A 53,157-nucleotide genomic window follows, 5' to 3' on the forward strand; every position below is an offset into this window, starting at 1 on the left:
ATCGCGACCCGGTTCATGTTGGCGTAGCCGTAGACGATGTCGACCTGCGGCAGCACATCGAGCTTGGACACGTCGAATTCGGAATCCGCCGTGTGCCGGCGGGTCGATTGCCGATAGAAATACGGCTTGTTGCCCTGCATGTAGCCGAGAAAGCCGAGTTCAGGCGTACGAAAGGTGTCCGCCGTGGACGTGTTGTTCTTGGTGACGTCGCGTGCCGCGTTGATCTGATCGTTGAGGGCGACGAGCACGCCCTTGCCGACGGCCTCTTCACTGCCTGCGAGGATCACCGCATTGAAGAGGTTGATCGGGCCGTCCGCGCTGATCGCGGTCGACGGCCGCATCGCACCGACGACGACCACGGGCTTCTTGCTCTTGACGACCAGATTGAGGAAATAGCTGGTTTCCTCGATCGTGTCGGTCCCGTGCGTGATCACGATCCCGTCGACGTCGTCCTGCGCTAGGAGCGTATTGACGCGCTTGGCGAGCTTCAGCCAATAATCATTGTTCATATTCTCGCTGGCGATCTGGAAGACCTGCTCGCCCTTGACGTTGGCCACCGTTTTCAACTCGGGGACGGCGTTCAAGAGGGTCTCGATGCCCACCGTGGCTGCGGTATACCCGATGACGGTGGTGCTGCTCGCCCCGCTGCCGGCGATCGTGCCGCCGGTTGCGAGAACCATGACGTTGGGCAGGCCGGGGCCTCTCGCGTTGGCAACGTCAACGATCATGAGCAGCGCAAAGAGCACGCTCATTATCGCCATCATGTGATCACGCACGCGGAACTGCAACATCTCGTCCATCCTTTGCTGGAAGCCTCGTTGATGCGCCCCGGTTCGCTCAGCGTCGCATCATCTGTCAGCCGCTGCGTTCTGTCTAGGGTCGCGGCGCGTTTGCTTTACGCGCTCGGCGCGTGTCGGAAAGTGGCGGTGCGGAGGCACCAAAAAGCAAATGGCCGGGACATTCTCGCGCGAAGACGCGCTTCTGCCCGGCCATGACGGCATTTCGGTTGTGGCTTTGCTGAAAAAGCCGGGAACGGACTGCGCGTTACGCGCTGGTCTCGCACTTCTTCATGAAGCTGTTCTTGGCGGCGCCGGCGAGCGGCTTGCCGTCTGCGCTGACGGCCTTGGGCGCGCAGGCGTCTTCCTTGCACTTCTTCAGGAACGAGGTCTTGGCGGCGCCGGCCAGCGGCTTGCCGTCCTTGCCGACGGCCTTGCTCTCGCAGGTTTCTTGCGCAAGGGCCGAGCCCGCTGCGAAGGTGGCAACGATCGCAGCGAGGAAAATCCGTTTCATCATGGGGGTCTCCTGAACCAGAAATGGCCGGGAGAGTGGAGCCGGGAATCGTGGCGCAATCAAGCAGGATGAGCACTGGGCCGCCCGGTCGCCCGCTGATTTTTGCGCGCCAGCTCGGAAGATGTCGCCTCTGTTGCAGTGCTCGCTGACCGCATCGGGCGATCCTGCTAGCGTCGGTCCCTTGAGATGGAGAGGAAGCATCGTGATGGACGCCGCGATCCCGCACGACCAGGCAGCCGATCGGCATTCCCACCTGGTTCGACCCCAAGACATGGATTGGCAGAAGACGCGCTTTCCGGGCTGCGAGGCCAAGACGCTACTGTTCGATCGCAGTACGGGGCTGATGACCGCCTTGATGCGTTTTGCGCCAGGATCGGTGCTGCCCGATCACGAACATGTCGGCATCGAGCAGAGCTGGGTGATCGAAGGCGCGCTCGTCGACAAGGAGGGTCCGGCCAAGGGCATTGCCTGCAAGGCCGGCGAATTCATCTGGCGCGAGGCGGGGAGCCGGCATGCCGCCTGGTGCCCCATCGGCGCGTTGATCCTGGCGATCTTCCAGGTGCCGAACAAGTTTTTCGAGGCCGACGGCCGCGTGGTCGATGCCGCTGGCCAGGACTGGGATGAGACCTGGGGGCACACCGCGGCGCAGCGGGCGCAGAGCGCCTGATCGCCTTCACGCGCCGCGCATCAGCAGCGCCTTGAAGTCGGCCCGCGCGCGCTGCGCCTCAGTGCGCGCGACGTCGGAGGCGTCGCCCATGCCGAAATAGCCATGGATCAGGCCGGGGCCCTCATGGTGCTTGACCTTCACGCCGGCCGCCTCCAGCGCCCGCGCATAGGCGGCGCCTTCGTCGCGTAGGGGATCGAACCAGGCGGTGGTCACGACCGCGGGCGCGACGCCGGCCAAGGAGGCGGCCCGCAGCGGCGAGACGCGCCAGTCGCCGGCGTGCGCGGGATCGGCGAGATAATGGCCGCAGAACCATTCCATCGTCGCCCGCGTGAGGAAGTAGCCCTCGGCGTTCTCGCTGCGCGAGGGATAGCGCGCGTTCTCGCGCGCATCGGCATAAGCGCCGACGACGTCGGTGACCGGATAGACCAGCAGTTGCGCGGCGAGCTTGATGCCGGCCTCCCGACAGGCGATCGCGCTCGTCGCTGCGAGATTGCCGCCGGCGCTGTCGCCGGCAACGCCGAAGCGCGTTGCGTCACCGCCAAATTCCGCGACGCGGCCAAACACGTCGCTGACCGCGGCGAAAGCATCCTCGAAGGCGCCGGGAAAGCGCGTCTCGGGCGGGCGGCGATAGTCGACGGAGACGACGACCGCGCCGGTCTCGATCGCAAGGTTGCGCGCCTGCCGGTCGTGGGTTTCGAGATCGCCCGCAACCCAGCCGCCGCCATGGAAGAACACCACCGTCGGTGCCGGCGCGGCGCCGACCCGATAGACCCGTGCGGGAAGCAGACTGGCGCCGCCTTTCACCCTGATATCCTCGACGCTATCGACCGGCGGCGGCGGAATGGCGGCACGCGAGGCAGCGAGTGCGCGCAAGGAATCGCGGGCGCTCTGTGGCGTCATGACCGTGGGATCGCGCATCGGCATGAGCGGAATGATCTGGGCGATGACGGGATCGAGCGGTGCGGCCATGGGCTTTCCTCACAGGGTTCTTGGTCTTGCTTGGTCATTAGCATAGGTTTTGCGGGCCGCATCGGCAACCGGCGTGCGTCGCAAGGCCGGACGAACGGGCAGGGAGGTTCACGAGGTGGAATTCGAGACGCTGGTCCAGTCGCGCCGCAGCGTGCGTGGCTTCAAGAACGAGCCGGTGCCGCGCGCGGTGATCGAGGCGATCATCGAGAGCGCCAAGCGCGCGCCCTCGTCGATGAACACCCAGCCCTGGCATGTCCATGTGCTCACGGGTCATCCGCTGGAGGAGGTGCGTCGCCGCAACATGTCGGAGATGGCCGGCGGCGCCAAGGTCAAGCGCGACATCGTCAGCCATGGCGAATACCAGGGCGTGCATCGCACCCGGCAGGTCGACATCGCCAAGAAGCTGTTCGGCGCGATGGGAATCGCACGCGACGACAAGCCGATGCGGCAGGACTGGGTGCTGCGCGGCTTCCGCCAGTTCGACGCGCCGGTCTCGCTGGTGCTGACCTATGACCGCGTGCTCGATCCCGGCGCGGTCTGCCACTTCGATCTCGGCGCGCTCTGCTACGGCATCGTGCTCGCGGCGTGGGACCGCGGGCTCGGCTCGGTCATCAACGGGCAGGGCATCATGCGCTCCGACATCGTGCGCGAGGTCGCCGAGATTCCGGAGGACGAGGTCATCATGACCTGTGTCGCGATGGGCTATCCCGACGACGGCTTTGCCGCGAACGCCGTGCGCTCGGACCGCGAGCACAACCACCAGTTCGTGCGTTACGTGGGTTTTGCCGATTAGCACGAGCAAGAGGAGATTATTCTCTGGCGGAAAATTTTTGGTGCGGTGTCGCGAGTGGCCTCTTGCAATCTCGAAGTCGCGGGAGGAACAATATGCGGACTGAGAGGTTTGTTGCTGGCGCGAGGGAATTGATATGCGGCGGCTGGCTAGCCTGGTTCGGCGGTTCTTCGGTCCGCGACTGCGGCCCAAGATCGATGATGATCCAAGTCTTCCTTTCACACCCGAAGAGTTCGGCCGGCTGATTCGCAGCGGCCGGCACGAGGACATGAAGCTGCTGGCCGACGGGCTGGCCTGCCGCTCCATCCCGCGCCGCGCCAGCCATCGTGCGACGCATTAGGCTGCGCTCGAGACGGGTCACAGCGCTCACCGCGTGAGCGCGACCTGCTTGAACGCGCGGACTAGCGCCTTCTCCAGCTTGCCTGTCATCTCGCACAGAACGTCGTAGGCCTCCGCGCGCGGCATGGTCGGCTTGTAGTGCCGGTGCTCGATCAGGGCTGCGAAGATGTCCGAGATCGTTAGAATCCTGACGATATCGCCAATGCTCTCGGCGCAGAGTGCATCGGGATAGCCGCTCCCGTCGAGGTACTCGTGATGATGGCGGACGGCATCGAGAATCTCCGGCGAGATCCCGTCATGGTCCTTGAGAAACGTATAGCCGGCGGCGGGATGCGTTTCGATCAGCGCGCGCTCGGCGGCATCGAGGCGGCCCGGCTTGTCGAGGATGGCGAGCGGAATCTGCGCCTTGCCGATGTCATGGAACATGGCCGCCGAGTAGAGACGTTCCAGGTCGGCCCTGCCGACGCCAAGGCTCAGACCGAAGTCGATGGCGACACCGGTGACGAGCAGGCAATGCTGATAGGTTCCTTCGTGGTGCCGCCGCACCGTCATGAGCCACTCCGTCAGGCCATGCCGGGTGATGCGATCGGCGATCTGGCGCCCCGCTTCCTTGGTGGCGTTGACGTCAAGCGGCTGGCCCAGGGTGACGGAGGTAAACATGGATGCGATCGCGGTCGCGGCGGTCTCGACGGCAGTGTCGGCCTGCGCGCTCTCGCGCGACGCGGCCGAGAGCGGATCAGGCGGATCGGACAGCGCCGCCAGCAGCCTCGCCCGGTTGATGGTGCCCGGAAGGACCAGTGTCGCTCCAAGCGCATAGGCCTGCGAAACGGCGACATGCGAGGTGTGCTCCAGCAGGAAAATCCGCTTCTTCGCCTTTGCGAGCTTGCCCGCCCGTTTCTTGATCGCCGCGATATTGTCGACATCGCGAAGCTCGGCGCGAATGACGATGGCGGACGGCACCTCTGACAGCTTGGCCTCGGCGTCCAGCCGCTCGCCCGCGAAGGCGAAGCGTTGCTCGAGGAGCGAGCACACACCGGCCAGCTTGTCGGACGTGTCGGCCAGCACATGAACGAATGGGCGCGGCGCTGCAGCGACCGCGACGCCGCCAAGGCTGGTGGGTTTGAGTGTGGTTTGCGCGTTCTGCACGGATATGCCCCGGAATAGCGCGGGCTCCAATCGATGGGTCGAATTCTCGGTCTATTTGGCCTGATCGGAGCTCTGCGCTGCGGCAGCCGGCGTAATCGCCTGCTTCTTCTTGCTTTGTGCCGTGACGAAGTGGATGCCAGCGGTGGTGCCGTCGATCCAGACCAGCTCGCAGCGCCGGTAGGCCAGGCCCGTCGACGACAGCAGCATGAAGAATTCCTTGGCCTGGAGCACATCCAGCGTGCCCTCGACCTCGACCTTCGCGCCCGTCTGCGAGACGTCGAGCAGGACGCAGCTGCGCCGCCAGGTGCCGTCGGATCCCATGAGATTGACCGGCTGCCTGTGGTCCATTTTCACGCGAAAGGCTTTGCGACCGTCAAACTTCATCGGCTAACCCCCATCTTTTTTGCGTCGCGATGTCCCCGACCGCACTCCTTGGCGTTTGCGGCAATTTCGCCCCACCGCACCGTCCACTGGCTGGTCGACAGCAGCAGCGTCTCGAAAATGTGCTGCGCGCGTTCGCGCTCGGCGAAAGAAAGCCGTGTGCCGCAGCGGTTGCTCAGGATGGCGAGCGTGGTCTGCCAGTTCAGCCGCGAGGCGCGGCAGGCCATGACGAGACCCTCGCAATCCTCGTCGGTCATGACATGTTCGACGATCTCGATGGGAGCGCCTGAAAGCACCGACAGCGCGGTGATGAGATTGGCGCTCTCGCCGCGGATGGCGAAGCGGTTCACCGTGGAATCGTTCAGCTTGCCGATGCGGCTGAGTGCAACGATCTCCGGTCGCGCGATCGCATAGGCCGCCGCGGAGGGTAGCTTGGTGACGATGGGTGCGGCCGTTGCGGCTTGAAGCGAGACGGTGGCGTTCGGGCCGATGCCGGATTTCGGCGCCGGTGAGGCCGACAGCAACTTCCGCATGACTGTGTCGGGCGTGTCGGGCCTGAGCGCCAGTGCCTTGGTGAGTTCGTCATCCACCAGGCACTTCTCAACCAGCGCAACGTAAGCGGCTTCGGAGAACCTTGCCTCGCTGTTGCCGATCAGCGCAAGACAAACGCTGGAAGTGCCCCCCTTGATCAGCGTCTCCATCACCGGTGGATCGATCGACGCGCGGCCGGCGATGGCACATTGCTGCCGTACGCCGCTTGCGGCTGCGATCAGTGTGAGATCGGCCGTGGACAATGACTGCGAGCGGAGCAAAACGGGGCAGGCGACTTCCGGATCGCGGTGCGAGGCGAGACGTCGCACGGTGTCCGGCGGAGCCGCCTTGAGCTCTGCGAGCGCCGTGCTGGCATCGATCAGCGTGCTGGCCTCAACCCGCTCGATCAGTCGCAGCAGGACGCCGTCGACCACATCGGCGAGCAATTCCTGGGATCGACCGCGGCTGCTTGTGAGCAGTTGCAAAAGGCCCAAGAGGATGCGGGCGCACCGGTCCAGCGGACACGTTGCAACCGCGTTCTCCAATTCGGTCAGATTGTCGGCAGGCGAATTTGCCGTCATGGCAGGAGCCTGAAATGAAATAAATTGCACAATCAAACGGCGGTCATTCCGCCGTAAAGGCGTTAATTTGAATCTTAAATGTCGACGGCTTCGGTATTGGCGCACCGGCTCAATTGCAGGAAACGCTATCGAAATTCGGCGAGACAGGGTTGTCCCGGATTGTTCTTTCAACCGGCCCGTCTCCAATTGATCAGGGCACGTTAGGATCGATTCTAACGAAATAAACCGAAGGAGGCAGCGAACGGCACCCCGCGGCCGGACGCACATTCAGAGCGGCGCGGCATTTTTCGTATTTCCATGAACAGCATTGACGATGTGCCGAGGTCGGCACTCAAAACATTTCGTTTTTCAGACGTCGACGAATTTCGAAGCGCTATACGCGGGCTGAATTTCGAATTCACCCCTTTTGTGCGGAAGATTTCGGCTGAGCAGACGATCTTGGCCTTACCGGGCTGCGACGTGAATTTGACGCGCGCGTTTCCGCGGGTGGTTGACGCACAACTCGTGGAGAATTGCACGGCGATCGGCTTCACGATGGATGATCTCAACGTGCCAATTCGCTTTAACGGCTCGCAACGGGCGCGACCCGCCGTGGTCATTGGCAGCGGCGGGGCGGCCTACACCACCATCGAGGAGGTGCAGCGGCAAATCGCCTCGGTGGTTTTCCGGCCCGAGGTGAGGGATCGTGGCTGGCCGCCCACGCTCTCGAGCTTCAAGATTTTTGAAATCTCCACGGCCGGCTTGCAGCGGTTGCGCGGCGTGGTTCGGGAGGTGCTGGCCGAGGCGGCCGGGCCGATTTCGGCAGCGGAGCTCTTGTTGAAGGGCGCGGCGATGAAGGAGTCCCTGCTCGGAGCCGTTGACGAGGCCTTTGCGACGATCGTTCCGGCCCGCTGGACCTTTGCACCCAACGACGGACGGAATTTCAGGCTATTCCAGGACATCCGCGCGCTGCTGTCTGACGACCTGTCGGAGCCGATTTATAGCGACGAGATCGCGCGCAGGCTCGGACTGTCCGTTCGCACCATGCACGACGTCGTGCGCCGCTATCGCGGCATGAGCCTGCACCGCTATTTGCGTCTGCATCGGCTGTGGCTGGTGCGTCGGCGCCTTCTCGCCGGGGCCGATAGCGTCAAGGCGGTCGCGCTGGCGTATGGCTTCTGGCACCTCAGCGATTTCTCCAGAAGCTACCGCGACCAGTTCGGCGAGACGCCGTCGCAAACACTGGACCGCGGTCGCGGAAGGTAGAACGATAAATCGGGTAGGGCTGGGCGCCGGTTTCGTGCTACCGTTCGGCCATGAGCAATCGCATTCTCGTTCTCTACGGTTCTTACCGTTCCGACCGCATGGGCATCCGCCTTGCGAATTTCGTCATCAACCGGCTGCGCGATCGCGGCGAGGACGTCGAATTCATCGACGCCAAGGCGATCGGGTTGCCGATGCTGGACCGGATGTACAAGGAACATCCCAAGGGCTCGGCGCCGGAGGCGCTGGAGAAGCTGGCCGGGCAGATCCGCGGCGCCGACGGATTCGTCTTCGTCACCGGCGAGTACAATTGGGGCATGCAGCCCGGGCTGAAGAACCTCACCGACCATTTCCTGGAGGAATGGTTCTGGCGCCCGGCCGCGATCGTGAGCTATTCGGCCGGCCGGCTGTCCGGCGCGCGCGCAGCGACCGCCTGGCACGGCACGCTCTCGGAGATGGGCATGGTGGTGATATCGAGCACCATCGGTGTCGGCCCGATCGCGCAGACGCTGTCGGACGCCGGCGAGCCGATCGGCGATGGCGGCGCGGCCCTGGAGCGCTCGTTTCCGCGCTTCGCCGACGATCTGACCTGGTGGATCGAGGCGGCGAAAGCACAGCGGGCGCGCAAAGCGCCGCCGTATTGAGGTCGCGTAGCCTGGATGGAGCGACAGCGTAATCCGGGACGGTGCCGATGACGTACGAGCCCCCGGATTGCGCTGCGCTCCATCCGGGCTACGATCGCGCGGGTGCCTTACGCCGCCCGGACCTCGCCGAGGAAGCGCTCGAACTGGCCGGCGAGATCGCGCGACTGGGTCGAGAGCTGCTCGGCCGCGCCCAGCACCTCTCTTGCCGCGGTGCCGGTGTCGTCGGCGGCGCGCTGCACGCCGGAAATGTTGCTGTTGACCTCCTGGGTGCCGCGGGCAGCCTCCTGAACGCTGCGGGCGATCTCCTTGGTCGCCGAGCCCTGTTCCTCGATCGCCGCCGCGATCGCGGTGCCGATCTGGTCGATCTCGGCGATGACGTCGGCGACGTTGCGGATCGCCGCCACCGTCTCGTCGCTCGCGGTTTGGATCGCGGTGATCTGCTCGGAGATCTCCGTCGTGGCCTTGGCGGTCTGGCCGGCTAGCGACTTCACTTCGGAGGCGACCACGGCAAAGCCGCGGCCGGCCTCGCCAGCACGGGCGGCTTCGATGGTTGCATTTAGCGCAAGCAGGTTGGTCTGCTCGGCGATGCTCTGGATCAGCGTCACGACGTCGCCGATCTTCTGCGCGCCCTCGGCGAGCGTGCGCGCCGTGTCGCCGGTGCGGCGGGCGTTGTCGACGGCACGGGCCGCGATCTCGGTGCTTTGGGCGACCTGACGCCCGATCTCCGCGATCGAGGAGGTCAGCTCTTCGGTGGCGCTCGCGACCGTCTGCACGTTGGTCGAGGTCTGCTCGGAGGCGGCGGCGACCACGGCGGCCTGGCTGTTGGTCTGCGCCGCCGTCGAGGTCATCGACTGCGCGGTGCTTTCCATTGCAGCAGAGGCCCGCGACAGGCCGCCGACCAGCTCGGTCACCTTGGCCTCGAAGGCGCGGGTGAGATCGTCGAGCGCCTGGGCGCGGCGCATCTTGCCGTCGTTCTCGGCCTGCTTCTCGGCCGCGAGCCGATCGGCCCGGATCATGTTGTCCTTGAACACCTGAACGGCCGCGGCCATCGCGCCGATCTCGTCGGAGCGCTCGGCGCCCGGAATGCTCTCCGCAACCTCGCCGTCGGCGAGCCGCGACATGCGCGTCGTCAGGCCGACGATCGGCGCGCAGACGCGGCGGCGAACCGTCACGATGAGGCCGACGCTGGCGATCAGCACGGCGACAAGGCCGACGAGCGCGATCGTGAAGCTGGTGTGCGCAGCCGACGAAGCGCCGGCGAGAATCTGCTCGGCGTTGTCGTAGAAGGCGTTGCGGACCTCGATGATGGTGCCGAGGCCGCGCTGCGTGGCGGCGTAATAGGTGTCCACGTCGTGCTCGTACTTGCCGGTGACGGCGCCGTCCTTCGCCAGCTTGAGCTCGCGGCCGAACTCCTCGACATAGACCGAATTGAACTTCTCCAGCGCCGCGGCGACGTTGGCGGGCGTCGCCGGATTGCCGCGCAATTCCAGCAGCGCCATCACGAGTTGGTCGTTGCGGCCTTGCGAGCGGCTGATGTCGGCCTTCTCGGCGTCGGTCGCCGGCTTCTTTCCGCCGACGAGGTTCTTGTGCAGGCTCGAGTTGAAGCCGCCGACGTCGCGCAGCGTCATCGCGATATTGGCGTAGCTGGCCTGCCGGTAGGCATCTCCGTTCAGGATCGCCATGCGGCGGACCTGCTCGTTGAGCAGCGCGGTCACGCCGCCGTTGAGCACGGCATTGTCGGCGACGATCTTCTTGGCGGCGTCCTTGCGCGCCTCGGCGGGACCTGCCAGCGCCTTGTCGATGGCCTCGCGCAACGCGGTGAACTTCGCGTTGATGCCGTCGATGTTGCTGCCGATCGTGGTGCCGTCGTCGAACGGGCCGGGCAGCTCCTTGCGCAGCGCGTTCATCTTGTCGCGGGCGCCGTCGGTCTGCTTGCGCAGCTTGTCCTGCTCGGCCAGCAGCGCAGGGTCGATGGCCGCTGGGCCGTAGAGGATGTTGGTGGAAAAGCCGCGCTCCGGATTGAGATAGCGCGGGATGTCGCTGACCGCGCGGACGATCGCGAGCCGCCCCTGCGCTTCGGTGATCCGTTCCATGGTCTCGTACTTCGTCGCGGCGACGTAGACGGCGAGGCCGCCGCCGACGGCCGAGAGCGAGACAATGGCGCTGGTCAGGAGCGTTCCGATTTTCATGATCTGTCCGGCAAATATCGGAGAACTATTTGTCCGGACGATAGGGCGGCCGTGTTAATCTGCGGTTTACGCTCTTTGGCCGTCTCAGCTGTAGGTCGCCCCGACCGGAGCCATTGCGCCTCTCCAAACTACCTGTTTGTACGGGCGAGGGCGGCTGCGAGGACGGTCTCGAGTTCCTCCTGAACCTGATCGAGCGCGTCGGCGCTGCGGCTGGCGCGGCACATCGCGACCGTGCCTTCGATCGACGCGACGACGAGCGTTGCAAGCCGCTCGGCGCGCTCGGGAGCCAGTCCTTCGCGCAACAAGGCTGCTTGCATGATCCGCCGCCAATCGGCGAACACGCCTTCGGCGAGATCGAGCAGGTGCTGCTGCGCGGCCGCGTCGTCCTTGTCACTGGGCTCACCGACATAGCGATCGACCGCCACGGCGAGCACGGGGCAGCCGGCTTCGAAGCCGGTTGCCTCCAACTGACGGCGCCATGATGCGACAAAAGCCTTGAGGCCGCCGATCACGCCGCGTTCGTTCATGGCTTTCTCCAGAGGAATGGACACCTGCCGGCCGGCGAAGGTCACGGCTTCGGCGATCAATTGCGGCTTGCCGTCGGGGAAGTGGTGGCTGATCGAGCCGCGCGGCGTCGCCGTGTGGCGAACCACGTCGCGCATGCTGGTGGCGTTGACGCCGCGGCGGCTCATCAGGTCGGCGGCGCCGGCGATCATCCTGTCGCGCGTGGTGGCAGTCATCGGGAATCCTGCAATGGCCATCTTCATCTAGACTATGACACTTGACATAGGCAAGCCGTGCTGAGAAATGACGGGTGTCATATTCGTGGGGAGGTGCCAATTTGACCATCATCACCGTGGCCGCACCGGCCGGACGGCTCGGCCTGCCGCAGCGCCGGCAGCTTGCGGAAAGCCTGACCGACGCCGTGCTCGAGCCGGAGGTCGGCCAGAAGGCGCCGGCGGCCCGAATGGGGTTTCAGGTGCATTTCCACGACCTGCCGCCCGACAGCATGGCGATCGGCGGCCGGTTGCTGTGCGACCAGGACAAGCCGCGCGACATCATCACTGTCAACATCGCCGTCATGAACGCGGCCTGGCCGGCGGAGGTGCGCGCCGAGGTGATCCGCAACGTGCTGGCGCGACTTGCGGAGGCCTGCGGCGTGCCGGCGCCGTCGCCGACTTGGTGGGTCAATTTCGAGATCATCGATGAGGGAAGCTGGGGATCGCGCGGCGGGGTGCTCTCGATCCTTCAACTGCTGGATTCCGGCGTGTTCACGCCGGCCCGGATCGAGGCGATCCGCGCGGCGCTTCAGCAGCCGGCCTGACTCGCAACACCGCAATCGAGCGTCGCGCGGCCGTCTTCCAGGGGCGCTGATCGGCGCCTGCTAATGCCGAGCCTGATCGAGCTTTTCGAGGATCTCCAGCGTGGCGCCGTCGCGTTCGCCCGCGAAATAGCGGGCGAGCGCCTGATCGAAGACGGGCTCGGCGGAGACCGCGCCGAACAGCGTCATCGACGAGCGGAATTTGGCGTCATCCGGCGCGCCGAGGATCGCGTTGATGGTCCGGCCCTCGACCGCGAGCACCAGCCTGGTGCATTCGATCAGCCGGCCGCCGAGGACGGGGTGGGCGAGATAGGCCTCGGCCTCCGCCCGGGAGCCGATGGCGTAGCGCTGCGACATGGCGCTGGCGCCGAGACCTGCGACCTGGGGGAAGATGAACCACATCCAGTGAGTCTGCTTCCGGCCCCGGGTCAGCTCGCCCAGGACGTCGCGGTAGACCGCGTTCTGAGCCTGGACAAAGCGATCGAGATCGAACGGATCGGTCATTGGATACCTTAGGGGATACCTTTGGAGGGCCTTGGCGGCCCCGATTATGCCTAACTTTTGGCTCCCAATGTGGTAGCTGGTATAGAGTCTCTCCGGGTGGGGGTGGGTAAGCCCCCGGGGGTCGATTTGGGGATCTGATGGTTTCCGACGCAGCACACGCCGAGAGGCTGTTGTCGCGCCGCCGTGTCGGGCGGGCTGAAACGATTCTGCTGTCTGTGGCCGCGATGGCGCTGGCGCTCGGCGCCGCCGCGTGGGTCGCCGATATCAGCGATTCGACCCCGCTGGTCTCCGCGGCGTTGCCGCCGGCCAATGCCCCCTCATTCGAGGACCGTTTCGCCTCGGCCTCAGCCGGCCCGTCGCCGCGCGAGCTTGGTCTGCGGGTGCTGGAGCGCTCCGCGGTGAATGCGGCCCAGCTCAAGCTGCGGGATGCCAAGGCGATGCTGGCCCAGAAGCTCCAGGGCGACGACTGGCGCTCGATCCTGACCGAGGACGACCGGTACATGACCGAGGAGGCGAGGCGCTCGCAGCGCGCCGACGCCATCCCCATGCCGCGCGCGCGTCCAGTCCAGGCGGACTTCTCCGCTCAGATCGCCTCCAGCCAGGCCTATGCGGACACCAATCTCAGGGTCGACAACCGCAACTTCTTCGAAAAATTCACCGACAAGATCAAGCTGGCCTCGCTGACGCCCGGCGACGGCCTGCTCGGCAGGGGGCCGGACCTCGCCGCGCTCGGCTACGATTCGCGCACCGCGGTCTATGACATCTCGGCCAAGGCGGTCTATCTGCCGAGCGGCGTGGCGCTGGAAGCTCATTCCGGCCTGGGCGCGCTGATGGACAATCCTGACCATGTCGACCGGCGGATGGTCGGCGCGACGCCGCCGGCGATCTACGATCTGAAGCCGCGCGAAAAGCCGTTCCACGGCGTCCGTGCGCTGCGCATGACCCCGGTCGAAGGCACCAGCGCGCTCGGCCGCGTCGGGCTGCTCACGCACAATTACCTGCTCGGGCCGCGCGGCGATTCCAACGGCTGCGTCTCGATCAAGGACTATGATCGGTTCATCAAGGCCTACGACAATGGCGAGTTCAACCGCCTGGTCGTGGTGCCGAGTCTGCGCGGCGCGGCGACCGCCTCGCAGCGCGCGAGCACCGATTCCTGATATTCGCCTGCAACGGCGGGGCTGCCGTTTCCCCTTCGTTAAGCCGTCCTCGTCCAGAAGCAGCCCATGAGCGATCCATCCAATTCCGAGACCCCGCTGCGCACGACGTTCAAGATCAAGCTGAACGGCGACACGCTGGCGATCGCGACCGTCGGTCAGGCCTATCAATTCCTGACCAACTTCAAATCGGTCGAGTGGATGGAATTTCGCTCGCTGCACGAGGACGCCGTCGCGGCCCTGGAAGGCGCCGCCGGTAACGCCATGCTGGCGGTGCAGGCAACCAACGCCGTGCGCGCGCTGTTCGTCAGCGCCAAGCTGCTCTGAGAGAATCTCTCCCTCTGGCCTGATCCGTCGCCCTCGAACCCACTGCAAGGCGGGTGCGACGAAGGCTTGCGCGTCCGCGCCAGGGAGAGGGAATATGAAATTGGCGGAATTCATTGCAGGCATCGACGTTGGCGCGGAGCAACCAACCGAAGCCGCGCTCACCGCCTTCGAGACGTCCATCGGCTGTCGCTTGCCGGACGACTATCGCCGCTTCCTGCTGGCCTGCGCCGGCGGCTATCATCAGGGGGGCGCCGACTTCAACTGGCCGCATGGGGACTGGGCGGGTTCGGTGCAGGAGGTCCTGGGATTGCGGTCCGACGAGTGCTCGCTGGTGCAGACGCGCCAGACGCCGCAATGGCCGACCGTCGATGAGCTGTTGTGGATCATGAGCGACCACGGCGGCAATCCGATCTGCATGACGATCGACAAGGCCCATTTCGGCGAGATCTGGTTCATGGACCACGAGATGGCCGAATACGAAAAGCCCTGGACACTGGCGCAGGCGATGTCCGATCAATGGGGCTATGTCCTGCCGCTAGCACCGACGTTCAGCGATTTCATCGCCGGCCTGTACGAGGAAGCAGCGGCCGCCTGAGGCGAGGCCGGGCCGAGCGGGCGGGTCCGCCGCGACATGCTGGGTCCAGCTGGTCCACGGTATCCGGTGCAAGCCCGACCTTTCTTTTCCGTCGCTTGAACTCCGCTCCCGGAACGGGCAAACGGTTCGCCAAGAAACCGTGGCCCAGGCCATCCATTCGACGCTGAGTTCAAGGGAGACCCATCATGAAACGCCGTACATTCCTCCAAGGTGGTGCGGTCGCCGGCGCGACCACGCTGGTTGCGGCCCCTGCGATCGCGCAGAGCATGCCCGAGATCAAATGGCGCCTGACGTCGAGCTTCCCGAGATCGCTCGACACCATCTACGGCACGGCGCAGACCTTCGCTAAATATGTCGCCGAGGCCACCGACAACAAATTCCAGATCCAGACCTTCTCGGCGGGCGAGCTCGTGCCCGGCCTGCAGGCGCTCGATGCGGTCAGCACCGCATCAGTGGAGATGGCGCAGACGCCGCTCTATTTTTACATCGGCAAGGAGCCGGCGCTGGCCTATGCCACCGGCGCGCCCTTCGGCATGAACCATCGGCATCAGGAATCATGGTGGCACTTCGGGGGCGGCGCCGACCTCACCAACGAAGCGCTCAAACCCTTCAAGGCGCACGCCATCCTCTGCGGCAATTCCGGCACCCAGATGGGCGGCTGGTTCCGCAAGGAGATCAAGTCCGTCGACGACCTCAAGGGTCTCAAATTCCGCATCGCAGGCATGGGCGGCCATGTGCTGGCAAGGCTTGGCGTCGTGCCGCAGCAGATCGCCGGTGGCGACGTCTATCCGGCTCTCGAGAAGGGCACGATCGATGCCGCCGAGTTCGTCGGTCCCTACGACGACGAGAAGCTCGGTTTCCAGAAAGTCGCCAAATACTATTACTTCCCCGGCTGGTGGGAAGGCGGCGCCATGCTGCACATGATCGTCAACGACGAGAAATGGGCTTCGCTGCCCAAGCAATATCAGGCGATCGTCAACCAGGCGGGCGCGGCGGCTGGCGCTTGGATGCTGGAAAAATACGACAGCGTGAATCCGGCGGCGCTCAAGCGCCTGATCGCTGGCGGCGCGGAGCTGAAGGCGTTCCCGCAACCGGTGCTGGAGGCCTGCTACAACGCGACCCAGGACCATCTGAACGAGCTCGCCGCCAAGAGCGACCTGTTCAAGCGGACCAAGGAGAGCCACGACGCGTATATGAAGGAGGTGCTGTTCTATACGCAGATCGCGGAGAATTTCTACGACAACTATCTGCTCAGCAAGACGCGCAGCAAGACCTGAGCGGAAGAGGCGAGGGCGCGGTGTTTACGCCGCGCCCAGCTTCGTAGCCCGGATGGAGCGCAGCGCAATCCGGGAGAGTGCCGGGTGATGCGCGAGACCCGGATTGCACAAACGGGCGGCGCTTTCGCGCCGACCGTTGGCTCTATCCAGGCTACGGGACCGCGCATCCACTCACGTAACTGCGCGGAGACATTAACCAGCCATTAACCATATCGGCCGCATCGTTAACCATTCAATAACAGGGAACGAGTCGGCCGCCATGGAGGCTGCAGCAAAGGTCCAACGTCAGATGGTGCGCCTGCGCGGGCGCTCCTATGTGGCTTTCGTGTTCACGCCGACGGTTCCGGTCCAGGACTGGCTGCACGAGATCGACGCCACGATTGCGCGCTCGCCCGGCTTTTTCGCCGGCCGGCCGGTGGTGATCGACCTGTCTTCGGTCGATCTCAGCCAGGCCGGCATCGGCCATCTGCTCACCAGCCTGCAGGACCGCAACATCCGCGTGCTCGGCATCGAGGGTGTGGAGGAGGGAAGGCTGACGCCGATGATGCCGCCGCTGCTGTCGGGCGGACGCAGCTGCGTGGTCGAGCCGAGCGCGTCGAAGAAGGCCGAAGTGAAGGCCGAGGCCAAGCCGACGTCGCTGCTGCTCGAAACCCCCGTGCGCTCGGGCCAGACCGTGATCTTCCCGGAAGGCGACGTCACCATTCTCGGCTCGGTCGGCTCGGGCGCCGAGGTCGTCGCCGGCGGCTCCATCCACGTCTACGGCGCGCTGCGCGGCCGCGCCATGGCGGGCGTCAATGGACACACCAGCGCGCGCATCTATTGCCAGAAGATCGAAGCCGAACTGCTTGCAATCGACGGATTTTATCAGACCGCCGAGGACATCGACGAGGCCCTGCGCGGCAAGCCGGCGCAGGCCTGGCTGCAGGGGAATACCATGCGAATTACAGCACTGAACTGACCAGCAAAGGAGACATTTCAGATGAGTAAGGTACTGGTCGTGACATCAGGCAAGGGCGGGGTCGGTAAGACCACGACCACCGCCGCGCTGGGAGCTGCCTTGGCGCAGCGCGGCGACAAGGTGGTCGTCGTCGATTTCGACGTCGGCCTGCGCAACCTCGACCTCGTGATGGGCGCCGAACGCCGCGTCGTGTTCGATCTCATCAACGTGGTGCAGGGCGTCGCCAAACTCCCGCAGGCGCTGATCAAGGACAAGCGGCTGGAGAATTTGTGGCTGCTGCCGGCGTCCCAAACCCGCGACAAGGACGCGCTGACGGAGGAGGGCGTCGGCAAGGTCATTGCCGAGTTGCGCAGCCGGTTCGACTGGGTGATCTGCGACAGCCCGGCCGGCATCGAGCGCGGCGCTTCCATGGCGATGCGCTTTGCCGACGAGGCCGTGATCGTCACCAATCCGGAAGTCTCCTCGGTGCGCGATTCCGACCGCATCATCGGCATGCTCGATTCCAAGACGGTGCGGGCCGAGAAGGGCGAGCGCGTCGAGAAGCATATTCTCATCACTCGCTACGATCCCTCGCGCGCCGCGCGCGGCGAGATGTTGACCATCGACGACATCCTGGAGATCCTTGCCACGCCCTTGCTCGGCATCATCCCCGAGAGCCAGGACGTGTTGAAGGCCTCCAACGTCGGCACGCCTGTGACTCTGTCGAATGCCGATGGAGCGCCGGCACGAGCCTATATGGACGCCGCTAAGCGCCTCTGCGGCGAGAACGTGACAATGCACGTTCCTGCCGAGCGCAGAGGATTTATGGACCGGCTGCTGCGACGGAGGGCTGCATGAGCATGGGTCTGCTTCGACTCCTCCGCGGCAAGAAGGCCACAGCACCCGTCGCGCGCGAACGGCTGCAGATCCTGCTTGCCCATGAACGTGGAATGCGCGGCCAGCCCGATCTGCTCGGTGTGCTGCGTGAGGAAATTCTCGCTGTCGTGTCCAAACATGTGACGCTGGACCCGACCAAGGTCATCGTCCGGCTCGAACGCGGCGACGAGGTCTCGACCCTTGAGGTCGACATCGAGGTGCCCAACGATTTCGAGGGCAAGAAGGTGGCGGTCGCGTAGGGGACGCGGCCCGCAGACTGCCGTTTTGGGGTGGGTGAGAAGGCGGTCCGCCGGGCATGGCGGGCCGCCTTTGTCTTGCCGTTCACATCGATTGGACGGAACGCGCCCCGCGCCTCGATCGTTGTGAACCACCCGCGGCAGCGTTGCACCGCGGCAGGTCAGACGGGAGAGCGCCCATGATGTCCGAGGTCCAGGTCCATACACTTGCCCGGCAGATGCTTGAACAGCACGGCTTTGCTGCGATCGCGAAGGCCGCTGAGCAGGCCCAGGCCTGCGAGGGCCGCGGCGAGGCCGATGAGGCCAGGGAATGGCGTCACATCGTGGACGCCATGAAGATCATGCGCGGCCCGCATCAGAGCTGACACTCGAACGCGCGAGTTTCAACGCTCGCCGCGATCGGCGCCTTGGGACGAATTGCGGTTCTGTGTCTGCGGCTGCGCGCGCTCGCCCGATTCCTTGCAGGGCAGCGGTTCCCACGAGCCGTCCGGCGCCTGCTGATAGGCACTGCAGGACGGCGAGGTGGACTTTTCCCCGCCCTTCTGGGCGTCGGAATTTCTCGCCAGTGCGGGCGCAGTCAGCACCGCGGCGGCTGCAATCGCGCCGGCGAAAACGAAATGGATACTCCGCATGAGGACCTCCTGTTCGAATTCGGAAGGAGGCCGCATGCTGTGAAAAATTATGACGATTTTGGGCCGCGGCAGAGGTTCCGTCGCGGCGTGCTTAACGGGGCGGCGCGCTAGCCACCCTTGCTGCGGATCAGGCCGGCGAGATTAGTCTTCTGGGCTTCGCACCAGCCGGACATGCCGAGGCGGCGCTGGTCCATGTCGGTCGCCTGGGTCGCGATCGCGACCTCCGCCATCAGGTCATCGTCCTGCTTCTCGCCCATCTTGCCGCCGGTATGCAGCCAGGCGATCGCCTTGCGCACCTTCTCGGTGGTGCCGTCGGGCAGGTGCATCTGCTGCGCCCTCTGCACGAGGTCCTGATAGGCGAGATCGGTATTGGGGCACTCGACCTTGGCGGCGAAGGCCTGCAAGACCATCGTCACATAGGTCGATCGCGGCGGCGCATCGCCCGCGAGGGCCGGCGCGGCCAACAGCAACAGGCCCGTCATCAGAAAACCGGTGCGCATCCCTGGGATCTCCTCCATTTTATCGAGAGGCTAGCGTCCGGCGCGCCGCTCGGCAATGGGATCGGGACACAATTGTCGCCGATCGGCCCAGTAGGCTAACCTGCGCTCCCCAGCATCGGAGCGCGATATGAGCCTGTTCAGCACGCCGTTCGATCCCACACGCGACACCGCGCTCGTCACCGGCGCAGGCAACGGCATCGGCCGCGCGATCGCGCTCGGCCTGGTCGGCGAGGGCGTCCGCACCGTGTTCGCGGATGTCAGCGCGGAGCGGGTGCGTGCCGCGATCGGCGCGAGCGAGAGGCCAGGTCTCGCCGTGCCCTGGGTCGGCAATCTTGCCAGCCTCGAGGCCTGCGATGAGCTGCTGACATCAGCGCATTCCGCGCTGGGCGAGGTCACGCATTTGGTCCACAGCGCCTCGCCGCCGCGGCGCGAGGCGGATCACTTGCTCGCAGTCGATCGCAACACCTGGCAGGAGATGCATGCCGTCAATCTCGATGCCGGCTTTCACCTGGCGCGCGGGCTCGCCAAGCGGCTGATCGCGGCGAAGCGGCCGGGCTCGTTCCTGTTTCTGACCTCGCTACATGCGGGCACGCCGCGCAACCTGGCGCATTACTCGACGGCAAAGGCCGCCATGGCGATGCTGGTGAAGGAGCTGGCCAAGACGCTCGGACGCTACGACATCCGCGTCAACGCGCTGGTCCCCGGCGCGATCGCAGCCGGCGGGTTCGTCGCCGATCCCGCGCTGGCGCGGCACATTCCGCTCGGACGCCTCGGTGAGGCCGGGGATCTCGCACCGATGGCGCTCACGGTGCTGTCGAACAAGCTGTCCGCTTACGTCACCGGCGCAGCCTTCGTCGTCGACGGCGGATTGTCGCTGACGAACTGGTTCGAGGCGCCGGTGCTGGATTAGCCTAGCGCTGCCAGGCCGGCACCGGATCGAGCGGCGTGCGATAGACCTCGTTGTGATCGCGATCGGTGACGCGCACCGCGCAACCTTTCTGCTGCAGTTCGGGCTTCACCTGCGACAGCTCGCAAGCCAATTGGTCGGCGCGATCGGAGGCAACCTCGATGTCTTCGAGGATGATTCCACCCTGGTTCTTGAACTCACCACCAACCACGAGATCGAAAGAATAGTAGGGCATGCGAATTCCCCGGTGTGACGATCTGAGCTTCAGTGCAAGTCTCAACACATGTCGGATGGTACCACTGAGTCGACATCTATCGAATGAACAGAGCGCGCAATCTCTGGGCTTATGGCGCAGAAATGATGTGCAACGTGCGGGCTCGTTAAGAGTTTATTAAATATACCCGCGCGATCATTAGGCATGGAATTGCAGCAGAACCGGGCTCCGGGAACCGGCAGCTGCAAGAGAAGGCCGCCGGCATAGATCCCGACGGCCTTTTCTCTTGAGCGAGACGTCGCTCACCGTAATCGCCCGGAGTTAACGCTTCACATCGACTCGGACAGCGTGCGTGAGCGCGTGACAGCAAGGCTGCGTCGTTGCTCTAAAGCGCGATGCGATCAGGATGAATCGTCATCGCGCTTCAGGTTGTTGTTGTTTGAGCATGATCGTTTCGGAAAACCGCTGCGCACTTTGCGCTTACGCGGCCCTTCGGGTTCGGATCATGCTCTAGCGCAGCGGCATCGGCGGACGCACGATAGGTCCGTCGTCATCAGCAACGGCTTGCGTCGTCGTGGTCGGCGCAGCCGGCGGCGTGGCGGCGGCGGCCTGCGATAGCGGCGGCGGAGGCGCGAGCGGCGCGGGCGAAGAGGCCGGCATGTAGGTCCGCGTCACAGGCGGCTTGGGCTTGCGAACCGGCGGCGCCGCAGGCTGCGGCGGGAGGGCGGCTGCGCGCGCGCGCGGATCGACCGGCGGCCTCGCCTCGGTGACCGGCTTCGGTGCGGGAGGCCTCGCCATCTCGCGCGCCATCTGCTCCTGTCCGGCCTTCAACTCGGCGATGTTGGCCTTGAGCTGCTCGATCTGCTGCGCCATGGCGGCGAGATCGCGTGTCATCGATTGCACCGACTGCGCCGCGTCGACCGACTGTGGCGCCGCGGGCGCAGCCGCAGCAAGCTGAGCTGCGGGCGGCGCAGCAGCTTGATCTGCCGTTTGGTTGGGCGCGGCTTCCGCTGCGGTGGGCGCAGCCTGGGCGGCGGCGACCGGCGCGCTTTGCTGCGGTGTCGCAGACAGCAACGAGGTCGTCGGGAGCAGCGAGGTCAGCGCCGGCGTCCATTCGGCCAGCAGCTGCTTTGCTGTGTCGCCGTGCTTCTCCCAGGCGATGCTCGCGGCCACGCTGGCGCCGGCAAGCAGGAACGTGACGAACGCCCCGCGCAGCCACTTGCCGACGGAGGACCGCTTCTTCATCACGGGACCATCGCTGGACGTGACGCGGACAGCGGTGTCGATCGACGGTGCCGCAGTGGATTTTCCGTAGACGACGTTGATGCTGGGCTCGGGCGCGCGCGCCGGCTCCAGAGTGAACTTCGGCGTGACCTTGGGCTGCGGGGCAAACTTGGGCTCCGGGGCAAACCTGGGCTCCGGACGCGGCGCGATCTCTGGCGCCAGCGCAGGCGACACGCTGGCGGGGCGCGAGGCCCGCACGATCTCGGGCGAGATCTGGACCGCGTCGTGAGGATCGTTGTCCTTGACCGTGTCTTTCACGATCTCATCGACGATTTGCTTGGCGTTCAGCGTCGCGAGCATCGCAGCTCCTTTGAAGCCCAGTGTTCGAGGTTAAGGCATCCGCATTGGCGCGGGGCTGATCCGAGGTGAGGCCATACCCGGTCCCCATGTCGCACGAGTCCAGCCGGGTTTGACCAAAGCAAGGCGAGGGGATGGAGATGATGCGACACTCTTCCGCCCTTTGTGGTGATGGAACCCAATTTGCCGAACACGCGCATGTGTTCCTGCACCGCCTTGTTTTCAGCACGATTTTGGCAATATCTGGTGACGGCGGGGGCGTCGTTATTCCGCTATCGGGGGGCCGGCGGTGCCAAGATCTCTACTCGTTTTGTTCGTCGCAGCCCTGCTGCCGCTGGGCGGCTGCATGCAGACGACACTTTCGCCATCGACGGATGCGAGCATGACGCCGCGCGACCGTCAGTTGCTCGCGCACGCGCCTTACGCCAAGGCGAACGTGCCCCAGCAATATCTGCGTCACATCGTCGATTACCACCGCAAGGAGCAGCCGGGCACGATCCTGGTCGATACCGACGCGCGCTACCTCTACTACGTGCTGCCCGAGGGCAAGGCGATCCGCTACGGCGTTGCCGTCGGCGAGGAAGCCATGGCGTTCTCCGGCGTCGCGCGGGTCGGTCGCTTGGCGGAATGGCCGGACTGGGTCCCGACCGCGGATATCCAGGCGCGACTCGGTCCCTATCCCGCGCGCGTTCCCGGCGGTCCCGCCAATCCGCTGGGCGCGCGGGGCATCTATCTCTATGTCGGCAACAAGGACACGCTCTATCGCATCCACGGCACCAACCAGCCCGAATATATCGGGCAGGCGATCTCGTCCGGCTGCATCCGGATGCGCAACGAGGACGTCATCGATCTCTACGACCGGGTGAAGCTCAATTCGATGGTCGTGGTGCTGCCGCCGGGGCAGAGCGCGCAGGCCGCGGCGGGCGGGCGCTGGCGCGGCTGAGGTCTGCGCCGGTCAGTTCGAATTTAGGTGCGTTGTCACCCTCTAGTTCTCAGGCCGGGCGACCCGCCATTGCAGCGTCGTGGCGTTGCCGTTGGCGTCGCCCGGCGCCTTGTCGGCGGGCGAGGTGTAGAGCGGGCGATAACGGTAGGCCCACATCTTGCTGCCGTCGTTGCGGTTGATCACGGTGAAGTCGCCGACGGCCCTGGCGTCGGCCGTTGCGGCGAGCGGCACCCAGCTCTCGATGCACTTGCCGTTGCAGTTCGAAGTATTTCCCGTGGTGTCGCGCTCATAATAGTAGAGCGTCATGCCGTTGAGATCGACGAGCTTGGGCCCCTGCTTGGTCAGGATCACCTTCGCGGGAGCCGTTGGCGCCTCGACCTTCGGCGGAGGAGGATCGCCGCCGCCATGGCCCCCTGCGACCGCCTGAACGGTCGAGAGCGCGACGGCCGCGGCCACAACGAGGAACCTGAACATCCGAAACTCCGCCCCGCAAAGTTAATCGCGCGTTAAGCGCCCCAATGCGGCCGACGTTAGCAGCCGAAGGTTAGTTCCTGGTTTCGTGCGCTGCGACAATTACGGACATGGCCGAGATCAGAGCTGCGCATTGCGCAGCGGCGCGCGGCTGAGCTCGTTGCCGGCGGCGATGGCCTTGCGCAGCAGCCGCATCAGCTCCTCACTCTCTTTCGCGCTGAGGCCGCGCAGCATGATGCGCTGCGCGGATTCGACGGCCGGGGTGATCTTGCGCAGCGTGCGGCGGCCCTCGTCGGTGATCTCGAGCTCACGCGCGCGGCGGTCGCGGCTGGAGGGGCGCCGCTCCGCGAGGCCCTTCTGGACGAGGCGATCGATCACGCCGGTGATGGTGGTGCGATCGTAGGCGATCAATCCGGCGAGCGTCACCTGATCGAGCCCCGGATTGGCCTTGATGGATGCAAGCGCGGCGTATTGCACCGGAGTGAGATCGAAGCCGGCGTCCTCGACCTCGGCCAGGAACACCGCGACCGAGATCTGCTGGAAGCGGCGTGCCAGATGTCCGGGCATGTCGTTGTTGTCTTTCACCGAAATCTCCTCCGGGGCAGAGCGGTGCGGATCATTGACAAGTATACTGATAGTCAGCATACTGATCAATAACCAAACAGAATTTGGCGGGAGAGGTGCTCATGCAGTTCCATCTCAATGGATTTCAGCCGGGCGACCCTGAAATCGCCGATCCTGCCGCGCGCGTTCAGGCATCGGGAGCGGCGGGCGCCGTGCCTGGCGATGTCGATGTCCTCATCGTCGGCTGCGGGCCGGCCGGCCTGACGCTCGCCGCCCAGCTCGCGCAATTCCCCGACATCAGAACCTGCATCGTCGAGCAGAAGCCGGACCGCCTGCTGGTCGGTCAGGCCGACGGAATCGCCTGCCGCACCATGGAGATGTTCCACGCCTATGGCTTCAGCGAGCGTGTGCTGAAGGAAGCCTGTTGGGTCAACGAGACCACGTTCTGGAAGCCGGATGAAGCGGCGCCGGAGAAGATCGTCCGCAGCGGCCGGGTGCAGGACGTCGAGGACGGGCTGTCGGAATTCCCGCACCTCATCCTGAACCAGGCGCGCGTCCATGATTGCTTTCTCGACGTCATGCGCAAGTCGCCGGCGAAGCTCGAGCCGTATTACAGCCGACGCGTGCTTGATGTGAATGTCGATCCGGCGGCCGGTGCCGACGATCATCCCGTAACCGTGCGCCTCGAACGCGTCGATGCCGCGAACGAGGGCAAGGTCGAGACGGTCAAGGCCCGCTACGTCGTCGGTTGCGACGGCGCCCGCAGCACGGTGCGCAAATCGATCGGGCGCGAGCTGCACGGTGATTCCGCCAACCACGCCTGGGGCGTGATGGACGTGCTGGCCGTGACCGATTTTCCGGACATCCGTTTCAAGTCGCTGATCCAGTCGGCCAGGGACGGCAGCCTGCTGATCATTCCGCGCGAAGGCGGCTACATGGTCCGCATCTATGTCGAGCTCGCCAAGCTCGATGTCGGCGAACGCGTTGCCAATCGCAACATCACCGCCGACGACGTGATTGCGAAAGCGCAGCGGGTCCTGAAGCCGCATCGGCTCGAGGTGAAGGAAATCGCCTGGTGGTCGGTCTACGAGATCGGCCAGCGCCTCACCGACAAGTTCGACGACGTGCCGGAGGGCGAGGTCGAGACGCGCCAGCCGCGCATCTTCATCGCCGGCGATGCCTGCCACACCCACAGTCCGAAGGCCGGGCAGGGCATGAACGTGTCGATGCAGGATGCCTTCAATCTCGGCTGGAAGCTCGCCGCCGTGCTGCGGAGGCAGTGCGCGCCAAGCCTGTTGCATTCCTACTCGGCCGAGCGCCGGGCAGTCGCGAAGGAGCTGATCGATTTCGATCGCGAATGGGCTGATATCCTCGCCTCCGCCGCCAAGGCCGGCGGCGCCGATGCCGCCAAAACGCAGGACTATTTCGTCCGGCACGGACGTTTTACCGCGGGCACGGCAACGCATTACAGGCCGTCGATGCTCACCGGCGCGGCCACGCATCAGCACCTCGCGCAGGGCCTCATTATCGGCACGCGCTTCCATTCCGCGCCGGTGATCCGGCTGGCGGACGCCAAGCCGGTGCATCTCGGCCATGCCGCACGGGCCGATGGCCGCTTCCGCATCTACGCGTTCTCGCCCGATGAGAACCCGGCAGCGTCGGGCTCGGCCATTCGTGCCTTGTGCAATTTCCTCGCGGAATCCCGGAAGTCACCTATCCGTCGATATACGCCTGTTGGAGCTGACATCGACAGCGTGATCGATCTGCGCGCGGTGTTTCAGCAGGACCATCGCGAGCTCGCCATCGAGGCGATGCCGCCGATGTTGCTCCCGAGCAAAGGCCGTTACGGCTTGTACGACTACGAGAAGATGTTCTGCCCGGATCTCAAGAGCGGCCACGACGTCTTCACGATGCGCGGCATCGATCGGACAGCCGGCTGCATGGTCGTGGTGCGGCCCGACCAGTATGTCGCGACCGTGCTGCCGCTCAACGATTTTGCCGGGCTGGCCTCGTTCTTCGACGCATTCATGCTGCCGGCGAGGTGACGCCGAAAGCGCCGCGCGGGCCGTTCCGCCCGCGTTTCCGCCGCCGAGCTCTGGCTAGCCGCAACGAAAGCCCGGCCTTGCCGGGCTTTCCGCTCCCGCGCGATCGGGTTCCGTGCGCGTACAATTTAAGAAAGTTCTTCGCGGGCAGATTTCATCGATCGTAATATGTCTATCCAAAGCTGTAAGCATCCACTCGGGGCAGCGGGGCACCGGAGGATGACGATGAGACAGAACCAAGCGGAGACGCGCCGTCAGCAAAATGTCGCGAAGCGGTCGATGACCAAGGAGGCCAAGCAGCTGGCCGGCCTGATTGCCGGACTGCGCGAATCCCTCGAGGAGATCCACAAGGAGCGGGCGGGCACCAAGCTGTCGGGCGCAGAAATGGGACTACTCGATGAGCGTCGCAACAATCTGCTGCTCACCATCGCAGCCCTCAATGACCGCCTTTCGGCGGTGCAGGGCCTGATCAATCTCGGCCGCCCGCACATTATCCGCGTGCATTAGCGCCGATCCGAGGCAACGAGATCGGCTCTGTTGCGACGGCACGGGGCCGGCCACAGGCCTCGTGGATGGCACCAAATTGCCACGCTCCCGGCGAATTGCCGCCAAAGCCCGCTGCCACGACAAGGCCGGGTGCAGGGCGACGCAAGGGGATGCGAATTGGCCTACAAGATGGTCGCAGAACGCGACAACGAGAAGTACAGTTTCGCCCGCGAGAGCCGGTTGCTCATCGTGGCGAAGGCGAAAGTGTGGGCGAGCGAGGGGTGGCGGGTGGTCGTCACCGACCAGGATGGCAAGGCCTACGCGCCGTCCGAGCTCGATCAGTTGTCCGCAGCGTGATGGTGGGGCGCGACCTCTTGCTCAGAGTCGGCACCGCGCGCATCACCGCACGGTGGTCTCCGAGAACAGGTTGATGATCACCACCCCTGATACGATCAGCGCGATGCCGACGAAGGCTGCGGCGTCCAGGATCTGACGGAACAGCACGAAGGAGACGGTGGCGGTCAGGATGATGCCGACCCCGCCCCAGATCGCATAGGCGATGCTCAACGGGATCACCCGAATCGCCACCGAGAGCGCGTAGAACGAGGCGACGTAGAACAGCACCATCGCCAGCGTCGGCCAGGGACGGGTGAACTGCGCGGACTGCTGCAGGAACGCCGACGCGGTGACCTCGAACACGATGGCGAGGGCGAGAGCCGTATAGGCGTTGAAGACGGAGGTCATGCGGAGGCTGTGTCCGGGCCGACGGATGGCTGACGTGCGACCGCAAATATCACGCGGGAATGACGAGTCCGCGACAGGACGCAGCGCTTGCGTCGCCCGAAGTTTGACTCTACGGACCTCTTTCATGCTCGTCATCTCCATCCAGAGCCAGGTGGTCCACGGCCATGTCGGCAACAGCGCGGCCGCCTATGCCATGCAGGCGGAGGGCGTGAACGTCGCTGCGGTGCCGACGACGCTGCTGTCCAACCATCCGCGCTATCCGAGCCTGCGCGGACGGGTGCTGGAGACCGAGCTCGTCGCCGATCTCCTGAGGGGAGTCGAGGAGCGCGGCCTGGTCGACGAGGCCGCGGTGGTCGTCACCGGCTATCTCGGCTCGCCCGGCAATGCCGCCGTCATCGCCGGTTTCGTCGAGCGGGCGTGCACGCGCAATGGGAAGCTCGTCTATCTCTGCGATCCCGTGATCGGTGACGACGGCCGCGTCTATGTCGCGGACGGCATCCTTGACGTGCTCCGCCACCGGCTGCTGCCGACGGCGAACCTGACGACGCCGAACCAGTTCGAGCTCGAGCTGCTCTCTGGGGTCGCAATTGCCGACGCCGAGAGCCTCAGCGCGGCCTGCGCGGTGCTGGCTGGGGCAGGCACCGACGTCGTCGCCACCGGCTGCACCCTCGCTGACACGGCGGCGGGCCAGGTGGAGACGATCCTGTGCACTGATGGGCGATTGTCGCGCTTTGCGACGCCGCGCCTGCCGATCCGTCCCTACGGCACCGGCGATCTCCTCACCGGGCTGATCGCGGCGCATCTGGCCAAGGGCGAAGCAATGGAGTTGGTGGTACGGCGCGCGGTCGACACGGTCTTTGCCGTGCTGGTGCGCACGCAGGCCGCCGGCTCGGCCGAGATGCGGCTGGTGCCGCTGCCGACGGCAGAGCGCAAGCCGTAAACCGTCAGGTCGCGCGCTTGCCGGCCGATTGCGCCGACTTCTGCGGCTTGGCCGCCGGGCCCTTCTGCTCGCGCGCGACGTCGGCCTTCGGCGGCTTGGCGCTCGCAAGGCCTTGTGTCTTCTTCGGCTTGGCTCCGGCAACGTCCTTGCGGTCGGAGGTGCCGCGCTTCGAGATATATTCCTGGCCGTCGATCGGGCCGACATGGGGCGGATCGCGGCCGAGATAGGGTCGGCCGATGCCGTACGCCTTGCCGTTGGCATCGACCCACTTCCACAGGATTTCGGTCGAGACCCAGCGCTGCGCCCTGTTGCTGCCTTGCGTGCTGACGATGTCTGCCGCCATGCCGTGACCGTAGCCGCCGCGCGTGCTGCCGCCGTGATAGGAGCGGTTGGAGGCGGCCTTCAGGCCGCTCGCGATCGACTGGCGATAGTCGTCGCGGAACGCGCTGGTGATGCCCGGCGACAGGCCGGCGGCTTCGGCCGCGAGCATCATGCGGAACAGCTTCTGCTTGAAGCTCTTGTCCATGCCGCCGATGACGTAGTCCATCATCGACATGCCGGCGCGCTCGGCCGCATGCGGATCCTTCCAGGTGAAGTCCTGATCGACCAGCTTGGTGAAGCTGCGCATCACCGTGACGGTCTTGCCCTTGCGCTTGATGGTGACTGCGCGCCGCTCCTGCACCTTCATCGTGTCTTCCTTGGCGGTGCGCTGATAGAGCGCCCAGAGGTAGCGGTCGATGCAGGCCTCCATGACGAAGCATTCGTCGAGCACGGCGATGTTGTCGGCAGGCGGTGACGCCTTGCGCGCAGGCGCAACGGGGTCGCTCGCGATCGCCGCGGCCGACAATGTGTCCGTCGTCACGATCTCGGTGGGATCGGTGGATGCGAGCTTGACGGGCTCCGCCACAGGGGCGGGGGCAACCTCGCTGACGACGGGCTCCGGTTCAGGCAAGATCGGCGGCGCGGGCACGGCTTCCACCGGCAGGATCAGCGCCGGGTCGGCCGAGGCAAGCTTGATGGTGGAGGCGGGCTCTTCCGGCGTTGCCTCTGCCGGCGCGGGAGGGTCGGGCAGCGCAGTGACGGTGGCTGCGATGTCGGCGGTCAAGGCGAAGCGGTCCTCAAGGGTCGCAGCGCGCGGCACGTCGGCGAGGTCGATGCGGCCGAGATCCTTGGCATGATCCTTGGCACGATCCTTGGCGCGCGAGATGGCGGCCGCATTGGCGGCGCTGTTTTCGATGAGCGCAGGCGCATAAGCGGAGAGAGACAATGCCAGCCAGCCGGCGAGAACGGCCGAGGGACACGACACCGCCACCAGAAGAGACCGCCGATCGTTCATGATCCCTGCCTCCAAACGGTCTGCTCGAACAATCTTGCCCGAACAGTGATGATGCAAACAGTCTGACGAAACAGTCGCACGGAAAGGCACGCAGCACGTCGATTGTTCGGGCCACGGTGTGGCGGCGCAATGGCGCAAATCGGGGAGTGCGGGCTTTTCGGGGCAACTGTGGCCGAGGTGCAACGCCCGGTTCCATTTGACGTTGCCGCAACTTTGTTGCGGCTGGTGCGTTGGAGGCGCCATGACGCATCCCTCGCTTCGTCCCATGGACGCCTTCGACCCCACCGAGCCCGCCATCCTGCACGATCGTCTCTCCGACACGATCATCACCTGGACCGCCGACCAGGCCGAGGACTACCGCCGCGCCAGCCGGCCCGGCGCGGATGGAACCGTGGCCTGGAAGACCTATCTCTTCGACGGCTGGGGCAACGTGCTTGGTGGCTGAGCGGCTCCTCTGGAGGCGCCGCGTCGCAGCCGGCGTGATTCGCCCAAATCCCTGGACGCATTAGGCATAACGTCATGCATTGCATGCGATGTTGCAATGCGGCGGTGTATGTCGCACTGCAGCAAAATACGCCTAAATAGGCTCCGACTCTCAAACCTCGGAGCATCACCAATGAACAAAAAGACCTTGTCGATCGCCGCCTTCCTGACGATCGCGGGCGGTACCGCGGCTTTCGCCGCCGAGCTGCCGACCTATGAGGCCAACGGTTTCCCGGTTTCCCCGCTGCAGGTGCGCGTGCTCGGTGCCGCACATGTCGAGCAGCAGGTCGCAGCGCCAAGCGCGATCGCCTCGGTCCACCAGGCGAAGGTGCTCAGCCCGCGCAAGGTGAAGACCGCGGACGTGATCACTGGCGCGGGCCGCTAAGCTCGCCGCGCGCGCAGGCTTGACGGCGAGCGGCCGTAGAGTTCGGCGAAGGCGGCGTTGAACCTGCGCAGGCTGCCGAACCCGGCCTGGAATGCGATAGCGGTCATGCTGTCATGGCCGGCATCGAGCAGGCGCTTGGCGCGCTGGACACGCAGTGTCTTGGCGAGCTGCTGCGGCGTAGCGCCGACATGGCGCTCGAACAGGCGCGCCAGGTGACGCGACGAGATGCCGAGCCGCGTCGCGAGATCGACCACCGAGCCTTCATCCAGCGCGCCGTCATCGATGAGCCTCATGGCCCGGGCCACCGTGGAGCGCGTGCCGTTCCAGGCCGGGCAGAAAGGAGCGGTCTCGGGACGGCAGCGCAGGCAGGGCCGGAAGCCGGCGGCCTCGGCAGCCGCAGCCGTCGGATAATAGACCACATTGCGAGCCAGCGGCTGCTTGGCCGGACAGACCGGCCGGCAATAGATGCCCGTGGTCTTCACCGCCGTGAAGAAGCGGCCGTCATAGCGGGGATCGCGGCGCAGGCGCGCGGCGTTGCAGACATCAAAGCTCAGCATGATCGCATGGTAGCGCATGAGGTCGGCGGCGGAAGGGCTGCCGGATGACCGAGTCTGATTGTGGCGAGCCGCGGCTCGCCTCGCGGCCTAGAAGGCGGTTCTCATCGCAACACGGCCGGAGACCCCATCGTGACCAGCCCGAGAGACGTCGTACTGAACGCCTGGAAGACCTTTTCGTCACGCGATCCCGAGCGCATCGCGGCACTCTTCACCGAAGACGCCGAATGGATCGCGCCGAAGGGAAATGCCACCGCCGTCGCGCTCGATCATACCGATCACATGGTGGGAGCGCACCAGATCGCCCGCTTCATCGCCAAGGAAATGCACAGGCTGTTTTCGAGCATCGATATCGTCTTCCGCGGCGTGTATGTCGACGGCGATGTCGTGATCGTGGAGGAGCGGATGCGCGCCACGCTGCCCGGCGGCAAGCCGTACGAGAACGAGTATTGCTTCGTGTTCGAGGTGGTGGGTGACCGGATCAGGCAAGTGCGGGAATACATGGATACGCGCAAGGGATGGCGGACGGTCTTCGATGAGGGGCTGTAACACGCGTAGTCGGCATCGCCCTCGCGTGACAGCCCTGCAGCCGCGTGGGTTGAGCGGCTCCGCGAGCCGACATATCGAGTGATCCATGGATCAGCGGACGAGCGGCGCCGACGCTCAGAAGAAGGATGCCGCGCCGGCACTGCTCGGCGTGGTCTGCGGGCTTGCCGCAGCGCTGTTCTGGGCGCTCGGCTTTGCCGCCACGCGGCACGGCCTCAAGGCCGGCTTCACGCCGGTCGATCTGCTGGTGCATCGCTATGTCTGGTCGGGGATCGCATTCCTGCCCCTGGTGTTGCGCGCCGGACTCTCCGATCTCTGCGGCATCGGCTGGGGCAGGGGGCTCGTGCTGATGGTGCTCGGTGGTCCCGTGATGTCGCTGATCTCGTACATCGGCTTCCTGTTCGTCCCGCTCGGCCATGGCAGCGTGATCCAGCCCTCTTGCGCCACGCTCGGCGGCCTCCTGCTCGCGGCGGTCGTGCTGAAGGAGCGGATCTCCGCCTCGCGCCTGACCGGCGCGCTCGTCATCGTCGGAGGCCTCGGCGTGATCGGTGCGGAATCGATCGGCCACATCGGTGCCGACGGCATTCAGGGCGATCTCATCTTCGTGCTTGCCGGATTCATGTTCGCCGGGTTCGGCGCGATGCTGCGCCGCTGGCGCGTCTCGGCCGTGCCGGCGGCGCTGGTCATCAACGTGCTGTCGCTGCTGCTGGTGCCGGTCTACGTCGCCACGGTGGGCCTCGCCCACATTGCGTCGATCGGCATGACCGAGAACGCGATCCAGGCGCTGGCGCAGGGCGTGCTTGCCGGCCCCGCCGCGCTCTATCTCTACGCCGTCTCGGTCCAGCGTCTCGGCGTCGCCCGCGCCGCGGTGTTTCCGGCCTGCGTGCCCGCGCTGACGCTGCTCACCGGCTGGCTGCTGCTCGGCGAGCCGCCCACGATGCTGCAGACGGCAGGCCTCGTGACGGTGCTGTGCGGGTTCTACCTGGCGCAGCGGCAAAGCTAGCGGACCTCACGCCTTCTTCACGAACTCCGACTTCAGATTCATCGCGCCGATGCCGTCGATCTTGCAGGCGATGTTGTGGCCGTCGCTGGCGTCCTGCAGGCGGATGTTGCGCACCTTGGTGCCGCCCTTGACGACCGAGGACGAGCCCTTGATCTTGAGATCCTTGATCACGATGACACTGTCGCCGTCGGCGAGCACATTGCCGTTGGCATCGCGCACACCCGCATCCTGCGCCGTGTCCGTGGCCGCGTCCGCCGCGCCGCTCCATTCATGGCCGCATTCCGGGCAGACCCAGAGATCGCGGTCCTGATAGGCGTGCTCGGAATTGCAGGTCGGGCATTTCATCGTGTCGGTCATGACGGGTCTTGTCTCGCGCGTTCGTTCGCGGCGCGACCGTAGAGGCGCGACCCGGGAAAGCAAGCAAAAGCTGCGCACGGCGCGGGCTGGCCGCGCCTGCCGGTGCGATATCACCGGGCGATGCCTGCCGACGCTTTCAACAGGCGACATCGCCGGCGCGCGTTGAGCTGCATCAACGGCACTGCGCGCGGGGATCGTATCGTGTCTTCAGGAATGACCGCCGGAGGCAGCGATGGACGACACACTCAGACGAAAAATCCAGACCTTGCTGGACCAGCACCGCACGATGCGGATCGCGACGCTTCGCGCCGATGGCTGGCCGCAAGTGACGACGGTCGGCTATGCCAACGAAGGTTTCACCATCTACTTCCTCTGCGGCCCCGACAGCCAGAAGGCGCAGAACATCTCGCGGGACGACCGTGTGTCGCTGGCGATCGACGACGATCCGGCGCAAGTGATGGAGATCACCGGCCTGTCCATGGCGGCGCGGGCGGTGGCCGTGACCGATCCAGCCGAGGCCGAGAAGGCGATCGCGCTTTTGATGGCGCGCTATCCCGAGCAGAAGGCCATCGGCCTCCCCGTGCCGAAGCCATCCGAGGTGCGGCTGATCCGTCTCACACCGACGGTGATCTCGCTGCTCGATTATTCCAAGGGATTCGGCCACACCGATCTCGTGACGTGCTGAGGACGCGAGCTGCGAGCTGCGCTGTCGATGCTGTTTCTCTGCAGCGTCGTCCACACCGCCGCCGGCTCAAGCAAGTGTTGCGAAAACAACCCCATGCACAGTAGCCATCCCCATGGAATTGCTCGGGGTTTTCCTGACTTCGGCAAAATCGAACAAGAGTTGACCCGTCGGGCAAAACAATGGCATGATGACATCGTGGGACGCGGTCGGGGGCGTCAGGTGCGGCACCATCCCGGATTACGCTTGCGCTCCATCCGGGCTACGCTCGCTTCGCAACTTGCGACGAGTTCCCTCATGAGCTTTCTCCTCAACATCGACGTTCCCGACGTGGCGAAAGCCACGACGTTCTACACCGAAGCCTTTGGCCTCTCGGTCGGCCGTCGCTTCGGCGCCGACTTCGTCGAGCTCAACGGCTGGCCCGCGCCGGTGTATCTGTTGACCAAGCAGGCCGGCACCATCGGCGCCGGCGGCGACCGCCGCCGTTATGAGCGGCACTGGACGCCGATGCATATCGACGTCGTCGTCGACGATGTCGACGCCGCTGTCGCGCGTGCGCTCGCTGCCGGGGCGATCCTGGAAGTGCCGGCGAGCGATGCGCCCTATGGGCGGATCGCGATGCTGGCCGATCCGTTCGGGCACGGTTTTTGTCTGTTGGCGTTCAGCGCGCAAGGGTATGACGCGTTGCTGGAAGGTGCGTAGCCTAATCCGGGCCGAGCGTGCTGAGCCACCCGGATTGCGCTTTGCTCCATCCGGGCTACGATCGCCTGCGGAAGGCTGCGCCGACATCGGAGCGACATGCCAAAGAAGCTGAAGACCTACCAGACCTCGCTCGGCTTCTACGATCAGGCGATCGCCGCGCCCTCGATGAAGGCGGCGCTTGCTGCCTGGGGCGCCAGCTCCAATCTGTTCCATCAGGGTGTCGCCAGGGAGACCGACGACCCTGATGTCGTCGCTGCAACCATGGCGAAGCCGGGCGTGGTGCTGAGGCGTCCGGTGGGTTCGAACGGCCCGTACACCGAGAGCGCTGAGCTGCCGACAGATCTCGGCGAGGACGAGGCCAAGCCCAAGCGCAAGTCCAAGAGCAAGGCCAAGAGCAAGCCGACGTCAAAGACGCGTCCCGCCAAGACGGCCCGGAATGCATCCCGCGAGATCGACGATGCGGCCGCGCGCAAGGCCGCCGCGGCATTCGAGAAGGAGGAGCGACGCCGCGAGGCAGCGCGTGCCAAGGAGGAGGCCGCTCGCGCCAAGGAGCGTGCGCGGCGCGACAAGGCGGTTGCCGCGGCGGAAGCCGCACTCGACAAGGCAAGACGCGAGCACCAAGCGAAGGCCGAGGCGATCGGAGCCGAGCGGGCCGCGCTCGAGGCGCGCGCCGAAGCGGAGCAGGAGCGCTGGGACAAGCAGAGGCAGAAGCTGGATCAGGCGCTGCGCCGCGCGCGCGAGTGAGGGGCAGGTGCCGACGTCCGGGAGTTCTGTTGCTCACCTAGACCACCCTTGCGTCCTACTCGCCGTCATTGCGAGCCACTGGGTCCGCGCGGAGCGCGGCCCGATGACAGGCTCCGCGAAGCAATTCAGGCTCCCTCCGCGGAAGGACTCTGGATTGCTTCGTCGCAAGTGCTCCTCGCAATGAGGGGGAGAGGTCGGAGCGCTAAAGCGCACAGCGCTTATGTCCGCACCTCGCGCGAAATTTGCTTGCCTCGCCTGGCATCCTTTTGCACTCTTGAAGCGAAGGAGACCAACGCATGACCAAGATGACTGCCGCCTGCGCGCTCGGAACCGCCCTGGTGCTGAGCGGCCTTGCAACCTCGGACGCCGAAGCCCGGACGCGGAGAGCCGTCGTCGTTCGCGCGCCGCAGGAGCGGCTCATCGTCACGGCGCCGGTGCTGAGGCCGACGCCGTGGGATTACAACATCGTGCCACGCTATCGCTATCGCCCCGAGCACGACCGGGTCGATCCCTACGGCCCGCCCTTGGTGCCGTCCTACGTGCGCTATGAGGGATGGCGCTGGCCGTATTGGTGGTGAAGGCCGACGGACGCCAAACTGATCGGCGCATGAGCGTACGCTGACAGATGCAGGACGTGCATCTGCTCGTCATGGTCTCCACTTTCCATTCGGCAGAGAAGCGAAAGGGGCGGGGCTGCGCCGCCCGTGCTCCTACGGCCGCTCCGGTCCTTGCCTCTGATAACCAGGGGTTGTACGCTGCACTGCAGAAAAGTGCAGTGTAAATGGATCGGCTGAAATGAGCGTGGTTGAGAGCGTGGCGTCCGAGCAGCTTGCGGAGCCGAAGATGCCGCCGGGCGTGCTGACCGAAGGTCCGGTGGTCGAGGCCAAGTTTCGCGATTCCTACATCTCGTTCGCCATCATGGTCGGCGGCTCAGTCGCGGCGCTGGTCTGGGCCTTCTGGCAAGGCATCGGCTGGGTCGAGGTTTCGGTGTTCGCCGGCACGTTCATCATGTCCACGATCGGCATCGGCTTCATGCATCGCTACTTCGTGCACCGCAGCTTCCGCTGCGGTCCGGTGATGCGGACGATCTTCGCCGCGCTCGCGACCATGGCGGTGCAGGGCTCGATCCTGAAATGGGTGAGCAACCATCGGCGGCACCATCTGCACTCCGACCGGCCCGGCGACGTGCACAGCCCCTATTACGACGGCGGCGGCCATCCCTATACCAGTTTCGCCAAGGGCATGACGCATGCGCAAGGCGGCTGGGTGTGGGACCGCGAGACCACCGATGCCAGCTACTACGCCAAGGACATCCTGGCCGACCCGATCGCGATGTTCTTCACCAGGACGCGCTGGTACTGGTATGCGCTCTCGGCGCTGATCATTCCGGGCGCCATCGGCTATGCCTTCGGCGGCGCGCGCACGATGATCGGGTGCATCCTGTTCGCCGGCCTGTTCCGCAGCTACCTCATGACCATGGCGACCTCGCTAGTGAACTCGGTCTGCCACAGCGACGGCCGCTGGGGCTACCGTCGCTTCGAGACCCATGACGGCACCACTAACGAGCTGGTGACCACGCTGCTCACCTTTGGCGAAGGGCTGCACAACAACCATCACCGCTTTCCGCGCGACGCCTACATCTCGCACGCCTGGTACGAGGTGGACATCAACGGGTTGATCATCCTGGGGCTGGGGAAGCTCGGGCTGGTGCATGATATTTTCGCGGCGGGCGGTGCCGGCCGCCAACGTGCGGCGGATGCAGGGCCGGGCGAGCCTGCGCCAGCCGCCGTCGGGAATGCCTTCGAGGGCGACGACCTTCGCGCCCCCGGAACATAATCGTGCCCGCCAATGGCGGGCGCGATGCGGATTTCCGCTGCGCAGGCGGTTCGCCGGACGTTGAGGTTGACGACAGTGCCGGTCGAACTCGTTGTCAGGGTTCGCGCGTTCGAACAGGTGCACGGAAAAATTGAAGTTTGATGGCTCGCCGTCTCTGCGTGCAGAGTTGGCGATTGGGTAAAAGTGGCAAAGTGGAGACTGTCAAGAATACATAGAGGTAGAACGGCATTTATCCCCGTAATAAACCCAATGCTGCTTGGGGTTCTGGGCGCGTATTGGGAGGACAGTCATGGCAAGTGTCGAACAATTGCACAGACGGGACGGAGTGAACTTGGTCCAACTCGAAGCGGACATCACTTCGATCCGGTCGGGAAACTCCATTACTTCAATTAATCTGCCTGATTACGTCGAGCACACCGCGGGGGTGTCCCGGGTCGGTGCGCTCAGTGCAGAAGCGGTCATTCGCGACTATGAGTCCGCTGCAAAAGAGATCGAGGCCATGGGCACCGAGTTGATCGACGCTGCGCAAAAATGCGAGGCGCTGACGGCCCAGGTTCACGATGCGATCGCCTTCATGCGAGAAACGGCGGCAGGCTACCGAGAAGAGGGACGGAAGATCTTCAAACGTATCGAAGAATGCGCGCTGTTCACCGAAGACGTTCGCAAGACCTGCGAACAGGTCAAACGCAGAATGGCTGAAGTCTCGGTCGGCCCTTCCGATGAGGAGCTTGCGCCGCAAGAGCCCGAGCTGACGGGGATCGCGGCCAAGGTGACGATGAGCGAGATACGCTGAGGGGAGCGTAGGGTGGGTTAGCTGCGCGACTGCGCAAGGCGCAGCTCGCGCAGCGTAACCCACCACGTCTGCCTCCGCTGAAATCAAAGTGGCGGGTTACGCCAGCGGACTGCGCTTCGCGCCGTTGCAGGCTAACCCACCCTAAGGCTCTTCAAATCGCGCGCCTTCGCGAAACGGGCTCACCAATCCGGATCGCCGTAATAATAAGGGTCGGCCATATAGCGCGGCGGCATCCAGGGGCCTCGCGGCGGCGGCCTCGGCCGCCGTGGCGCGGCGTCTGGTAGGTGCGCCCGGGCACGCGCAGCCGTGTCGTTGTTGACCACGCTGCGCGCGACGGGCTTCGCAGGTGCAGAGGCGGATGGCGCCGATGACGCGCTCAGTTGCGTTTGCAACGCCTGGACCTGCGCGGCGAGGCGCGCATTGTCCGCCGCGTCCTTCTCCTGCGCGGCCTTGAGCTGCTCGATGGTGGCGGCCTGGTCGCGCAGGGTCTGCTCGCTGCGGCTCTTCAACTGCTCGAGCTTGCCGTTGATGTTCGCAAGCTCGCTCGTGATGGCCTTGAGCGATTGCGCGAGCTCGGACGATGACGGCTCGGCCGCCGTGGCGGCATGCTTCGGGGCGCTTTCGGTGTCCTTGGGCCCCGGCGGCGCCGGCACCGGGCTCGGCTCATCCGCGGCCGCCAGCAGCACCGTCGCCGGCTGCTCCGGACTTTCCGCGGCGGTCGCTTGCGGGGGTGCGCTCGCGGGTGGAGCCCATCGCGCCATGATGGACTTGCCGATCGATGTCGCCTCGTCGCCATATTGCGACGCGACGGCGGCACCGAGGAGGCCGATCGCCATCACGAGAATAGCCAGAGCCCGCATCATGGCCCTGTCTCCCCTCAGGCCCTGATCGCGAGGCTTGGTGTTTAGAGGCTTGGATTCCGGCGTCGGCGTGTTTCCGGAAGTTGCTGCGGCCGTCGCGGCGGTGCTTGCGCGCGAGGTCCGCGGGGTTTCGCTGTTACGTTCCATTCCGGAGACCAGCCGGTCCAGCCGCGCAAGGTCTTCTTCTGCGCTCTTGATCCGGTCGTAGGCCCGCGCCAGCCCGCCATCGGCCCGCGCCTCGTCCGGCTTGGACGCATCAGGCTTGGCGGTATCAGGCTTGGCGTTATCGGTCTTGCCGGTATCAGGCTTGGGGTCGTTCGTGTCAGGCATCGATGCGCTCTCCATCCGGTCGGGCGTCAATGGGAGGCAGTCCGATCAAGGATAGGTCTCGCCGCTGTCCGACACAACGCGTGTGCAAAGGAGAAATTATGGCAGGCGGAGTGAGCGCGCAGGTGGGGTTGGTGCCGCGACTGCGCAAAGCGCATTTCGTAGGGTAGTCGAGCGGATTGAAGCTCATCAACGAATGACGCCAGGGACGTCCACCCCCGCGGCGCATGAGCGTTCGCTGAGGGGAACGGGCGCTAGTCCATTCCGTTTCCTTCGAGGGGGCTTGTTCGAGGAGGACAACATGAAAGCAATGATCATCGCGCTTTCGGCTGCCGTTGTCATGGCTACCGCACCAGCCGTATTTGCTCAGGGTGTATCGAGCAAGACGCCAGGTCATGAGATGCAGCAAATGGGCAAGAAGGGCGAGCCGGGCGCTTCCAGCTACGCTCCGGGACACAAGAAGAAGCAGCACGCGAAGTCCTCGAAGAGAACCAGCCCCGGCGCGTCGAGCTACGCTCCAGGACGAACTACAGGGCAAACCACAGGTCAAACCACAGGCGCGGGCACCGGGTCGACCACCGGCACGAAGTCAGGGTACTGAACTCCCGGCGGTCCTCAGGCGCGTAGGGTGAGTTAGCTCCGCGACGGCGCAAAGCGCAGGTCGGGTAGCGCAACCCGCCTCTTTGATCTCGGCGGCGGAGAGGTGGTGGGTTACGCCGGCGGACCGCGCTTCGCGCAACCGCCAGCTAACCCACCTTACGTCCCGCGGCGCCGCAATGTGCACCGTCGTCAGTGACGCATCGTGCGGATTTCGAGCGTGGTCTGGGTGAGCCTCGCCACGAACCCCTCAAGATGCATGACCCTTTGTCTGGTCAATTGTTCATGCAGCTCGGTGATTTTCTGGGATTCGGCGACAAACGAGTCGCACGCCTGTTTCGCGTACGCCATCTGAAGCTCAAAGGCCTCGACGGGTGAACGCGCCATCGCGAGCTTTCCCAGGAAGTTCCAGGCTTGCTCAAGCGAGGTCCTGATGTAGTCGCTATAGGCGTCGGCAATCGCTTGCGTGCTGGCCTGGAAGGGTTCGACCGGTACGACGGGCGGGCTTGCGGCGAGCTCCATCCCGGAAGCCTCGTCCGGCAAGGCCGCAGCCGAAGGTATCTCCGCACTGATGTGTCGGCTCGGCTCTTGCTCGGTCTCGTGCTTGGTCTCCGCCGAGGCATCCGGCAATTGATGCCCTGCACTTACGCGTTGCTCGCCGCCCCCGGTCCGTTGTCCCGATTTCTTCTTGCCGCCGCGCCGGCCCGATTTTCCCCTTGGCTTGTTGTCCACCGCACTCAACATTGCAAAATGGCTCCTGAATATCGATGAAGCCGCGAGCCTCCGTCGCGTTTGCGCTGAAATCGCGATTGTGGGCTGTCGCTTGCGTGGCGGCCATGTGGTGAGATTTTGCCGCCGCATCTTCGATGCATCCGGCAAGAAGTCGCCGATCCAGATAGCTGCGGGGTGGTCGCCTGTCCCGGGTATCGCTGCGGCGCGATGGCATCGGGTGCGGCAACTCGGTTAACACATTGGTCATTTCTTTGCGGGCATTTTCACGACCTCAGTCAGCGAGGAGGTACCATGTCCGACATCACCATTCCCGGCGGCAAGATCCGTTCCTTCGTCGAGCGGATCGAGAACCTCGACAGCGAGATGCAGGAGTTGAGCGAACAGAAGAAGGAAGTCTTTGCGGAAGCCAAGGGCGAAGGCTTCGACGTGAAGATCCTCAAGGAGATCATCAAGCTGCGCAAGGAAGACAAGAACGAGCGCGACGAGCGCGAAAGCCTGCTCGACCTCTACATGCGGGCGATGGAGACGGCCTCGCCGGAGCAGGCGAAAGCGGCGTGAGACGTTGGGTTGATCGGTGAGGAGAGATGGCCGCGATCGAAAGGATTGCGGCTGTCGGTTCGGTGGAAGCCATGCAAGGCGGAGCGCAACAGCCTCACCGTCATTCCGGGGCGCGCGAAGCGCGAACCCGGAATCCATCGCGCCACCTGTCATGTCGCCCGATGGATTCCGGGCTCGCGCCCAAGGGCGTGCCCCGGAACGACGGCGTCGGTCATCAATAGCGGCCGCCGCTGCCCTTTTGCTGAGTGATCCAGTCCGACAATGATTTCGGTTTGGATTTCGCCATCCGGCCCGGCGATGCGTTCGGAGCGTCGCGGACGCCTTTAGCCAGACGGGTGCGCGGCACTTCCGTTGCGCCAGCGCCCTTCAAGCCAGCCATCGATGCCTCTGCGGCTTCCTTCTCCAGGCGCAACTGCTTCAATCGCGCCATCTTGATGCGCTCGGCCTCGACTTCGGGTCGCTCGGCGAGCTGCGGCTTGTGTTGAGCCAGCTCGGCCGGGACCAGCACGCCGAGAATGGTCGTCTCGCCGAGCGCCTTGCAGGCCTCTAACCGATGCAGTCCCTCGACCAGAACCAGGCGGTCTCCGTCGAGCCGAACGGAAATCGGGGCCTGTTGTCCGATCTCCAGAATACTTTCCGCGATCTCCGCGACGGTCTCGGGCTTGATGGCTTTCCTCTGCTTCGTCGGAACGAAGATCTTCTCGATCGGGAAGCTTTCCGGTTTGGGCATGACTTCTACTCCGCGTCTACCGGGCCCGTCGGAACCCATGCCGGTGGAGTTGGGAGTTTAGGAGGGAAGCGGTCGACCGCAAAGGCAATTCGGAGGAATGCGGTGTGCACTTAATGAGGGCGCATGCGAAAGTCAGCCGAGGTAGCCGATCCGGCGATAGCGAATTTGGTGCACTGCCACTGTAGCTTCTGCGGGCTGAATGAGACCATCCATAATGTCGGCTAGCGCGGGTAGCGTCGTCTTGGCGCATATCTCTGGCGTAGTGCGTCGCCGTTGACGTCGAGAATGTGAGCTTTCTTCGAGACGAACCTGACGACCGACGATACATCGGTAGACTTTGCGATGAGATTGACGACCTCATAGAGGCCGGTGTGATTTTCGACGGATCGAGCGATCACGTCGCCCGTCTTGGTTGTCATCAGTCGGATGCCCTCATCGTGCAGTAAGTCGCGGATTTCTTGACGCGGATGGTCGTATTGATTGTCATAGTTCGACGAGCACACCGCCACCGTAGGGTCGATATGTCTCAAGAAGTTTTTGGTTGTGAAGCCATTGTCTGCGCCGTGATGAGCCAAGATCATGAGATCTGTTTCACTCCGGAGGATACGACATCTGCGGAGCCTCGCGCTGATCAGCGAATCTTCGACGTCACCTAGACTCAAGACGTTGAAGCTCCCCTCGCGGAACAGTTTTACGGTCGAATTGTCGTTGGCGTTTTCCACAATGTGATATGGATTGTAGAACATATTGCTGAACCCCAACGTCGTAGCGCGATCCAAGCCGTCAATATACGCTGGAGTAATGTGCGTTATGACGGGCACAAAACTCGTGTTGCGACGCCTGGAACGATACTCGGCGATCATAGCGAGGCAGTCTTCCCCGTGACCGTAGTCCTTTATCGGATTGTAGCCGGGACACTCGATCCGGCGTGGACGAATTAGGTTCAGCAACTCTGGCAACTCATATTTGTTGCAGTGATCGGAATCCCAACTGGTGATGTGGAGACTGGCCGCTTCATCGACGCCGCAAATTTCCATTTCGCTTTCGACTTGACGACGGCTGTCGTCGGTAAGTCGACCTTCGATCATCGTGAAGCGCCCGTCCGCGAAGTACGAAAACGACGAACCGGACGTTCCTAGGTGATAAGCGCGGAAACGCGTGCGGATGCCCTTCATGCGACGTCTTTCCATAGCGACGATGTTGGAACACGAACCGGTGCGTACCTGGTTAACGTCGCGTCGGCGATCTCAAAACCATGACGGGCGAGCATGTCGAACTCAGCTTCCGATGGCGCCTTGAGGTTGGTCGGATACTGTAATGCCAATGCGGCTTGTTCGTCCGTCTGAAATGCGTCGTAGTATGTCGTGGGCCGAACCGTGCCGCTTTTCACGTCCACCACGCGCACCGAGTTGCCCATGCGTAACAGCACCCCATCGATTATGCCGTTTGCGATATCAGCTATCAGCATCCGGCTGCGTAGTGATCGAATTTGGTCACCGGCCACGTCGAACAGCCGGGGGCTTGATAATTCACCGCGCAGTAAGCTCCAGATTGGAGAGACATTCCCCGGTTGCAGCGGACCGGACGCGTCGCTGCAGATCAGGAAGTCGCAGGAGCGTAGTCCGCGCCCTGGCTTCGTGACTGCTTCAAGTCCCATGTTGTCGTAGGCACCGCCATCCCACAGGCGTACTCGCGTCGTTGGCGGAATTTTTGTGCGCATCTCCGCTCGGGTCGCTGGATCGGTCTCCCACCAGCCCGCAGCGGGTAGCGTTAGTGTCATGGCGCCGATCGCGTACGGCACAGCAGCCGAGGCAGCTGCTGCGACTGAGATTGGAATGTCGGGCGCGCTGTGTCGCCCGAAAGACCAGTCACCCATCTCACGTTTAGAAAAACGCCAGTTCTTGCCAGTATCGATACAGGTCGCGTTGATTAGCCATTTGGGCTCGTCCGGAAGATCACGGAGATGACCCGCAATGCCCCACATTCGCTCAAGCATTGTCGCGAGAATTTCTGCCCGGTTCCAGATGAGGCTTAAATTGAATTCTGCAGCGCCAGCCCATCCGATTGACTTGAGGCTGAAAAGGTCGGCGGCGGTGATCCGGTCGCGGAGCTCTGGATAGACCGAGCGAAGATACTCGTCGGAAGTCGGCCATTTCATACCTGCTTGGGAGATGATTGCGGCGGTGACGAGGCTCCCTCCTGACACGGTCGAAACGGTACCGACACAGTCCAACAGGCTCTGGCTGGCCAAGCGCCGCAGGACTCCGAGGTGGAAGACGGCGGCCCGAACGCCACCGCCCGACAGAGCCAGCCCAATTCGAGCACCGGACGGCGGAATCCGCCGCCCGATTCGTTCTGAAGTCCCCTCAGCTAGTATGCCATCGCTCACGAATTACCCTCCGCGAGCCGGAGAACACCATCCGGTTCGCTTGTGTTACGAACACCCCGTCGTGCTTCCGCACGTATCGCACTTCATACAGGTCCCATTCCGCACCAGCGTGAAGTTGCCGCACTCCGAGCACATCTCGCCCTCGTAGCCCTTGGCTTTCGCCTCGGCGCGGCGCTCGGCCTTTGTCGGAGCTGCGGTCGCGGCGCTGCCGGCCTTGCTCCATTGCAGTTGCTCGAGCTTCTCCGTCGGCGACAGATCGTGCTGGGCTTCCTGCTTCAGGGCGACGGCGCCTTCGATGGCGTCGCCGACGCGGGCGCTAGCGCCGTGGGCGGCCAGCGCCGTGACCCGGCTGCCGCCTGAGGGCGCGCTGTCGTTGCCTTGGCTGACCGCGGCCGAGCCGCCGCGCATCACGACGAGGTTGTCCGTGCGCGAGCGGGTGAGGCCGCGCGAGACCAGTTTTGTCGCGTGCTGGCCGCCGTCCTCGTCCGGCTCCTTGCCTTCCTCGACGCCCTTGCCGAGCGCGTCAAAGCCCGTCTCGTTGGGATCGACGTGGGCGAGGTCGAAGCGGGACAGGTAGCTCACCGCGAGCTCGCGGAACACGTAGTCGAGGATCGAGGTCGCGTACTTGATGCTGTCGTTACCCTGCACCGGGCCCGCCGGCTCGAAGCGGGTGAAGGTGAAGGCGTCGACATATTCGTCGAGCGGCACGCCGTATTGCAGGCCGAGCGACACCGCGATGGCGAAGTTGTTGATGAAGGAGCGGAGCGCCGCGCCTTCCTTGTGCATGTCGATGAAGATCTCACCGAGACGGCCGTCATCGTATTCGCCGGTGCGCAGATACACCTTATGTCCGCCGACGACCGCCTTCTGGGTGTAGCCCTTGCGGCGATCGGGCATCTTCTCGCGCTCGCGCATCACGACGATGCGCTCGACCAGCTTCTCGACGACCTTTTCGGCCACATGCGTGGCGCGCGCCGCCATCGGCTTTTCATGCAGCAGCTCGACCGCATCATCCTCGTCCTCATCGTCGCTGATGAGCTGCGAGTTGAGCGGCTGTGAGAGCTTCGAGCCGTCGCGATAGAGGGCGTTGGCCTTCAATGCCAGTTTCCACGACAGCATGTAGGCGGACTTGCAGTCCTCCACCGTGGCGTCGTTCGGCATGTTGATAGTCTTGGAGATCGCGCCCGAGATGAAGGGCTGCGCCGCCGCCATCATGCGGATGTGGCTCTCGACCGACAGGTAGCGCTTGCCGATCTTGCCGCAGGGGTTGGCGCAGTCGAACACCGGATAGTGCTCGGCCTTGAGGTGCGGAGCACCTTCCACCGTCATCGCGCCGCAGATGTGGACGTTGGCGGCCTCGATCTCGCGCTTGGTGAAGCCGACGGCCTGGAGCAGGTCGAAGCCGGGGGCTGCAATGGCTTCAGCGCCGATGCCGAGCTGGTCGCGGATGAAGTCTTCGCCAAAGGTCCACTTGTTGAAGGCGAACTTGATGTCGAACGCGGTCGGCAGGGCCTTCTCGACCTTGGCGATGGCTTCATCGGTAAAACCCTTGGCCTTCAGCGTGGTGACGTTGATGCCGGGGGCGTTCGCCAGCGAGCCGTGGCCGACGGCGTAGGCCTCGATCTCGGCGATCTCGCTCTCGCGATAGCCGAGCGCGCGCAGCGCGGCCGGCACGGCGCGGTTGATGATCTTGAAGTAGCCGCCGCCGGCGAGCTTCTTGAACTTGACCAGCGCGAAGTCCGGCTCGATGCCGGTGGTGTCGCAATCCATGACGAGGCCGATCGTGCCGGTCGGCGCGATGACCGTGGTCTGGGCGTTGCGATAGCCGTGCTTCTCGCCGAGCTCGAGCGCCGCGTCCCAGGCCGCCTGGGCATGGCTGACGAGGTCGGCTTGCGGGCAGGAGACGAGGTCGAGCGGCACCGGGTTGACGCTGAGCGCCTCGTAGCCATTGGACTGGCCGTGCGCGGCGCGGCGGTGGTTGCGGATCACGCGCAGCATGTGCGCGGCGTTCTTCTTGTAGCCGGGGAAGGTGCCGAGCTCGGCGGCGATCTCCGCGGAGGTCTTGTAGGTGATGCCGGTCATGACTGCAGTGAGGGCGCCGCAGAGCGCGCGGCCTTCCTTGCTGTCATAGGGCAGGCCCATGGTCATCAGCAGGCCGCCGATATTGGCGTAGCCGAGGCCGAGCGTGCGGAACTCGTAGGAGAGCTCGGCGATCGCCTTCGACGGGAACTGCGCCATCATGACGGAGATTTCCAGCACGATGGTCCAGAGCCGGCAGAGGTGCTCATATCCTTCGACGTCGAAGCGCTTGGTCTCGGTGTTGTAGAACGTCAGCAGGTTCGCCGAGGCGAGGTTGCAGGCCGTGTCGTCCAGGAACATGTATTCCGAGCACGGATTGGACGCACGGATGTCGCCGGACGCCTTGCAGGTGTGCCAGTCGTTCATCGTGGTGTTGAAGTGCAGGCCGGGATCGGCCGAGGCCCAGGCGGCGTAGCCGATCTTCTCCCAGAGGTCGCGCGCCTTCAGAGTCTTCGTCACCTTCTTCGAGGTGCGGGCGTTGAGATTCCAGTCGCCGTCGGTCTCGACCGCGCGCAGGAAGTCGTCCTTCAGCGAGACCGAGTTGTTGGAGTTCTGGCCCGAAACGGTGAGATAGGCTTCGCTATCCCAATCGGTGTCGTAGGTGTCGAACTGGATGTCCTTGTAGCCTTGCTTGGCGAACTGGATGACGCGCTTGATGTAATTGTCAGGCACGAGGCTGCGGCGCGCGAGCTTGATTTCCCGGCGCAGGGCAGGGTTCTTCTCGGGGTCGAAGCAGTCGTCGCCCGAGCCTTCGCAATTCACGCAGGCCTTCAGCACCGCCTTGAGGTGCTTCTGGTTGATCTTGGAGCCCGTGACGAGGGCGGCGACCTTCTGCTCCTCCTTCACCTTCCAGTCGATATAGGTCTCGATGTCGGGGTGATCGACATCGACGACGACCATCTTGGCGGCGCGGCGCGTGGTGCCGCCCGACTTGATCGCGCCGGCAGCGCGGTCGCCGATCTTGAGGAAGCTCATCAGGCCCGAGGAGCGGCCTCCGCCGGAGAGCTTTTCGCCCTCGCCGCGCAGGCGCGAGAAGTTGGAGCCGGTGCCGGAGCCGTATTTGAACAGGCGGGCTTCGCGGACCCAGAGGTCCATGATGCCGCCCTCGTTGACGAGGTCGTCGCCGACGCCCTGGATGAAGCAGGCATGCGGCTGCGGATGCTCGTAGGCCGACTTGGACTTGGTCAGCTTGCCCGTGAAGGGGTCGACGTAATAATGGCCCTGGCCGGGGCCGTCGATGCCATAGGCCCAGTGCAGGCCGGTGTTGAACCATTGCGGCGAGTTCGGCGCGACCATCTGCATGGCGAGCATGTAGCGGAGCTCGTCGTAGAAGGCCTGGGCGTCGTCGTCGCTGGTGAAATAGCCGCCCTTCCAGCCCCAATAGGTCCAGCAGCCGGCGAGGCGGTCGAACACCTGCTTGGCGCTGAGCTCGCTGACATAGCGCTCCTTCTCGGGCAGCGCGGCGAGGGCATCAGTGTCGGGCACGGAGCGCCACAGGAAGGAGGGGACGGATTCCTCCTCGACCTTCTTCAGGCGCGCGGCAACGCCCGCTTTGCGGAAATATTTCTGCGCCAGCACGTCGGAGGCGACCTGCGACCACTCGGCCGGGACCTCGACGTTCTCGAGCTTGAACACGACCGAGCCGTCGGGATTGCGAATCTCCGACGTGGTCAGGCGGAATTCGATACCCGCATAAGGTGACTGTCCCGAAGTGGTGTGGCGCCGCTCAATCCGCATGGTCTTGCCCCGTCCTTTTCTTTGACCGGTCCCGCCCCTCGTTGAGGGCGTGCCGGGTCGTCATTGCATTCGCGGCGCCTTCGGCCGTTCGGCCTTGGTGCACCGCAGTTCAGCCGGTGGATCCGGCCCTGTTTTTTCCCGGCGCGAGCTCGATGCGTCGCATCGATCATCCCGCCGGCATGTCCACACCCATCCGCCCCCAAGGGGATGTGCGCGACATGCGTTCAACGCCCCACAACGTCACTTCGTCATCGATGCCATCCGAGCCTGTTGCCGGCCCGTTCTGGCGCCCCGAAGAGCCTGCATTCCGAGGGCAGACAAGCCCTCATCCGCAGCCTTTGGCCGGCTGGCGGAGCTGAAATTTGCGAGACCCTTTGGGGGAGTGCCGGCGGGACGCAAACTCACTCGCGCCGAACGGACCGAAAGCTAGGACTCTCCGCTGCGCCCGTCAAGAACTAGTGCGAGTTCCTGAATCAAATACTAAATATGGTGGATTGCGGGGGATAACAGGGGTCTTCGCCGCGCCTGTCGTGGACCCAAGTATCAGTGAGTCCTCAGGGATTCCCAACTGAAAAAATTTGCATGCCGTGATGACGCGGGGCCTTCATCCCGCTGTTCACAGGGCAGGTATATTTTTGAGCAATGGGATTGCGTCAGCAGGACTCACGTAGCCCTACGGACGGTGAGGGCAGGCATGCCCGCCAAAGCGGTGGTGGGACCCGCGAATCCGGGCCAAGGTGACCGCCCGATTTGCCGGACTAGCCGACATGCTTGATTCGACGACGCCGGGCGTGCGGCCGCGCATCGCCCCGGCCGGCCTGATGTTCCTTGCGATCACCTCGATCGGCTGGGGCTTCAACTGGCCGGTGACGAAATTCCTACTTGCCGAGCTGCCGCCTCTGACACTGCGCGGGGTCACCGGTGTGCTCGGCGCGCTGCTGCTGGCGCTGCTTGCGGTGATCCGGCGGCAAAGCCTGTACGTGGAGGGCGCGATCTGGCCGCGCCTGCTCACCGCAGCCGCGCTCAACGTCACCTGCTGGATGGTGCTGATGGGGCTGGCACTGCTCTGGCTGCCGGCGAGCGAGGCGGCGCTGATCGCCTATACGATGCCGGTCTGGGCCTCGATCCTCGCCTGGCCGGTCCTGGGCGAGCGGCCGACGGTCTTGCGCACGCTTGGGCTGGTGCTGGCTTTCGCAGGGCTTGCCTCGATCATGGGGGGCAACGGCCTTGCCGCCAGCACGGAAAAGCTGCCGGGCATCATCATGGTGCTGGTCGGTGCGTTCGGCTTTGCCCTCGGCACCGTGCTCTCGAAGAAGTACCCGATTCACCTGCCGCCGCTCGCGGCGGCAGCCTGGCAGATCGGGATCGGCTGCCTGCCGATCTCGATCGTCGGCCTCCTGATCGAGACGACGCATTTGTCGCATGTGACGCCGCTCGGCTGGTGGCTGCTGGTCTATTCGGTCGTCGGGCAGTTCTGCATCGCCTATGTCAGCTGGTTCGCAGCACTGGCGCGCCTGCCGGCCTCGGTCGCCGCGATCGGCACCATGGCGGTGCCGGTGATCGGCGTCGTGGCCTCGGCGGTCGCGCTTGGCGAGCCGCTCGGGGCAGGGCAGATCGCGGGGCTGGTGTTTACGCTGGCCGCGGTGGTGCTGGCGACACGGGGGTAGCCGTCCGGAGGCCGGGGTATCAGTGGTCCTGAGGTTCTTTCTCTCGCCGGCGTTGTGCCGGGCCCGGCGGTTTCAACGGCAGGTCAGCAGGTGCGACGGCAAAGACCTCGAGAGCCTGGTCGTAGCCTTTGATGGTCCGCTGTCCGAGCGATGCCATCGGGACGCTATCCCTCACTCTTCCAGCGATCGTGGGATCAGCCAGGATCTGCGCGTCCTTGGCGAGATTGCAGAGCCGCGAGGCCAAATTCACCACGGCTCCCATCGCCGTGTAATCCAGCCGGCCGTTGTAACCGACCGTTCCTACCGTTGCCGGTCCCATGGCAACGCCCACACCAAAGCCGATCGCGTGGCCGGCGTCACACCATTTGCCGGCAAGGGACTGAACCGTCATTTGCAGGTCGATCGCGAGGCGGACCGCTTGAGTTGCCGGCTGTTCGCATGCGATCGGGGCATTGACCAGCAGCATGACTCCGTCGCCATCAAAGCCGATGAGCGTTGCCTCGTGACGAGTCGTCACGGCGCCGACGGCCTCGTAGTACTCTCGCATGACGGCCATGATGACATCGGGTTCATTGCGAGTGGAGAACGCCGTGAAGCCGCGCAAGTCGCCAAAAATGACAGCCACTTCACGGCGCTGCCCTTCGAGCAGTTCGTGAGAATGTTCGACTAATTCGGCGACCTGTGATGGCAGGAACTGCTTCAGCCGTTCGATCCGCGCAGATTTCTGCTGCGAGATCGCCAGTTCAGAAGCCATTTCATTGAAACGCAACGCCAGCTGCTGCAACTCGTCACCGCTGAAGATTTTGATGCGATGCTCGAATTGTCCGGTTCTAATCCGCTCCACGCCCTCTTCCAGTTGCTTGATCGGACCGGACATTCTGTGCGCGCGCCAATAGGCGAGCGCCAGCGCGACAAGAACACCAAAGGCAATGAGAATTGACGAGCGCCACAAGGCAGCCCGAATTGATGCAAAGGCTTCCGCGGCTGGCTGCATCGCGATCACCGTCCATCCCACATCGGCGGCTTGAACGGATAGCGCCACCACCGGGTTGCCTCGCTCCCCGGTTATCACCGCCGCTCCGCTTGCCGCGCCAACGAGATGCTTGATCCGGCCAAAACTGCCGGAGCTGGCGCGGCCGCGCAGAACCCGGCTGATATCGGGATGTGCGATCAGATGACCGGAATCATCGACGACAATGGCGTAGCCGGTCTCGCCGATTCTAATGGCTGCGATGACATCCCAGATCAGCTTCAGATTGACCTCGGCGATCGCAACCCCTGCGGCCGGCAGGCTCCCGGCAACCGCGATCCTCATATAGGGCTCTGAATCTTGCTGGTACTGAACCGGTCCGTACCAGACTTTGTTGCCGCGTGCGCCCAGAACAGCGGGATCCGCAGACATATCGATGCCGCGCCCGGTCCTGTTCAGAAGCAGCCTGGAAACAAAGACCCGTTCGGTGCCGGTCTCATCCAGAAGCGAAACCGAAACGATTGCAGGCACCTGCTGGAGGAGACGCAAGGCATCGATCTTATGTTGCGCATCGTCTCCGGCAGACCAGGGAAGCTGCACCATCCAACCCAGCTGATCTCGCATGCCATCGGTGAACGCCTCGATCCTGTCGGACGCCGCGCGAGCATCGGCCTGCAGCACCGCGCTGATCTGGCGACGCTGGTCTCGGTAACCGAAAGAAGCCTCGACGGCCGCGCCGAGTATCAGAGGCACGACCGCAGCGACAAACAACGTCGCGAAGTACTTGCAGAACAGCGAGCGACGCGGAGGCATCGTACACGAAGAGGGCTGCGCAGCACCGTCCTTCATAGCTACTCTCAGGAGATCACCTTGCTGGCGCGAAACAGGATCGACGACACATCCAGCTTGATACCCAGAAGCCTGGCTGTCTTCATATTGATTGCCAGTTCAAACTTCTCGGGACGCATCACCGGAAGATCTGACGGATATTCACCGCGCAGGATGCGATCGGCATAAGTGGCAAGCCGAAAATAGGTCGTGCGCTGGTTTGCGCCGTAACTCAAGAGACCTCCAGCGTCACAATATTCAGACCAGCCAAACATCGAAGGCAGCCGGTGCGCAATTGCAAGCTCCGCAATCTTCGCACGATGCACCAGCGTCACAGCATCGGGAAACACGAGGAGAGCATCCGCGTCCACCTTGCCGGCAGCCTTCAACCCATTCTCGATTTCGCGCGCGCCGCAGAACGGAACGTAGGCTGCCTCTATCCCAAGGTTTCGGCACGACTCCAACGTCGCACGCCATTCCAGCGGCTCTCCCGGATGATCCGTGTTCGAGAGGACCGCCAGTTTTCGCAGCTTTGGATAAATGTCCTTGAGCAGCTCAACGCGCTTTCCTGCCAGCTCGAGCGACAGGAATGTGCTGCCGGTGAAATTGGTGCCGGGGTGAGCAAGGCTCTTCACCACACCCAAAGCGACGGGGTCGCCGCTCAATGCAAACAGCACTGGGATGTCGGTGATTGCAGTCATGCCGCGTGTCGCCGGACCGCTCGAGACCACAAGGTCGACATCCCCTCGCTGCAGCTCGGAGACGATCTTCCGCAGTGCCTGCGGATTTCCAGGGGCATAATGCGTCTCGAAGGTTACGGTCTTGCCTTCGACATATCCCAGGGCGCGCATTCCATCGCGAAAGCCGTCCAGGAAGGGATCCGGTTCGGACTCAGTCGAGACCCAGAAGATTCGATGCAGCTTGGCTCCGCCCTGCGCCCGTGCGATCGCAGGCCAGGCCAGTCCTCCACCGATCAACAAGATGAACTCTCGTCTTTTCATGCGAGCACCTGTCGAAGCTGGGCCTTGCAGTTCCGGCCGCAGACCAAGATCCTAGCTGTGCGTCTGATGACTGCTGCGCTCCGCAAGCGGACTGTCGCGCCACCGGCTCCGACATTTGTCCTCGTGAGCATGCTCAGAGACTGGGCTGGCGAGACGATTTGTCCTTGAGATGCGCTTGATTTTTACTTGAGACCGGCCCGGTTAAGACCAAAACGGCCTTGCGCGTTGCATCGCGCGGTGTCCGAACACCTCCAGCGCGGATCCGGGCTAGCTATGGCGCCTCAAAAGGACAGTTGGAACTCACATCCTGAGCCAGTGCCCACGACCTCATAGATTGGGTGACTTCAGCGCCTTCGGCAACTCACGGGCTAGCGCGTGTACTCATACGGGCTAGGGGCTCATAAAGGCAATGTTCGCTCCTGAGGGACGAGCGGAGATATTCTGATCTGCCAGAGCATCACTGCTTGTGACCCAGAGCCGTCATGAGACCGATGCGCTCAATACCGCCTGACGGATCCTCATCATTGCGAGATGAACCAATCTGTACCCTGGGGTTTGGACCCGCAACGGAACATATGGCGCTAAATCGTCGGGCGCGCTGGCGATTGCCCAAGTGCCAGAAGCGCTGCGGCCAGCGCCGCCGCGGCCTTTTCGGGCCGGGCTTTCTCATAGATTGCGAACTCAAGGTCAGGAAGGCGCGGCAGCCCCTCTTGCGATCCCAGAATGCGCAAACCTGCAATGACCGCGCTCGCGGGAAGCGGCGTGATGGCGAGACCAGCGAGCGCCGCCGCGCGCACACCTGTCAGGCTGGGGCTGGTATAGATGATCTCCCACGTCAGTTCGCTGTCATTTAGCGCGGCGAGCGCTGCCTCACGCGATACTGACCGCTCGCGATAGAGCGCCAGCGGCAGCACCGCGCCCGGAACCAGATCAAACGCGTCGGCGGCGGCCCAGACCATGGGTTCGCGCCAGACCAGGCGCCCACGCGACGTACCGAGCGGACGCTTAGCGAACACGACGTCGAGTCGTCCCTTGTTCAACTGCTCGATCAATTCCGCACTAACGCCGATCTGCACCTCGAGCTTCACGCTCGCGTGCAACATGGCGAAGCGTCCCAGCGCCGATGGCAGCGAGCCGCCGGCGACTTCCTCGACCACTCCAAGACGCACGGCTCCTGACAAACGCGGCGCTGACAGGCGATGGCGGGCCGCCTCCTCGAG

The 53,157-nt window shown here is 64.4% G+C and carries 61 protein-coding genes (2 of these 61 only partly in view); 33 read left to right on the forward strand and 28 right to left on the reverse strand.

Going from position 1 to position 53,157, the window contains the following annotated elements; genetic code table 11:
• On the reverse strand, positions 1-752 hold the 5' portion of the coding sequence (locus I6F09_RS02625) for a type II asparaginase (RefSeq protein WP_225187385.1). The gene continues 301 nt to the left of window position 1, outside the view; only the first 752 of its 1,053 coding nucleotides appear in the window; the start codon lies at positions 750-752; its stop codon lies off the left edge, out of view.
• A gap of 292 nt (positions 753-1,044) precedes the next feature.
• The gene (locus I6F09_RS02630) at positions 1,045-1,293 is read right to left on the reverse strand and encodes a hypothetical protein (protein ID WP_036000331.1); all 249 of its coding nucleotides are present in this window, start codon (positions 1,291-1,293) and stop codon (positions 1,045-1,047) included.
• A gap of 202 nt (positions 1,294-1,495) precedes the next feature.
• On the opposite strand from I6F09_RS02630, the gene I6F09_RS02635 reads away from it, so the two are divergent.
• Entirely contained in the window at positions 1,496-1,957 is a 462-nt protein-coding gene (locus I6F09_RS02635) for a cupin domain-containing protein (RefSeq protein ID WP_225187386.1), read from the forward strand.
• A gap of 6 nt (positions 1,958-1,963) precedes the next feature.
• Here I6F09_RS02635 and I6F09_RS02640 read toward each other — a convergent pair whose 3' ends face one another.
• A complete protein-coding gene (locus tag I6F09_RS02640; protein WP_109143954.1) occupies positions 1,964-2,926 on the reverse strand; it encodes an alpha/beta hydrolase in 963 nt (320 codons plus the stop codon).
• 115 nt (positions 2,927-3,041) lie between these two features.
• On the opposite strand from I6F09_RS02640, the gene I6F09_RS02645 reads away from it, so the two are divergent.
• Together I6F09_RS02645 and I6F09_RS02650 are read left to right on the forward strand one after the other, a co-directional pair.
• Positions 3,042-3,719, forward strand: coding sequence for a nitroreductase (locus I6F09_RS02645; protein WP_225114113.1), 678 nt, complete (start codon positions 3,042-3,044; stop codon positions 3,717-3,719).
• A 133-nt stretch (positions 3,720-3,852) separates the two neighbouring features.
• Positions 3,853-4,056 carry a hypothetical protein gene (locus tag I6F09_RS02650; RefSeq protein WP_036000317.1) on the forward strand — a complete coding sequence of 68 codons (204 nt, stop codon included), beginning with the start codon at positions 3,853-3,855 and terminating at the stop codon, positions 4,054-4,056.
• Between the two features lie 26 nt (positions 4,057-4,082).
• Here the strand turns inward: I6F09_RS02650 and I6F09_RS02655 are convergent, their stop codons facing one another.
• The 3 genes from I6F09_RS02655 to I6F09_RS02665 are packed head-to-tail and all read right to left on the reverse strand — an operon-like array spanning position 4,083 to position 6,694.
• Complete coding sequence (locus I6F09_RS02655) at positions 4,083-5,201, reverse strand: HD domain-containing phosphohydrolase (protein WP_225187387.1); 1,119 nt, start codon at positions 5,199-5,201, stop codon at positions 4,083-4,085.
• 51 nt (positions 5,202-5,252) lie between these two features.
• Positions 5,253-5,585: a PilZ domain-containing protein gene (locus tag I6F09_RS02660; RefSeq protein ID WP_036033812.1), complete on the reverse strand. Its 333-nt coding sequence runs from the start codon at positions 5,583-5,585 to the stop codon at positions 5,253-5,255.
• Complete coding sequence (locus I6F09_RS02665; RefSeq protein WP_225187478.1) at positions 5,582-6,694, reverse strand: DUF2336 domain-containing protein; 1,113 nt, start codon at positions 6,692-6,694, stop codon at positions 5,582-5,584. Before I6F09_RS02665 ends, I6F09_RS02660 begins: the two co-directional genes overlap by 4 nt.
• 297 nt (positions 6,695-6,991) lie before the next feature.
• Between I6F09_RS02665 and I6F09_RS02670 the strand changes: the two genes are divergently transcribed.
• Positions 6,992-7,939 (forward strand): AraC family transcriptional regulator, encoded by a 948-nt coding sequence (locus tag I6F09_RS02670; protein ID WP_225187388.1) that lies wholly within the window; start codon positions 6,992-6,994, stop codon positions 7,937-7,939.
• A 50-nt stretch (positions 7,940-7,989) separates the two neighbouring features.
• The gene (locus I6F09_RS02675) at positions 7,990-8,580 is read left to right on the forward strand and encodes an NAD(P)H-dependent oxidoreductase (protein ID WP_225187389.1); all 591 of its coding nucleotides are present in this window, start codon (positions 7,990-7,992) and stop codon (positions 8,578-8,580) included.
• A gap of 107 nt (positions 8,581-8,687) precedes the next feature.
• On the opposite strand, the gene I6F09_RS02680 is transcribed toward I6F09_RS02675, so the two are convergent.
• Together I6F09_RS02680 and I6F09_RS02685 are read right to left on the reverse strand one after the other, a co-directional pair.
• Complete coding sequence (locus tag I6F09_RS02680) at positions 8,688-10,769, reverse strand: HAMP domain-containing methyl-accepting chemotaxis protein (protein WP_225187390.1); 2,082 nt, start codon at positions 10,767-10,769, stop codon at positions 8,688-8,690.
• Positions 10,770-10,897: 128 nt separating this feature from the next.
• Entirely contained in the window at positions 10,898-11,509 is a 612-nt protein-coding gene (locus I6F09_RS02685; protein WP_225187391.1) for a helix-turn-helix domain-containing protein, read from the reverse strand.
• Positions 11,510-11,610: 101 nt separating this feature from the next.
• On the opposite strand from I6F09_RS02685, the gene I6F09_RS02690 reads away from it, so the two are divergent.
• Complete coding sequence (locus tag I6F09_RS02690) at positions 11,611-12,093, forward strand: tautomerase enzyme (RefSeq protein WP_225187392.1); 483 nt, start codon at positions 11,611-11,613, stop codon at positions 12,091-12,093.
• A gap of 60 nt (positions 12,094-12,153) precedes the next feature.
• Here the strand turns inward: I6F09_RS02690 and I6F09_RS02695 are convergent, their stop codons facing one another.
• On the reverse strand, positions 12,154-12,594 hold the full coding sequence (locus I6F09_RS02695) for a DUF1810 domain-containing protein (RefSeq protein ID WP_225187393.1): 441 nt from the start codon (positions 12,592-12,594) through the stop codon (positions 12,154-12,156).
• A 206-nt stretch (positions 12,595-12,800) separates the two neighbouring features.
• On the opposite strand from I6F09_RS02695, the gene I6F09_RS02700 reads away from it, so the two are divergent.
• The 8 genes from I6F09_RS02700 to I6F09_RS02735 all read left to right on the forward strand — a co-directional run bounded on the left by I6F09_RS02700 (position 12,801) and on the right by I6F09_RS02735 (position 18,382).
• A complete protein-coding gene (locus I6F09_RS02700) occupies positions 12,801-13,751 on the forward strand; it encodes a DUF2778 domain-containing protein (protein ID WP_036000297.1) in 951 nt (316 codons plus the stop codon).
• Positions 13,752-13,817: 66 nt separating this feature from the next.
• Positions 13,818-14,075 carry a hypothetical protein gene (locus tag I6F09_RS02705; protein WP_036000273.1) on the forward strand — a complete coding sequence of 86 codons (258 nt, stop codon included), beginning with the start codon at positions 13,818-13,820 and terminating at the stop codon, positions 14,073-14,075.
• Between the two features lie 94 nt (positions 14,076-14,169).
• On the forward strand, positions 14,170-14,670 hold the full coding sequence (locus tag I6F09_RS02710) for an SMI1/KNR4 family protein (protein ID WP_036022833.1): 501 nt from the start codon (positions 14,170-14,172) through the stop codon (positions 14,668-14,670).
• A gap of 185 nt (positions 14,671-14,855) precedes the next feature.
• On the forward strand, positions 14,856-15,947 hold the full coding sequence (locus I6F09_RS02715) for a substrate-binding domain-containing protein (protein WP_225187394.1): 1,092 nt from the start codon (positions 14,856-14,858) through the stop codon (positions 15,945-15,947).
• Between the two features lie 259 nt (positions 15,948-16,206).
• Positions 16,207-16,905, forward strand: a complete 699-nt coding sequence (gene minC, locus I6F09_RS02720; protein ID WP_225187395.1) for a septum site-determining protein MinC — start codon at positions 16,207-16,209, stop codon at positions 16,903-16,905.
• 21 nt (positions 16,906-16,926) lie between these two features.
• Entirely contained in the window at positions 16,927-17,742 is an 816-nt protein-coding gene (gene minD, locus I6F09_RS02725) for a septum site-determining protein MinD (RefSeq protein WP_036022837.1), read from the forward strand.
• On the forward strand, positions 17,739-18,020 hold the full coding sequence (minE, locus tag I6F09_RS02730) for a cell division topological specificity factor MinE (protein ID WP_036033781.1): 282 nt from the start codon (positions 17,739-17,741) through the stop codon (positions 18,018-18,020). The genes minD and minE overlap by 4 nt, the downstream gene beginning before the upstream one ends.
• Positions 18,021-18,196: 176 nt before the next feature.
• Positions 18,197-18,382: a hypothetical protein gene (locus I6F09_RS02735; protein WP_036000257.1), complete on the forward strand. Its 186-nt coding sequence runs from the start codon at positions 18,197-18,199 to the stop codon at positions 18,380-18,382.
• 18 nt (positions 18,383-18,400) lie between these two features.
• Here the strand turns inward: I6F09_RS02735 and I6F09_RS02740 are convergent, their stop codons facing one another.
• Together I6F09_RS02740 and I6F09_RS02745 are read right to left on the reverse strand one after the other, a co-directional pair.
• Positions 18,401-18,649 carry a hypothetical protein gene (locus tag I6F09_RS02740; RefSeq protein ID WP_025035957.1) on the reverse strand — a complete coding sequence of 83 codons (249 nt, stop codon included), beginning with the start codon at positions 18,647-18,649 and terminating at the stop codon, positions 18,401-18,403.
• Between the two features lie 107 nt (positions 18,650-18,756).
• Entirely contained in the window at positions 18,757-19,149 is a 393-nt protein-coding gene (locus I6F09_RS02745; protein ID WP_036000295.1) for a hypothetical protein, read from the reverse strand.
• Positions 19,150-19,276: 127 nt separating this feature from the next.
• Here I6F09_RS02745 and I6F09_RS02750 point away from each other — a divergent pair, with 127 nt between their 5' ends.
• Positions 19,277-20,059 carry an SDR family oxidoreductase gene (locus I6F09_RS02750; protein ID WP_036000254.1) on the forward strand — a complete coding sequence of 261 codons (783 nt, stop codon included), beginning with the start codon at positions 19,277-19,279 and terminating at the stop codon, positions 20,057-20,059.
• 1 nt (position 20,060) lies between these two features.
• On the opposite strand, the gene I6F09_RS02755 is transcribed toward I6F09_RS02750, so the two are convergent.
• Together I6F09_RS02755 and I6F09_RS02760 are read right to left on the reverse strand one after the other, a co-directional pair.
• The gene (locus I6F09_RS02755) at positions 20,061-20,291 is read right to left on the reverse strand and encodes a hypothetical protein (RefSeq protein ID WP_057029028.1); all 231 of its coding nucleotides are present in this window, start codon (positions 20,289-20,291) and stop codon (positions 20,061-20,063) included.
• A 489-nt stretch (positions 20,292-20,780) separates the two neighbouring features.
• Positions 20,781-21,854 carry a hypothetical protein gene (locus I6F09_RS02760; protein ID WP_225187396.1) on the reverse strand — a complete coding sequence of 358 codons (1,074 nt, stop codon included), beginning with the start codon at positions 21,852-21,854 and terminating at the stop codon, positions 20,781-20,783.
• Between the two features lie 343 nt (positions 21,855-22,197).
• Here I6F09_RS02760 and I6F09_RS02765 point away from each other — a divergent pair, with 343 nt between their 5' ends.
• Positions 22,198-22,794 (forward strand): L,D-transpeptidase, encoded by a 597-nt coding sequence (locus I6F09_RS02765; protein ID WP_167361659.1) that lies wholly within the window; start codon positions 22,198-22,200, stop codon positions 22,792-22,794.
• Between the two features lie 42 nt (positions 22,795-22,836).
• On the opposite strand, the gene I6F09_RS02770 is transcribed toward I6F09_RS02765, so the two are convergent.
• Both I6F09_RS02770 and I6F09_RS02775 read right to left on the reverse strand, forming a co-directional pair.
• Positions 22,837-23,268 carry a hypothetical protein gene (locus tag I6F09_RS02770; protein ID WP_225187397.1) on the reverse strand — a complete coding sequence of 144 codons (432 nt, stop codon included), beginning with the start codon at positions 23,266-23,268 and terminating at the stop codon, positions 22,837-22,839.
• Between the two features lie 117 nt (positions 23,269-23,385).
• A complete protein-coding gene (locus I6F09_RS02775) occupies positions 23,386-23,850 on the reverse strand; it encodes a MarR family transcriptional regulator (protein ID WP_225187398.1) in 465 nt (154 codons plus the stop codon).
• A gap of 101 nt (positions 23,851-23,951) precedes the next feature.
• Here I6F09_RS02775 and I6F09_RS02780 point away from each other — a divergent pair, with 101 nt between their 5' ends.
• From I6F09_RS02780 to I6F09_RS02790, 3 genes are all read left to right on the forward strand, one after another.
• Positions 23,952-25,874, forward strand: coding sequence for an FAD-binding monooxygenase (locus I6F09_RS02780; protein ID WP_225187399.1), 1,923 nt, complete (start codon positions 23,952-23,954; stop codon positions 25,872-25,874).
• A 222-nt stretch (positions 25,875-26,096) separates the two neighbouring features.
• Positions 26,097-26,378 (forward strand): hypothetical protein, encoded by a 282-nt coding sequence (locus I6F09_RS02785; RefSeq protein WP_036000293.1) that lies wholly within the window; start codon positions 26,097-26,099, stop codon positions 26,376-26,378.
• Between the two features lie 129 nt (positions 26,379-26,507).
• Positions 26,508-26,714, forward strand: coding sequence for a hypothetical protein (locus tag I6F09_RS02790; protein WP_036000235.1), 207 nt, complete (start codon positions 26,508-26,510; stop codon positions 26,712-26,714).
• Between the two features lie 42 nt (positions 26,715-26,756).
• Here the strand turns inward: I6F09_RS02790 and I6F09_RS02795 are convergent, their stop codons facing one another.
• A complete protein-coding gene (locus I6F09_RS02795; protein WP_036000232.1) occupies positions 26,757-27,101 on the reverse strand; it encodes a multidrug efflux SMR transporter in 345 nt (114 codons plus the stop codon).
• Positions 27,102-27,225: 124 nt separating this feature from the next.
• Between I6F09_RS02795 and pdxY the strand changes: the two genes are divergently transcribed.
• On the forward strand, positions 27,226-28,041 hold the full coding sequence (gene pdxY / locus I6F09_RS02800) for a pyridoxal kinase (protein ID WP_225187400.1): 816 nt from the start codon (positions 27,226-27,228) through the stop codon (positions 28,039-28,041).
• Between the two features lie 4 nt (positions 28,042-28,045).
• Here pdxY and I6F09_RS02805 read toward each other — a convergent pair whose 3' ends face one another.
• A complete protein-coding gene (locus tag I6F09_RS02805; protein ID WP_225187401.1) occupies positions 28,046-29,377 on the reverse strand; it encodes a hypothetical protein in 1,332 nt (443 codons plus the stop codon).
• 241 nt (positions 29,378-29,618) lie between these two features.
• On the opposite strand from I6F09_RS02805, the gene I6F09_RS02810 reads away from it, so the two are divergent.
• A complete protein-coding gene (locus I6F09_RS02810; RefSeq protein WP_025035973.1) occupies positions 29,619-29,822 on the forward strand; it encodes a hypothetical protein in 204 nt (67 codons plus the stop codon).
• 171 nt (positions 29,823-29,993) lie between these two features.
• Positions 29,994-30,245 carry a hypothetical protein gene (locus I6F09_RS02815; RefSeq protein ID WP_225187402.1) on the forward strand — a complete coding sequence of 84 codons (252 nt, stop codon included), beginning with the start codon at positions 29,994-29,996 and terminating at the stop codon, positions 30,243-30,245.
• Here I6F09_RS02815 and I6F09_RS02820 read toward each other — a convergent pair.
• A complete protein-coding gene (locus I6F09_RS02820; protein ID WP_225187403.1) occupies positions 30,242-30,802 on the reverse strand; it encodes an Ada metal-binding domain-containing protein in 561 nt (186 codons plus the stop codon). The genes I6F09_RS02815 and I6F09_RS02820 overlap by 4 nt on opposite strands.
• Before the next feature lie 129 nt (positions 30,803-30,931).
• Between I6F09_RS02820 and I6F09_RS02825 the strand changes: the two genes are divergently transcribed.
• Both I6F09_RS02825 and I6F09_RS02830 read left to right on the forward strand, forming a co-directional pair.
• The gene (locus I6F09_RS02825) at positions 30,932-31,348 is read left to right on the forward strand and encodes a nuclear transport factor 2 family protein (protein ID WP_225187404.1); all 417 of its coding nucleotides are present in this window, start codon (positions 30,932-30,934) and stop codon (positions 31,346-31,348) included.
• A gap of 85 nt (positions 31,349-31,433) precedes the next feature.
• Positions 31,434-32,348, forward strand: coding sequence for a DMT family transporter (locus I6F09_RS02830; RefSeq protein WP_225187405.1), 915 nt, complete (start codon positions 31,434-31,436; stop codon positions 32,346-32,348).
• Positions 32,349-32,354: 6 nt separating this feature from the next.
• Here the strand turns inward: I6F09_RS02830 and I6F09_RS02835 are convergent, their stop codons facing one another.
• Positions 32,355-32,705 (reverse strand): zinc ribbon domain-containing protein YjdM, encoded by a 351-nt coding sequence (locus I6F09_RS02835; protein ID WP_036022853.1) that lies wholly within the window; start codon positions 32,703-32,705, stop codon positions 32,355-32,357.
• Positions 32,706-32,937: 232 nt separating this feature from the next.
• Between I6F09_RS02835 and I6F09_RS02840 the strand changes: the two genes are divergently transcribed.
• The 6 genes from I6F09_RS02840 (at position 32,938) to I6F09_RS02865 (ending at position 37,462) form a co-directional block, all read left to right on the forward strand.
• Positions 32,938-33,390 (forward strand): pyridoxamine 5'-phosphate oxidase family protein, encoded by a 453-nt coding sequence (locus I6F09_RS02840; RefSeq protein WP_036000190.1) that lies wholly within the window; start codon positions 32,938-32,940, stop codon positions 33,388-33,390.
• 294 nt (positions 33,391-33,684) lie between these two features.
• A complete protein-coding gene (locus tag I6F09_RS02845) occupies positions 33,685-34,089 on the forward strand; it encodes a VOC family protein (RefSeq protein ID WP_057029035.1) in 405 nt (134 codons plus the stop codon).
• 96 nt (positions 34,090-34,185) lie between these two features.
• Positions 34,186-34,833, forward strand: a complete 648-nt coding sequence (locus I6F09_RS02850) for a cell envelope biogenesis protein TolA (RefSeq protein ID WP_225187406.1) — start codon at positions 34,186-34,188, stop codon at positions 34,831-34,833.
• Between the two features lie 296 nt (positions 34,834-35,129).
• Complete coding sequence (locus tag I6F09_RS02855) at positions 35,130-35,411, forward strand: hypothetical protein (RefSeq protein WP_036000177.1); 282 nt, start codon at positions 35,130-35,132, stop codon at positions 35,409-35,411.
• A gap of 217 nt (positions 35,412-35,628) precedes the next feature.
• Positions 35,629-36,669 (forward strand): acyl-CoA desaturase, encoded by a 1,041-nt coding sequence (locus I6F09_RS02860; RefSeq protein WP_225187407.1) that lies wholly within the window; start codon positions 35,629-35,631, stop codon positions 36,667-36,669.
• Between the two features lie 289 nt (positions 36,670-36,958).
• The gene (locus tag I6F09_RS02865) at positions 36,959-37,462 is read left to right on the forward strand and encodes a hypothetical protein (protein ID WP_036000202.1); all 504 of its coding nucleotides are present in this window, start codon (positions 36,959-36,961) and stop codon (positions 37,460-37,462) included.
• Positions 37,463-37,641: 179 nt separating this feature from the next.
• Here the strand turns inward: I6F09_RS02865 and I6F09_RS02870 are convergent, their stop codons facing one another.
• Positions 37,642-38,652: a hypothetical protein gene (locus I6F09_RS02870; protein WP_225187408.1), complete on the reverse strand. Its 1,011-nt coding sequence runs from the start codon at positions 38,650-38,652 to the stop codon at positions 37,642-37,644.
• Between the two features lie 298 nt (positions 38,653-38,950).
• Between I6F09_RS02870 and I6F09_RS02875 the strand changes: the two genes are divergently transcribed.
• Positions 38,951-39,250: a hypothetical protein gene (locus tag I6F09_RS02875; protein ID WP_128261897.1), complete on the forward strand. Its 300-nt coding sequence runs from the start codon at positions 38,951-38,953 to the stop codon at positions 39,248-39,250.
• 188 nt (positions 39,251-39,438) lie between these two features.
• On the opposite strand, the gene I6F09_RS02880 is transcribed toward I6F09_RS02875, so the two are convergent.
• The gene (locus I6F09_RS02880; RefSeq protein ID WP_225187409.1) at positions 39,439-39,990 is read right to left on the reverse strand and encodes a phasin family protein; all 552 of its coding nucleotides are present in this window, start codon (positions 39,988-39,990) and stop codon (positions 39,439-39,441) included.
• A 279-nt stretch (positions 39,991-40,269) separates the two neighbouring features.
• On the opposite strand from I6F09_RS02880, the gene I6F09_RS02885 reads away from it, so the two are divergent.
• Positions 40,270-40,536, forward strand: coding sequence for a DUF2312 domain-containing protein (locus I6F09_RS02885; protein WP_025575662.1), 267 nt, complete (start codon positions 40,270-40,272; stop codon positions 40,534-40,536).
• Between the two features lie 214 nt (positions 40,537-40,750).
• Here I6F09_RS02885 and I6F09_RS02890 read toward each other — a convergent pair whose 3' ends face one another.
• The 4 genes from I6F09_RS02890 to I6F09_RS02905 form a co-directional block, all read right to left on the reverse strand.
• The gene (locus tag I6F09_RS02890; protein ID WP_225187410.1) at positions 40,751-41,266 is read right to left on the reverse strand and encodes a ParB N-terminal domain-containing protein; all 516 of its coding nucleotides are present in this window, start codon (positions 41,264-41,266) and stop codon (positions 40,751-40,753) included.
• 221 nt (positions 41,267-41,487) lie between these two features.
• On the reverse strand, positions 41,488-42,441 hold the full coding sequence (locus tag I6F09_RS02895; protein ID WP_225187411.1) for a hypothetical protein: 954 nt from the start codon (positions 42,439-42,441) through the stop codon (positions 41,488-41,490).
• Positions 42,438-43,655, reverse strand: a complete 1,218-nt coding sequence (locus I6F09_RS02900; protein ID WP_225187412.1) for a patatin-like phospholipase family protein — start codon at positions 43,653-43,655, stop codon at positions 42,438-42,440. The genes I6F09_RS02895 and I6F09_RS02900 overlap by 4 nt, the downstream gene beginning before the upstream one ends.
• Positions 43,656-43,700: 45 nt before the next feature.
• Positions 43,701-47,471 carry a vitamin B12-dependent ribonucleotide reductase gene (locus I6F09_RS02905; protein ID WP_225187413.1) on the reverse strand — a complete coding sequence of 1,257 codons (3,771 nt, stop codon included), beginning with the start codon at positions 47,469-47,471 and terminating at the stop codon, positions 43,701-43,703.
• 767 nt (positions 47,472-48,238) lie between these two features.
• On the opposite strand from I6F09_RS02905, the gene I6F09_RS02910 reads away from it, so the two are divergent.
• The gene (locus I6F09_RS02910; RefSeq protein WP_225187414.1) at positions 48,239-49,138 is read left to right on the forward strand and encodes a DMT family transporter; all 900 of its coding nucleotides are present in this window, start codon (positions 48,239-48,241) and stop codon (positions 49,136-49,138) included.
• Positions 49,139-49,157: 19 nt separating this feature from the next.
• Here the strand turns inward: I6F09_RS02910 and I6F09_RS02915 are convergent, their stop codons facing one another.
• The 3 genes from I6F09_RS02915 to I6F09_RS02925 form a co-directional block, all read right to left on the reverse strand.
• Positions 49,158-50,957, reverse strand: coding sequence for an adenylate/guanylate cyclase domain-containing protein (locus I6F09_RS02915; protein WP_051056832.1), 1,800 nt, complete (start codon positions 50,955-50,957; stop codon positions 49,158-49,160).
• A gap of 8 nt (positions 50,958-50,965) precedes the next feature.
• The gene (locus tag I6F09_RS02920) at positions 50,966-51,937 is read right to left on the reverse strand and encodes an ABC transporter substrate-binding protein (RefSeq protein WP_225141768.1); all 972 of its coding nucleotides are present in this window, start codon (positions 51,935-51,937) and stop codon (positions 50,966-50,968) included.
• A 581-nt stretch (positions 51,938-52,518) separates the two neighbouring features.
• On the reverse strand, positions 52,519-53,157 hold the 3' portion of the coding sequence (locus tag I6F09_RS02925) for a LysR substrate-binding domain-containing protein (protein ID WP_036000125.1). The gene runs 222 nt beyond the window's last position; the window shows 639 of its 861 coding nt (coding positions 223-861); the start codon falls outside the window, past its right edge; the stop codon is at positions 52,519-52,521.

It is taken from the genome of Bradyrhizobium sp. IC3195, from assembly GCF_020193585.1.
In the GTDB taxonomy this organism is placed as follows: domain Bacteria; phylum Pseudomonadota; class Alphaproteobacteria; order Rhizobiales; family Xanthobacteraceae; genus Bradyrhizobium; species Bradyrhizobium yuanmingense.

What these genes read in the sequence shown, in the direction of transcription:
- I6F09_RS02630 (WP_036000331.1), bottom strand. Translation starts at nt 1,293, where the DNA reads ATGATGAAACGGATTTTCCTCGCTGCGATCGTTGCCACCTTCGCAGCG.
- I6F09_RS02635 (WP_225187386.1), top strand. Translation starts at nt 1,496, where the DNA reads ATGGACGCCGCGATCCCGCACGACCAGGCAGCCGATCGGCATTCCCAC.
- I6F09_RS02640 (WP_109143954.1), bottom strand. Translation starts at nt 2,926, where the DNA reads ATGGCCGCACCGCTCGATCCCGTCATCGCCCAGATCATTCCGCTCATG.
- I6F09_RS02650 (WP_036000317.1), top strand. Translation starts at nt 3,853, where the DNA reads ATGCGGCGGCTGGCTAGCCTGGTTCGGCGGTTCTTCGGTCCGCGACTG.
- I6F09_RS02660 (WP_036033812.1), bottom strand. Translation starts at nt 5,585, where the DNA reads ATGAAGTTTGACGGTCGCAAAGCCTTTCGCGTGAAAATGGACCACAGG.
- I6F09_RS02665 (WP_225187478.1), bottom strand. Translation starts at nt 6,694, where the DNA reads ATGACGGCAAATTCGCCTGCCGACAATCTGACCGAATTGGAGAACGCG.
- I6F09_RS02670 (WP_225187388.1), top strand. Translation starts at nt 6,992, where the DNA reads ATGAACAGCATTGACGATGTGCCGAGGTCGGCACTCAAAACATTTCGT.
- I6F09_RS02675 (WP_225187389.1), top strand. Translation starts at nt 7,990, where the DNA reads ATGAGCAATCGCATTCTCGTTCTCTACGGTTCTTACCGTTCCGACCGC.
- I6F09_RS02680 (WP_225187390.1), bottom strand. Translation starts at nt 10,769, where the DNA reads ATGAAAATCGGAACGCTCCTGACCAGCGCCATTGTCTCGCTCTCGGCC.
- I6F09_RS02685 (WP_225187391.1), bottom strand. Translation starts at nt 11,509, where the DNA reads ATGACTGCCACCACGCGCGACAGGATGATCGCCGGCGCCGCCGACCTG.
- I6F09_RS02695 (WP_225187393.1), bottom strand. Translation starts at nt 12,594, where the DNA reads ATGACCGATCCGTTCGATCTCGATCGCTTTGTCCAGGCTCAGAACGCG.
- I6F09_RS02705 (WP_036000273.1), top strand. Translation starts at nt 13,818, where the DNA reads ATGAGCGATCCATCCAATTCCGAGACCCCGCTGCGCACGACGTTCAAG.
- I6F09_RS02710 (WP_036022833.1), top strand. Translation starts at nt 14,170, where the DNA reads ATGAAATTGGCGGAATTCATTGCAGGCATCGACGTTGGCGCGGAGCAA.
- I6F09_RS02715 (WP_225187394.1), top strand. Translation starts at nt 14,856, where the DNA reads ATGAAACGCCGTACATTCCTCCAAGGTGGTGCGGTCGCCGGCGCGACC.
- minC (WP_225187395.1), top strand. Translation starts at nt 16,207, where the DNA reads ATGGAGGCTGCAGCAAAGGTCCAACGTCAGATGGTGCGCCTGCGCGGG.
- minD (WP_036022837.1), top strand. Translation starts at nt 16,927, where the DNA reads ATGAGTAAGGTACTGGTCGTGACATCAGGCAAGGGCGGGGTCGGTAAG.
- minE (WP_036033781.1), top strand. Translation starts at nt 17,739, where the DNA reads ATGAGCATGGGTCTGCTTCGACTCCTCCGCGGCAAGAAGGCCACAGCA.
- I6F09_RS02735 (WP_036000257.1), top strand. Translation starts at nt 18,197, where the DNA reads ATGATGTCCGAGGTCCAGGTCCATACACTTGCCCGGCAGATGCTTGAA.
- I6F09_RS02740 (WP_025035957.1), bottom strand. Translation starts at nt 18,649, where the DNA reads ATGCGGAGTATCCATTTCGTTTTCGCCGGCGCGATTGCAGCCGCCGCG.
- I6F09_RS02745 (WP_036000295.1), bottom strand. Translation starts at nt 19,149, where the DNA reads ATGCGCACCGGTTTTCTGATGACGGGCCTGTTGCTGTTGGCCGCGCCG.
- I6F09_RS02750 (WP_036000254.1), top strand. Translation starts at nt 19,277, where the DNA reads ATGAGCCTGTTCAGCACGCCGTTCGATCCCACACGCGACACCGCGCTC.
- I6F09_RS02755 (WP_057029028.1), bottom strand. Translation starts at nt 20,291, where the DNA reads ATGCCCTACTATTCTTTCGATCTCGTGGTTGGTGGTGAGTTCAAGAAC.
- I6F09_RS02760 (WP_225187396.1), bottom strand. Translation starts at nt 21,854, where the DNA reads ATGCTCGCGACGCTGAACGCCAAGCAAATCGTCGATGAGATCGTGAAA.
- I6F09_RS02765 (WP_167361659.1), top strand. Translation starts at nt 22,198, where the DNA reads ATGCAGACGACACTTTCGCCATCGACGGATGCGAGCATGACGCCGCGC.
- I6F09_RS02770 (WP_225187397.1), bottom strand. Translation starts at nt 23,268, where the DNA reads ATGTTCAGGTTCCTCGTTGTGGCCGCGGCCGTCGCGCTCTCGACCGTT.
- I6F09_RS02780 (WP_225187399.1), top strand. Translation starts at nt 23,952, where the DNA reads ATGCAGTTCCATCTCAATGGATTTCAGCCGGGCGACCCTGAAATCGCC.
- I6F09_RS02785 (WP_036000293.1), top strand. Translation starts at nt 26,097, where the DNA reads ATGAGACAGAACCAAGCGGAGACGCGCCGTCAGCAAAATGTCGCGAAG.
- I6F09_RS02795 (WP_036000232.1), bottom strand. Translation starts at nt 27,101, where the DNA reads ATGACCTCCGTCTTCAACGCCTATACGGCTCTCGCCCTCGCCATCGTG.
- pdxY (WP_225187400.1), top strand. Translation starts at nt 27,226, where the DNA reads ATGCTCGTCATCTCCATCCAGAGCCAGGTGGTCCACGGCCATGTCGGC.
- I6F09_RS02805 (WP_225187401.1), bottom strand. Translation starts at nt 29,377, where the DNA reads ATGAACGATCGGCGGTCTCTTCTGGTGGCGGTGTCGTGTCCCTCGGCC.
- I6F09_RS02810 (WP_025035973.1), top strand. Translation starts at nt 29,619, where the DNA reads ATGACGCATCCCTCGCTTCGTCCCATGGACGCCTTCGACCCCACCGAG.
- I6F09_RS02815 (WP_225187402.1), top strand. Translation starts at nt 29,994, where the DNA reads ATGAACAAAAAGACCTTGTCGATCGCCGCCTTCCTGACGATCGCGGGC.
- I6F09_RS02820 (WP_225187403.1), bottom strand. Translation starts at nt 30,802, where the DNA reads ATGCTGAGCTTTGATGTCTGCAACGCCGCGCGCCTGCGCCGCGATCCC.
- I6F09_RS02830 (WP_225187405.1), top strand. Translation starts at nt 31,434, where the DNA reads ATGGATCAGCGGACGAGCGGCGCCGACGCTCAGAAGAAGGATGCCGCG.
- I6F09_RS02835 (WP_036022853.1), bottom strand. Translation starts at nt 32,705, where the DNA reads ATGACCGACACGATGAAATGCCCGACCTGCAATTCCGAGCACGCCTAT.
- I6F09_RS02840 (WP_036000190.1), top strand. Translation starts at nt 32,938, where the DNA reads ATGGACGACACACTCAGACGAAAAATCCAGACCTTGCTGGACCAGCAC.
- I6F09_RS02845 (WP_057029035.1), top strand. Translation starts at nt 33,685, where the DNA reads ATGAGCTTTCTCCTCAACATCGACGTTCCCGACGTGGCGAAAGCCACG.
- I6F09_RS02850 (WP_225187406.1), top strand. Translation starts at nt 34,186, where the DNA reads ATGCCAAAGAAGCTGAAGACCTACCAGACCTCGCTCGGCTTCTACGAT.
- I6F09_RS02855 (WP_036000177.1), top strand. Translation starts at nt 35,130, where the DNA reads ATGACCAAGATGACTGCCGCCTGCGCGCTCGGAACCGCCCTGGTGCTG.
- I6F09_RS02860 (WP_225187407.1), top strand. Translation starts at nt 35,629, where the DNA reads ATGAGCGTGGTTGAGAGCGTGGCGTCCGAGCAGCTTGCGGAGCCGAAG.
- I6F09_RS02865 (WP_036000202.1), top strand. Translation starts at nt 36,959, where the DNA reads ATGGCAAGTGTCGAACAATTGCACAGACGGGACGGAGTGAACTTGGTC.
- I6F09_RS02870 (WP_225187408.1), bottom strand. Translation starts at nt 38,652, where the DNA reads ATGCCTGACACGAACGACCCCAAGCCTGATACCGGCAAGACCGATAAC.
- I6F09_RS02875 (WP_128261897.1), top strand. Translation starts at nt 38,951, where the DNA reads ATGAAAGCAATGATCATCGCGCTTTCGGCTGCCGTTGTCATGGCTACC.
- I6F09_RS02880 (WP_225187409.1), bottom strand. Translation starts at nt 39,990, where the DNA reads ATGTTGAGTGCGGTGGACAACAAGCCAAGGGGAAAATCGGGCCGGCGC.
- I6F09_RS02885 (WP_025575662.1), top strand. Translation starts at nt 40,270, where the DNA reads ATGTCCGACATCACCATTCCCGGCGGCAAGATCCGTTCCTTCGTCGAG.
- I6F09_RS02890 (WP_225187410.1), bottom strand. Translation starts at nt 41,266, where the DNA reads ATGCCCAAACCGGAAAGCTTCCCGATCGAGAAGATCTTCGTTCCGACG.
- I6F09_RS02895 (WP_225187411.1), bottom strand. Translation starts at nt 42,441, where the DNA reads ATGAAGGGCATCCGCACGCGTTTCCGCGCTTATCACCTAGGAACGTCC.
- I6F09_RS02905 (WP_225187413.1), bottom strand. Translation starts at nt 47,471, where the DNA reads ATGCGGATTGAGCGGCGCCACACCACTTCGGGACAGTCACCTTATGCG.
- I6F09_RS02910 (WP_225187414.1), top strand. Translation starts at nt 48,239, where the DNA reads ATGCTTGATTCGACGACGCCGGGCGTGCGGCCGCGCATCGCCCCGGCC.
- I6F09_RS02915 (WP_051056832.1), bottom strand. Translation starts at nt 50,957, where the DNA reads ATGAAGGACGGTGCTGCGCAGCCCTCTTCGTGTACGATGCCTCCGCGT.
- I6F09_RS02920 (WP_225141768.1), bottom strand. Translation starts at nt 51,937, where the DNA reads ATGAAAAGACGAGAGTTCATCTTGTTGATCGGTGGAGGACTGGCCTGG.